General features: G+C 61.2%; 43 protein-coding genes and 2 pseudogenes. 28 read left to right on the forward strand and 17 right to left on the reverse strand.

What is annotated here, in order from left to right; translation table 11 throughout:
* A pseudogene (locus tag AC11W3_RS01200) lies at positions 1-167 on the forward strand (molecular chaperone DnaJ); the annotation flags it as partial.
* A gap of 238 nt (positions 168-405) precedes the next feature.
* Positions 406-708 (forward strand): annotated as a pseudogene (locus AC11W3_RS01205) (transglycosylase domain-containing protein); the annotation flags it as partial.
* 315 nt (positions 709-1023) lie between these two features.
* Here the strand turns inward: AC11W3_RS01205 and dnaJ are convergent.
* From dnaJ to hemW, 5 genes are all read right to left on the reverse strand, one after another.
* A complete protein-coding gene (dnaJ, locus tag AC11W3_RS01210) occupies positions 1024-2145 on the reverse strand; it encodes a molecular chaperone DnaJ (protein WP_484090801.1) in 1122 nt (373 codons plus the stop codon).
* Positions 2146-2266: 121 nt separating this feature from the next.
* Positions 2267-4189 (reverse strand): molecular chaperone DnaK, encoded by a 1923-nt coding sequence (dnaK, locus tag AC11W3_RS01215; RefSeq protein ID WP_484092355.1) that lies wholly within the window; start codon positions 4187-4189, stop codon positions 2267-2269.
* A 90-nt stretch (positions 4190-4279) separates the two neighbouring features.
* On the reverse strand, positions 4280-4852 hold the full coding sequence (grpE, locus tag AC11W3_RS01220; protein ID WP_484092356.1) for a nucleotide exchange factor GrpE: 573 nt from the start codon (positions 4850-4852) through the stop codon (positions 4280-4282).
* Positions 4853-4875: 23 nt separating this feature from the next.
* Positions 4876-5907 (reverse strand): heat-inducible transcriptional repressor HrcA, encoded by a 1032-nt coding sequence (gene hrcA, locus AC11W3_RS01225; RefSeq protein ID WP_484091030.1) that lies wholly within the window; start codon positions 5905-5907, stop codon positions 4876-4878.
* 105 nt (positions 5908-6012) lie between these two features.
* The gene (gene hemW, locus AC11W3_RS01230; RefSeq protein WP_484092357.1) at positions 6013-7215 is read right to left on the reverse strand and encodes a radical SAM family heme chaperone HemW; all 1203 of its coding nucleotides are present in this window, start codon (positions 7213-7215) and stop codon (positions 6013-6015) included.
* A gap of 300 nt (positions 7216-7515) precedes the next feature.
* Between hemW and AC11W3_RS01235 the strand changes: the two genes are divergently transcribed.
* From AC11W3_RS01235 to AC11W3_RS01275, 9 genes are all read left to right on the forward strand, one after another.
* A complete protein-coding gene (locus AC11W3_RS01235) occupies positions 7516-8295 on the forward strand; it encodes a carbon-nitrogen family hydrolase (RefSeq protein WP_484091028.1) in 780 nt (259 codons plus the stop codon).
* 93 nt (positions 8296-8388) lie between these two features.
* Complete coding sequence (gene tolQ / locus AC11W3_RS01240; protein ID WP_484091027.1) at positions 8389-9063, forward strand: protein TolQ; 675 nt, start codon at positions 8389-8391, stop codon at positions 9061-9063.
* Positions 9064-9067: 4 nt separating this feature from the next.
* Entirely contained in the window at positions 9068-9487 is a 420-nt protein-coding gene (tolR, locus tag AC11W3_RS01245) for a protein TolR (protein ID WP_484091026.1), read from the forward strand.
* Positions 9488-9525: 38 nt separating this feature from the next.
* Positions 9526-10254, forward strand: coding sequence for an energy transducer TonB (locus AC11W3_RS01250; RefSeq protein ID WP_484091025.1), 729 nt, complete (start codon positions 9526-9528; stop codon positions 10252-10254).
* On the forward strand, positions 10251-11480 hold the full coding sequence (tolB, locus tag AC11W3_RS01255; protein WP_484091024.1) for a Tol-Pal system beta propeller repeat protein TolB: 1230 nt from the start codon (positions 10251-10253) through the stop codon (positions 11478-11480). The genes AC11W3_RS01250 and tolB overlap by 4 nt, the downstream gene beginning before the upstream one ends.
* Before the next feature lie 108 nt (positions 11481-11588).
* Positions 11589-12185 (forward strand): peptidoglycan-associated lipoprotein Pal, encoded by a 597-nt coding sequence (pal, locus tag AC11W3_RS01260; protein WP_484091023.1) that lies wholly within the window; start codon positions 11589-11591, stop codon positions 12183-12185.
* A gap of 73 nt (positions 12186-12258) precedes the next feature.
* The gene (ybgF, locus tag AC11W3_RS01265; RefSeq protein WP_484091022.1) at positions 12259-13113 is read left to right on the forward strand and encodes a tol-pal system protein YbgF; all 855 of its coding nucleotides are present in this window, start codon (positions 12259-12261) and stop codon (positions 13111-13113) included.
* A 323-nt stretch (positions 13114-13436) separates the two neighbouring features.
* Complete coding sequence (locus AC11W3_RS01270) at positions 13437-13643, forward strand: hypothetical protein (protein ID WP_484091021.1); 207 nt, start codon at positions 13437-13439, stop codon at positions 13641-13643.
* Between the two features lie 599 nt (positions 13644-14242).
* The gene (locus AC11W3_RS01275) at positions 14243-15238 is read left to right on the forward strand and encodes a c(7)-type cytochrome triheme domain-containing protein (RefSeq protein WP_484090316.1); all 996 of its coding nucleotides are present in this window, start codon (positions 14243-14245) and stop codon (positions 15236-15238) included.
* A 99-nt stretch (positions 15239-15337) separates the two neighbouring features.
* Here AC11W3_RS01275 and AC11W3_RS01280 read toward each other — a convergent pair whose 3' ends face one another.
* From AC11W3_RS01280 to AC11W3_RS01315, 8 genes are all read right to left on the reverse strand, one after another.
* Positions 15338-15889, reverse strand: coding sequence for a hypothetical protein (locus AC11W3_RS01280; RefSeq protein WP_484090317.1), 552 nt, complete (start codon positions 15887-15889; stop codon positions 15338-15340).
* A 36-nt stretch (positions 15890-15925) separates the two neighbouring features.
* Positions 15926-16672, reverse strand: coding sequence for a cytochrome b/b6 domain-containing protein (locus AC11W3_RS01285; protein ID WP_484092358.1), 747 nt, complete (start codon positions 16670-16672; stop codon positions 15926-15928).
* A gap of 2 nt (positions 16673-16674) precedes the next feature.
* Positions 16675-17751, reverse strand: a complete 1077-nt coding sequence (locus AC11W3_RS01290) for a multiheme c-type cytochrome (RefSeq protein ID WP_484090319.1) — start codon at positions 17749-17751, stop codon at positions 16675-16677.
* Between the two features lie 42 nt (positions 17752-17793).
* Positions 17794-18531, reverse strand: coding sequence for a response regulator (locus AC11W3_RS01295; protein ID WP_484090320.1), 738 nt, complete (start codon positions 18529-18531; stop codon positions 17794-17796).
* A 36-nt stretch (positions 18532-18567) separates the two neighbouring features.
* Entirely contained in the window at positions 18568-18834 is a 267-nt protein-coding gene (locus AC11W3_RS01300) for a hypothetical protein (RefSeq protein ID WP_484090321.1), read from the reverse strand.
* Between the two features lie 379 nt (positions 18835-19213).
* A complete protein-coding gene (locus AC11W3_RS01305) occupies positions 19214-20620 on the reverse strand; it encodes a sigma-54-dependent transcriptional regulator (RefSeq protein WP_484092359.1) in 1407 nt (468 codons plus the stop codon).
* Positions 20621-20627: 7 nt separating this feature from the next.
* Positions 20628-22943, reverse strand: coding sequence for a hybrid sensor histidine kinase/response regulator (locus AC11W3_RS01310; protein ID WP_484090323.1), 2316 nt, complete (start codon positions 22941-22943; stop codon positions 20628-20630).
* Between the two features lie 346 nt (positions 22944-23289).
* Entirely contained in the window at positions 23290-24702 is a 1413-nt protein-coding gene (locus tag AC11W3_RS01315) for a sigma-54-dependent transcriptional regulator (protein WP_484090324.1), read from the reverse strand.
* A 637-nt stretch (positions 24703-25339) separates the two neighbouring features.
* Here AC11W3_RS01315 and AC11W3_RS01320 point away from each other — a divergent pair.
* The 9 genes from AC11W3_RS01320 to AC11W3_RS01360 all read left to right on the forward strand — a co-directional run bounded on the left by AC11W3_RS01320 (position 25340) and on the right by AC11W3_RS01360 (position 31342).
* Positions 25340-25588 carry a hypothetical protein gene (locus AC11W3_RS01320; RefSeq protein ID WP_484090325.1) on the forward strand — a complete coding sequence of 83 codons (249 nt, stop codon included), beginning with the start codon at positions 25340-25342 and terminating at the stop codon, positions 25586-25588.
* Positions 25589-25702: 114 nt separating this feature from the next.
* Positions 25703-26089 (forward strand): response regulator, encoded by a 387-nt coding sequence (locus AC11W3_RS01325; RefSeq protein ID WP_484090326.1) that lies wholly within the window; start codon positions 25703-25705, stop codon positions 26087-26089.
* A gap of 78 nt (positions 26090-26167) precedes the next feature.
* Positions 26168-26413 carry a hypothetical protein gene (locus tag AC11W3_RS01330; RefSeq protein ID WP_484090327.1) on the forward strand — a complete coding sequence of 82 codons (246 nt, stop codon included), beginning with the start codon at positions 26168-26170 and terminating at the stop codon, positions 26411-26413.
* A 46-nt stretch (positions 26414-26459) separates the two neighbouring features.
* Positions 26460-26630, forward strand: a complete 171-nt coding sequence (locus AC11W3_RS01335) for a hypothetical protein (protein ID WP_484090328.1) — start codon at positions 26460-26462, stop codon at positions 26628-26630.
* 237 nt (positions 26631-26867) lie between these two features.
* Positions 26868-27389 (forward strand): cytochrome c3 family protein, encoded by a 522-nt coding sequence (locus AC11W3_RS01340; protein WP_484090329.1) that lies wholly within the window; start codon positions 26868-26870, stop codon positions 27387-27389.
* A gap of 48 nt (positions 27390-27437) precedes the next feature.
* Positions 27438-28352 (forward strand): 4Fe-4S dicluster domain-containing protein, encoded by a 915-nt coding sequence (locus AC11W3_RS01345; protein ID WP_484090330.1) that lies wholly within the window; start codon positions 27438-27440, stop codon positions 28350-28352.
* Positions 28353-28354: 2 nt separating this feature from the next.
* Positions 28355-29710: a polysulfide reductase NrfD family protein gene (locus tag AC11W3_RS01350; protein WP_484090331.1), complete on the forward strand. Its 1356-nt coding sequence runs from the start codon at positions 28355-28357 to the stop codon at positions 29708-29710.
* A gap of 206 nt (positions 29711-29916) precedes the next feature.
* Positions 29917-30747 (forward strand): cytochrome C, encoded by an 831-nt coding sequence (locus tag AC11W3_RS01355; protein ID WP_484090332.1) that lies wholly within the window; start codon positions 29917-29919, stop codon positions 30745-30747.
* A 73-nt stretch (positions 30748-30820) separates the two neighbouring features.
* Positions 30821-31342 carry a menaquinol oxidoreductase gene (locus AC11W3_RS01360; protein ID WP_484090333.1) on the forward strand — a complete coding sequence of 174 codons (522 nt, stop codon included), beginning with the start codon at positions 30821-30823 and terminating at the stop codon, positions 31340-31342.
* 49 nt (positions 31343-31391) lie between these two features.
* Here AC11W3_RS01360 and AC11W3_RS01365 read toward each other — a convergent pair whose 3' ends face one another.
* Entirely contained in the window at positions 31392-31613 is a 222-nt protein-coding gene (locus tag AC11W3_RS01365; protein ID WP_484090334.1) for a hypothetical protein, read from the reverse strand.
* A 357-nt stretch (positions 31614-31970) separates the two neighbouring features.
* Here AC11W3_RS01365 and AC11W3_RS01370 point away from each other — a divergent pair, with 357 nt between their 5' ends.
* Positions 31971-32165, forward strand: coding sequence for a hypothetical protein (locus tag AC11W3_RS01370; RefSeq protein ID WP_484090335.1), 195 nt, complete (start codon positions 31971-31973; stop codon positions 32163-32165).
* 246 nt (positions 32166-32411) lie between these two features.
* On the opposite strand, the gene AC11W3_RS01375 is transcribed toward AC11W3_RS01370, so the two are convergent.
* Positions 32412-34880 (reverse strand): molybdopterin-dependent oxidoreductase, encoded by a 2469-nt coding sequence (locus AC11W3_RS01375; protein ID WP_484092360.1) that lies wholly within the window; start codon positions 34878-34880, stop codon positions 32412-32414.
* A 67-nt stretch (positions 34881-34947) separates the two neighbouring features.
* The gene (locus AC11W3_RS01380; RefSeq protein WP_484090337.1) at positions 34948-36960 is read right to left on the reverse strand and encodes an FAD-dependent oxidoreductase; all 2013 of its coding nucleotides are present in this window, start codon (positions 36958-36960) and stop codon (positions 34948-34950) included.
* 376 nt (positions 36961-37336) lie between these two features.
* Between AC11W3_RS01380 and coaE the strand changes: the two genes are divergently transcribed.
* Positions 37337-37951: a dephospho-CoA kinase gene (gene coaE / locus AC11W3_RS01385; RefSeq protein WP_484090338.1), complete on the forward strand. Its 615-nt coding sequence runs from the start codon at positions 37337-37339 to the stop codon at positions 37949-37951.
* A 67-nt stretch (positions 37952-38018) separates the two neighbouring features.
* Here coaE and AC11W3_RS01390 read toward each other — a convergent pair whose 3' ends face one another.
* Positions 38019-38801: an IclR family transcriptional regulator gene (locus AC11W3_RS01390; protein ID WP_484090339.1), complete on the reverse strand. Its 783-nt coding sequence runs from the start codon at positions 38799-38801 to the stop codon at positions 38019-38021.
* A gap of 318 nt (positions 38802-39119) precedes the next feature.
* On the opposite strand from AC11W3_RS01390, the gene AC11W3_RS01395 reads away from it, so the two are divergent.
* The 6 genes from AC11W3_RS01395 to AC11W3_RS01420 form a co-directional block, all read left to right on the forward strand.
* Positions 39120-40751, forward strand: a complete 1632-nt coding sequence (locus AC11W3_RS01395; protein ID WP_484090340.1) for a sensor histidine kinase — start codon at positions 39120-39122, stop codon at positions 40749-40751.
* 286 nt (positions 40752-41037) lie between these two features.
* Positions 41038-41250 carry a sulfur carrier protein ThiS gene (gene thiS, locus AC11W3_RS01400; RefSeq protein WP_484090341.1) on the forward strand — a complete coding sequence of 71 codons (213 nt, stop codon included), beginning with the start codon at positions 41038-41040 and terminating at the stop codon, positions 41248-41250.
* A gap of 137 nt (positions 41251-41387) precedes the next feature.
* The gene (locus tag AC11W3_RS01405; protein WP_484090342.1) at positions 41388-42170 is read left to right on the forward strand and encodes a thiazole synthase; all 783 of its coding nucleotides are present in this window, start codon (positions 41388-41390) and stop codon (positions 42168-42170) included.
* Positions 42167-42826 (forward strand): thiamine phosphate synthase, encoded by a 660-nt coding sequence (gene thiE / locus AC11W3_RS01410; RefSeq protein WP_484090343.1) that lies wholly within the window; start codon positions 42167-42169, stop codon positions 42824-42826. The genes AC11W3_RS01405 and thiE overlap by 4 nt, the downstream gene beginning before the upstream one ends.
* 1 nt (position 42827) lies before the next feature.
* Positions 42828-43790, forward strand: coding sequence for a tRNA modification radical SAM protein MnmL/YtqA (gene mnmL / locus AC11W3_RS01415; RefSeq protein WP_484090344.1), 963 nt, complete (start codon positions 42828-42830; stop codon positions 43788-43790).
* Between the two features lie 22 nt (positions 43791-43812).
* Positions 43813-44451: fumarylacetoacetate hydrolase family protein (locus AC11W3_RS01420; RefSeq protein ID WP_484092361.1), on the forward strand; the 639-nt coding region annotated here is incomplete at its 3' end.

A 44451-nucleotide genomic window follows, 5' to 3' on the forward strand; every position in this document is an offset into this window, starting at 1 on the left:
AGGGGTACGGACGGGGCGACCACCTGGTGGTAGCCAAGGTGGAAACTCCCACCAACCTGAACCGTCAGCAGCGCGACCTTCTCGAGGAACTCGCCCGCATCAGCGGCGAGGACGTGAACCCGATGCGGAAAAACTTCTTCTCCAAGGTGATGGACATCCTCAGCTGACCCCCCATTGCTTGGTAGCTTTTGCGACTCCTGCTCGCACCATGCTCCCCTTGAACCAGCCTCTCCCTGAACTCACCTCCCTTCGAAGTCCCCCTCCCCCGGAGGGGGCTAGGGGGTGGGGGACGCTAATGACTTGACCATGCGGGGCAGTAGTTGCAGAATGTGAAAATTGTTTCGAACCAGCTGAAGGAGTAAACCCTTGCCTCCCTACTCCCGTTCCCTTTTCAGAAAAATAGCATTGTTAGCCCCGTTTCTTGGCCTGTCGTTGCTGGCCGTCGTCTCAACAGCGGCAGCCCAGGGAATCGCCACCTATCCCATTCTCCCCACCGGCTACAGCTCGATCAAGGTTTTCGATAACCAGGGGCAGTTCGTGGGAAGAATCCTGCCGACGCAGCGATACTGGACCCCGATCGAGAGGATTCCGGTCTTCCTTCGCAGCGCCCTGGTCGCCGTAGAGGACTCGCGCTTTTATGAGCATGGCGGCATCGATGTCCGGGGCATAGCCCGGGCCTTGATGAAGGACGTGGTGAAGGGGAGGATGGGATAGGTGGCGATTCCCTGGGCTGCCGCCGTTGAGACGACGGCCAGCAACGAGAGGCCAAGAAGCGGGGTTGACAGGGCTATTTTTCTGAAAAGGGAACGGGAGTAGAGAGGCAAGGGTTTACTCCTTCAGCAAGTTCGAAACAATTTCCACATTCTGCAACTACTGACCCGCATGGTCAAGTCATTAGCGTCCCCCCCTAGCCCCCCTCCCTCCGGGGGAGGGGGACTTCGAAGGGAGGTGAGTTCAGGGAGAGGCTAGTTCAAGGGGAGCATGGTGCGAACAGGAGTCGCAAAAGCCACCAAGCAATGGGGGTCAGCTGAGGATGTCCATCACCTTGGAGAAGAAGTTTTTCCGCATCGGGTTCACGTCCTCGCCGCTGATGCGGGCGAGTTCCTCGAGAAGATCGCGCTGCTGGCGGTTCAGGTTGGTGGGAGTTTCCACCTTGGCTACCACCAAGTGGTCGCCCCGTCCGTACCCCTGCAGCGCGGGAATCCCCTTGCCGCGCATCCTGAAGACCGCGCCGGACTGGGTTCCCTCCGGGACCTTCATGCTGACCCTGCCGTCGAGGGTGGGGACTTCGATTTCGCAACCGAGGGCCGCCTGGGTGAAGCTGATGGGGATCTCGCAGACGACGTCGTTGTCCTCGCGCCTGAAGATCGGGTGCTCCCGCACGGAGAGGGCCACGTACAGGTCGCCGTTGGGTCCCCCCTTGGCCCCCTGCCCTCCTTCGCCGGTGAGCTTCAGCCTGATGCCGGTTTCGACCCCGGCCGGCACCTTGACGGAGATGGTCTTCTTGTCGCGCACCGTCCCGCCGCCCCGGCAGGTCGGGCAGGGATGTTCCACCACACGCCCTTCGCCGTTGCAGTGCGAGCAGGTCTTGCTGACGCTGAAGAATCCCTGCTGGAAGCGCATCTGCCCGGCGCCCTGGCAGGTGGGGCAGGTTTTGGGGGTGGTCCCGGGCTTGGCGCCGGAACCGCCGCAGGTCTCGCATCTTTTCGCATACGGGATGTCGATCTTCTTCTCGATCCCGAACGCGGCCTCCTCGAAGCTGACCTCCATGTTGTACTGCAGGTCGTCGCCGCGCTTGCCGCGAGAGGTCCTCGGCCTGCCACCGCCGCCGAAGATGTCCCCGAAGATATCGCCGAAGATGTCGCCGAAGGGGGAACCCGCCCCGAAACCGCCGCTGGAGAAGCCGCCGCCATTTACCCCGGCATGGCCGAACTGGTCGTACCTGGCCCTTTTCTCCGCGTCCGAAAGGACCTCGTAGGCCTCGGAGATCTCCTTGAACTTGTCTTCGCTGGCCTTGTCACCGGCATTCTTGTCCGGGTGGTACTTGACCGCCTGGCGCCGGTAGGCCTTCTTGATCTCGGCCTCGGAGGCGTTCTTGTTGACCTCGAGGAGTTCGTAATAATCCTGCTTTTCACCGTTTGCCAAAAATTTACCCTCGTAACACACAAAGAGCAGCGTCCCAATAATGAGACGCTGCCCGTTGCGCCTTCGTTTATTTATAGCGCATATCTTCTATCAAAAGTGCCTTCTTTGGCAACCGCTTTTCTTACTTCTTCTCGTCCTTGACCTCTTCGAAGTCGGCGTCGACCACCTTCTCACCCTTGGCTTGGCCACCTGCCTCGCCCCCCGGGGCGGCTTCCCCGCCTGCCTGCTCGGCGCCAGGCTGAGCCTTGGCGTAGACCGCCTCGGCCAGCTTGTGGGAGGCCTGCATCAGCGCGTCGCTGGCCTTCTTGATCTCCTCTGCGTCGTCACCCTCGAGCGCCTTCTTGAGGGTTGCCACGGCGTCCTCGATCTTCTGCTTCTCGGAGGCGTCGATCTTGTCGCCGTACTCCTTGAGGGACTTCTCGGTGGTGTAGACCAGGTTGTCGCCCTGGTTCTTGGCCTCGATGACCTCGCGCTTCCTCTTGTCCTCGGCAGCGTGTGACTCGGCATCCCGCACCATCTTCTCGACTTCTTCCTTGGAGAGACCGGAGGAAGCGGTGATGCGGATCGACTGCTCCTTGCCGGTGCCGAGATCTTTCGCGGAGACGTGAACGATGCCGTTGGCGTCGATGTCGAAGGTGACCTCGATCTGGGGCACGCCGCGCGGCGCCGACGGAATCCCGGAGAGCTCGAAGTTGCCGAGCGTCTTGTTGTCGGAGGCCATTTCGCGCTCGCCCTGCAGGACGTGAATGCTGACCGCAGGCTGGTTGTCCGCTGCGGTCGAGAAGACCTGCGACTTGCGGCACGGAATGGTGGAGTTCTTGTCGATCAGCTTGGTCATGACGCCGCCCAGGGTCTCGATGCCGAGGGAGAGCGGGGTCACGTCGAGCAGGAGCACGTCTTTCACGTCGCCGCGGAGGACGCCGCCCTGGATGGCCGCGCCGATGGCCACGACCTCGTCGGGGTTCACGCCGCGGTTGGGGGCCTTGCCGAAGATGTCCTGCACCTTCTTCTGCACGATCGGCATGCGGGTCATGCCGCCCACCAGGATGACCTCGTCGATGTCCGACGGGGAAAGCCCCGCGTCTTTGAGCGCGGTGCGGCACGGACCTTCCAGCTTGGCGATCAGTTCGGCGCAGATGGCCTCCAGTTTCGCACGGGTCAGCTTCATGGTCAGGTGTTTGGGACCGGAAGCGTCGGCGGTGATGAAGGGGAGGTTGATGTCGGTCTCGAGCGAGGTGGAGAGCTCGCACTTCGCCTTCTCGCCGGCCTCTTTCAGCCTCTGCAGCGCCATCTTGTCGCCGCGGAGATCGATCCCCTGGTCCTTCTTGAACTCGTCGGCGATCCAGTCGATGACCTTCTGGTCGAAGTCTTCGCCGCCCAGGAAGGTGTCGCCGTTGGTCGATTTCACCTCGAAGACCCCTTCCCCGAGTTCGAGGATGGAGATATCGAAGGTACCGCCGCCCAGGTCGAATACCGCGATCTTCTCGTCCTTCTTCTTGTCGAGGCCGTAGGCCAGCGCCGCCGCGGTCGGCTCGTTGATGATCCTCAGCACGTTGAGCCCGGCGATCTTCCCAGCGTCCTTCGTTGCCTGGCGCTGGGAGTCATCGAAATAGGCGGGAACGGTGATGACCGCGTCAGTGACGGTCTCGCCGAGGTAGTCCTCGGCAGTCTTTTTCATTTTCTGCAGCACCATGGCCGAAATCTCGGGGGGCGAGAACTTCTGGCCGCGCACCTCTACCCAGGCGTCGCCGTTGTCGGCCTTGACGATCTGGAACGGGGAGATGGCGATGTCCTTCTTGACCGCTTCGGTCTCGAACTTGCGCCCGATCAGTCGCTTGATCGCGTACAGGGTGTTCTCGGGGTTGGTGACAGCCTGGCGCTTGGCCTGCTGCCCTACCAGCCGCTCACCGCTCTCGGTGATTGCCACCATGGAAGGGGTGGTACGGCTCCCTTCGGCGTTGGCTATGACAACCGGTTCCCCACCCTCCATGACTGCTACGCAGGAGTTGGTGGTCCCGAGGTCGATTCCTATCACTCTACTCATGTTTTGCCTCCTAAATGGTAACTGTAACTGAAAGCTAGTCATCCCCCGGCCAAAAAGCAAGGGGCGACGGAAAAAAGTTTTGTCGGGGAGCTAGCCTTTCGGCGCGACCGCCACGGTCACCATCGCCGGGCGCAGCAGCCTGTCGTTCAGCATGTATCCCTTCTGGAGCTCGGTCACCACGGTGTTCGGTTCCTGCTCAGAGGTTTCAACCTGGGTCATGGCCTGATGGAAATGGGGGTTGAACGGCGTCCCCTGCGAGGGGTCCACCGGGGTCACGCCGAACTTCTTCAGCGTGGAGAGGAACATGGACAGGGTGATCTTTACACCCTCGATGACGGCGGAACCGTCGTCGGCTGCATGGGCCACCGCGCGCTCCAGGTTGTCCAGGGCCGGAAGGATCTCCAGGATGAAGGACTCATTGCCGTACTTGAGGATTTCCTCCTTCTCCTTTTGCACCCTCTTGCGGTAGTTCTCCAGGTCGGCCCGCTCGCGCAGGTACTTGTCCCAGTTGTTGGCGGCCTCCAGCCCCTTGGCCGACAGCGCCTCCTCCAGTTCCTTGATCCGTTCCGCATCAGAACCGGGCTGCGCCAGTTCGACCTGTTCCTCGGGCGCCTGCTCCTCCTGCTTGTGCTCGTGCTGATGCGGATGTTTTTTCTTGTCCATCAGGTGTCTCTCCTTTTCCCGCTCTACTCGGATTCGAGCAGGCGACTTATAAGCTTCGCTGTATAATCCACGATCGGTATCACCCTGCCATACCCCATCCTGGTGGGCCCGATGACCCCGAGGACGCCGACGGTGTCCTTGCCGGTCATGTAGGTGGAGGTGATAAGGCTCATCCCCTCCATCTTGAGCAGGTGGGATTCCGATCCAATGAATATCTGTACGCCCTCGGCCTGGACCGCACGGTCCAGCAGGTCGAGGAGGACGCTTTTCTTCTCCAGGGTGCGGAACATCTCGCGCATCTTGGCGGTGTCGGCGAACTCCGGCTGATCGAGGATGTTCGCCTGCCCCTCGAGGAAGAGCTCCGGGCTTTCGGTGCTGACCGTCTGCTCCGACATGGCAAGGGCCTTGCCCATCATGGAGTCGTAGCGGACCTTCTCGCTTTGCATCTCCGTCATGATCCGTTCCCGCACCTGGGCGATGGTGAGACCCTGCAACTGCTCGTTCAGGTAATTCGCCATCCGCACCAGCTCCTCCTGATGGATCTCCTCGTTCACCTCGATCAGGCGGTTCTGGACCGTGCCGTTCTGCGAGATCAGGATGGCCAGAATCCTGTGGCCGGGGAGCTTCACGAACTCCATCTGGTGAAAGAGGTTTGAAGCCAGGCGCGGCGCCATGACCACGCCCATGTAACTGGAAGTGGTGGAAAGGAGCCTGCTGGTTTCCTGGAGCACATGCGCCATGTCCTTGCCGGCCAGCTTGCAGCGCCTCCTGATCTCATCCTTCTTCTCGCGGGTGATGTTCTTCACCTCGAGGATGGAGTTGACGTAGAGGCGATAGGCCTTCTCGGTAGGGATCCTGCCGGCGGAGGTATGAGGCGAGGTCAGCAGCCCCATCTCTTCCAGGTCCGACATCACGTTCCTGACAGTTGCTGGGGAGAGGGCGAGTCCATGGCTGCGCGTGATGGACCTGCTGGCAACGGGCTCGGCGGTCGCGATGTAGTCTTCAATGACCGCCTCCAGTATCCGTTTGCCGCGTTCCGAAAGCTGTTCTTCCATAATACGACCTCTCAAATGCAGATTAGCACTCTGAAACATCGAGTGCTAACGAGCTTAAGGTAGCAACGGTCCTATTCTTTGTCAAGGGGCGGACTTTCGACAGGGTCAGATGAAGCGGGAAAAGACTGTATTGGCGAGGATTACGGCGGCGGGGGCCAGGCGGATGATGCTTCCCTCCCTCATGAGGGTGCCGGTTGCCACCAGGTTTTCCACCTCCGGCAGGTGGCGCTGGAGTGGACCGCTCCCGTAGCGGGATTCGAGTTCCCCCAGGTCGAGGCCGTCGAGGGTACGCAGTCCGAGGAAGAACGCTTCCGAGACGGCATCGTCGGCGGAGAGGATGGTCGATTCCTCTTCGGGGATGGAACCGCCGGCGATGGCGGAGAGATATTGTACGACGTCGCAGAGGTTACTCCAGCGGCGGCCCGATATCGCCGTCGGGCTACCTGCCTCGGCAGTAGCTCCCCCCCTCCCCTGACGGGAGGGGGCCATTTCATTCCACAGCGAGTGGGCACCGGCGCCGAAACCGAGATAGCTCTCGCGGCTCCAGTAGGCGCTGTTGTGGCGAGAGATCCGGCCGGGCAGGGCGAAGTTCGATATCTCATAGTGGCGATACCCGGCCGCCGAAAGGAGCTCCACCGTCTCCTCGAACATCCGGGCGGCAGCCTCCTCCGCCGGAAGGGGGAGCTGCCCGGAGGCATGAAGTCCGGCAAAAGGGGTCCCCTCTTCCACCGAGAGTGCATAGGCCGAGATGTGTTCCGCGGAGAGGGCGATTCCCTGCCTCAGCGCCTCGCGCCACTCGACAAGCGACTGCTCCGGGAGGGAATGCATCAGGTCAATACTGATATTGTCAAAGCCGGCCCGGCGCGCGGCCTCGAAGCCGGCCACCGCATCCTTCGCCGTATGGACCCGCCCGAGTCTCTGCAGGAGCCGATCCTCGAACGACTGTATGCCGATGGAAAGGCGGTTGACCCCGGCGGCGCGGTATCCCGCCAGCTTCCCGGCTGTCAGTGTCCCCGGGTTGGCCTCCAGGGTTACCTCCGCATCCCCTTCCAGTCCGTAAAGCCTTGCGGCGGCCTCGATGATCTGCGCGACCAGCGCGGGAGCCATGAGCGAGGGGGTCCCTCCGCCCAAATAGAGGGTCGGTGCCGTTACGGGCGCGGGGAGGGCCTCCTGTCGAAGCTCCATCTCCCTTACCACCGCGGTCAGGTAATCCTGATGGGTCGCAGCCGAGGAAGCGGACGAGTTGAAGTCGCAATAGAGGCACTTCTTCAGACAGAAGGGAAAATGTAGGTAAAGCCCTGCACGCATGGTGACTCTCGATGAAAACGCTGGATTGATGCTCCTTCCCTACTTTTAGCAGATCCGCCTTGTGGATGTCACTACACTTCCCCAACTTGGGGAGGCCACCCCCCCCTCGCCCTCCGGGAGATGGTGCCCGAAGGGCGGGTGAGGGAAGTTCCCATACAGGGACAGCCGGCCCCAGCGTCCCCCCCTTGCAGGTCCCGCCACTATCCCTCTTGAAATCCGACCGTGGTGGGATTACACTGCAACGTCTATCAATGACAGTTATTTCAGATACCTTCGGGCCATCGCCCCATCGGAGGGAGTATGGAGAAAACAATCAAGGCCGCGGCGGTACAATTCACTATCGCCCTGGGTGACATCGACACAAACCTGTCCCACGTCACGACGACCCTGCGGCAACTGGCGCAGCAAGGTGTCGAGCTTGCCGTACTGCCGGAGATGTGGAGCTGCGGCTTCGCCTACCGTGAGCTTAACGCGCTGGCGCTGCGCACCCCGGATCTGGTAGCCCGACTCGGCGAACTGTCCCGCGAACTTTCCATGGTCATCGTGGGAAGCCTTCCCGAGCCCCACGGCGAGAAGGTCTATAACACCGCCTACGTCCTGGATCGCGGCAAGGTCGCCGGCAGCTATCGCAAACTGCACCTTTTCTCCCTGATGGGCGAGGACCGCGCCCTCGACAGCGGCGACTCCTTCCTGGTGGCGGAGACGAGCCTCGGCAAGATCGGCGTCATGATCTGCTATGACCTGCGTTTCCCGGAACTCGCGCGCAGGCTGGCGCTGGAAGGCGCCGCCATCATCGCCGTCCCGGGAGAGTGGCCCAAACCGCGCGAGGAGCATTGGCGGACCCTGCTGAGGGCGCGCGCCATCGAGAATCAGCTCTACGTCATAGCCGCGAACTGCTGCGGGGTGGTCGGCAAGCTCGACTTCTTCGGCCAGAGCCTGATCATAAATGCCAAGGGAGAAATCCTTGCCGAGGGGGGGTACGAGAGCGCGGAGCCGACGGCCCTGCTGGACCCGGCCGAGATGGCGAAATGGCGCGAAAGCATCACCTGCTTCAAGGACAGAAGGCCGGACTGCTACTAAGTCCCCGTATCCCCCTTTCTTTCCTGTTGACTTCGGATTGACTAAGGCATATTTTTTCCGTTTGAACTCTCACTTTCACCGGAGGTATCTCCCTTGGGTATGCTCGCTTCGACCGGCCTGGTCGTAAAACTGGTACTGATCGTACTCCTTTATTTCTCTGTCGTTTCCTGGGGCATCATCTTCTACAAGCTGCTGCAGGTCTACCGCGCCAATGGCGCGTCTGAGCGCTTCCTGGAATTCTTCTGGAAATCCAAGCGCTTCGACACCATCGGCTCGCAGCTTGACCGGTTCGAGAATTCCCCTCTCATCGTGCTCTTCCAGGAGGGCTACGGCGAATTGAAGAAGCTGCAGGAAAGGGGAGAGGAGAAGGCGGATCCCAACGTCATCAGCATGGACCTGGGGGGCGTCGAAAACATCGCCCGCGCCCTGCGCCGCGCCACCACCTCGGAGATCACCCGCCTGGAGAAATACCTGACCTTCCTGGCCACCACCGGATCCACCGCGCCCTTCATCGGCCTCTTCGGAACTGTCTGGGGGATCATGTCGGCCTTCCAGAACATCGGCCAGTCCGGCTCCGCCTCCCTTGCCGTGGTGGCCCCGGGCATCGCCGAGGCCCTGATCGCGACCGCCATCGGCCTGGTCGCCGCCATCCCGGCCGTCATGGGGTACAACCACTTCAACCAGAAGATCCGGGTCCTCATCTCGGAGATGGACAGTTTCTCGACCGAGTTCCTGAACATCGTGCAGCGTAACTTCGCGGGGAGATAGATCCATGGAGTTCGGCAACAGGGATAGCGGCAGCCGCAGCACCATGTCGCAGATCAACGTCACCCCGCTGGTCGACGTCATGCTGGTGCTGCTGGTGATCTTCATGGTTACCGCCCCCATGATGCAGCAGGGGGTCCAGGTCAACCTCCCCAAGGCGGAGACCAAGTCGCTCGCCCCCAAGGAGGATACCATCGTGGTCTCGCTGGAGAAATCCGGCAGGGCCTTCATCAACAGCTCCGAGGTCCAGATCGACCAGCTGAAGGACCGGCTTAACACCATGCTCTCCGGCAGGGAGAAGCGCGAGGTCTTCCTGAAGGCGGACAGCTCCGTGCCTTACGGCGAGGTGGTCAGGGTCATGGCCCAGATCAAGGGAGCTGGTGTCGAGCGGCTGGGCATGGTAACGGAGTCACCCCAGCGGCGATGATACGGCGGTTGCAAAACCGATATCCGGGGCCGGGAGGGATGTTTTTTCTTTCCTTCTGTCTCCACGCGGTCCTTTTCCTGCTGATCGTCGAGGGCCAGTTCCTTCCGGCAGTGCACCAGGAGGAAACTCCCGTCACCTATGTTGACATGGTGACGCTCCCGGTCGCCTCACCGCAAAGCGGCACCCCGATGCCGTCCGCGGCCACGGAACCTGCCCCCGCGACCTCGACTGCGGCGCCGACCCCGGCGCCCGCCAAACCGGAAATGGCCTTGCCCAGCAAGAAGAGCGCGGCCAAAACGCCTGCCCCCAAGGCCAAGCCAGAGAAGGCAACGCCGAGCAAAGCCGCCAACGAGTCGCAGGACTTCAACGAGAGAATGGCAAAGCTGCAGCAGGCTGCCGAAGACAGGCGGCAGGCTGAGGTGCTGAGCAGGCTGAAAAACAGGGCCGGCCGTACCGGCATGCCGGGAGGCAAAGGGACCGAGGCGGGAAGCGACTATACCTCCTACGTCCGCTCCAGGGTCCAGGACGCCATGAACAGTCTCGGGGCCGACCACCAGTCCAAGACGCCGCGGGTCATGGTTACCATCACCGTCAGCAGCGACGGCAGGATTTCCTACCGCGTGGACAAGACCTCCGGCGACCCGATCTTCGAGGCCGCGGTCGCCAGGGCGGTGACACTTGCCGGCAAGTCGATCAAAGCGCCGCCGACAGGTGGCCAGTTCAAGCACGGTTTTAGCTTCACCCCTGAAGAGGTGGCTGTCCGATGAGAATATTGCTGCTGTGCATGCTGCTCCTTCTAGCGCCGCAGTTTTGCGGCGCCGAAGAGTACATACCTATCACCGCTCCCGCCGGCAGGAAGGCCCAGCTGGCGATCGCTCCCACCACCGCGCTATCCGGCCCGGCAGCTCCCGAGGTCGCCCGTGAACTCGCCGACCTCTTCGGCTTCGACCTGGCGATGACCGGGCTGTACACCGTGACCTCGCCCTCCGAACCGACCACCGGGGCCACCCTGGTGCTGAAAAGCGCCTACGCGGTCAACGGCAGCGCCCTCACCATCGAGTGCCGTCTCTTCGACCAGATCCTCAACCGCGAACTCACCGCCAAGCGCTATACCGGGAGCATGAAGGAACTGCGCAGGATGGGGCACGCCTTCTCCGACGAGGTGCTGCGCGCCCTGACCGGACAGAAGGGTCCTTTCACCGGCAAGCTCGCCTACGTCACCAGGATCTCCGGCAACAAGGAGATCTTCGTGATGGACTATGACGGGCGCAACCCGCAGCGGGTGACCCACAACGGGGCCATCAACCTCAACCCCGATTTCGCCCCCTCCGGCAAGGAGATCATCTACACCTCCTACAAGAAGGGCAATCCCGACCTCTACCGCAGGGAACTCTTCACCGGCTTCGAAGCCAGGGTCTCGGCCCGCTCCGGTCTCAATGCCATGGGCGCCTATGCCCCGGACGGCAACAGCATCGCCGAGGTCATGACCAAGGACGGCAACTCCGAGATCTACCAGATCTCCAAGGACGGCAAGGAACTGGCCCGCCTTACCCATAACCCCGCCATAGACGTCTCCCCAGCCTGGTCTCCGGATGGGAAGAAGCTGGTCTTCGTCTCGGACCGGCTCGGCAAGCCGCAGCTCTTTATCATGGACTCGAACGGCGGCAACGTGCGGCGGCTGACCACCAACGGCGCCTACAACGTCACGCCGCGCTGGTCCCCCAGGGGCGACCGCATCGTCTACGCCAGGCAGGGAGGAGGCGGGTTCCAGATCTACGCCATCAACGTCGACGGTGCCCAGGACACCCAGCTCACCACGGCAGGGAGCAACGAGCATCCGCGCTGGTCGCCCGATGGCCGCTTCATCGTCTTCAGCTCGACCAGGGACGGGGGGGAGTCCATCTACCTCATGCGAGCCGACGGCACCGGCCAGACGCGGGTCTCCCGCAGCCAGGTCCGGGACTCGCACCCGACCTGGTCCACCGGGTGGTGAATTCGGTTTAACATTGATTAAAGATTAAAGATCAGTATAATTGACCTTGTTTTCTGAGGCGCCAGCACCTGGCGCCCATATTCTATAGCCTGAAAAGGAGTGGGGGAAATGCGTAAGAACATAATCGGTGGCATCGTTTTGCTGTGTGTGGGAGCCCTTCTATCCTTTGGTTGCGCGAAGAAGGAGATAGTCAAGTCCGAGGAGCAGGTCGCGCCGACCAGGACTACTACTCCGACACCTGAGCCTGAAGCTAAACCGGTACCGAGGGAGACCACGCCAGAGGCGAGGACCCCCGTGACCGAGACCCCCACCAAGGAAGCAACCATAACCCCTGAGCAGACGACTGCTGCCCAGCCGGCCGAGCAGCTCCAGGCTGAACTGCAGAAAATCTACTTCAACTTCGACTCCGCCGAGCTTTCCCAGGAGTCCCGCAGCGCCCTGTCCAAAAACGCTGACGTCCTCACGAAGCGTCCGGGCGTGCAGCTCCGGATCGAGGGGAACTGCGACGAGCGCGGCTCGGACGAGTACAACATGGCTCTTGGCGAGAGAAGGGCCAAGGCCGCCAGGGACTACCTGGTCAACCTCGGCGTGCAGGCCAACCGCATCTCCATCATCAGCTACGGCGAAGAGAAGCCCGCCGACCCCGGGCACGACGAGGCGGCCTGGGCCAAGAACAGGAGAGACGAATTCGTCATTGTGAAATAGCTCGCACCGCTTAAGGAAAGGGAGCCGCCGGCTCCCTTTTTCATAACCGGATACGGAACAAGAGGAGAACGTCATGCAACAAACGAGGGTAGTACTGACCTCACTGGCTATTCTGACCATGTTCGGGTGCGCAACCGAGAGCGAGGTTGAATCGCTGCGCCGCGACAACGACGAGATGAAAACCCGCATCTTCACCATGGACAAGAACATCAACGAGGTCCGCGGCGGGGTAAAGGAGGAAGTCGAGAAGTCGCTGGCGGGCTACCGCAAGAATCTTGAAGACGTGCAAAAAGACGTGGCCGCCTACCAGAAGGACATGTCATCCATCCGCAAGGGCGGCGCCGACCTGCAGGCTACTCTCGACAGCGCCAGGGTGGACATGCAGGTCCTGACCGGAAAGATCGATGACGTCCGCATCATGGCCCAGAAACCGGCGGACGATCTGGCACTTTTGAAAGAGGACCTCTCCAAGAAGCTCGGCTCCCTTGAGGAGCGGCTTTCGAAGCTGGAGGCCAGGGTCGCAGAGCAGCAGAAGAAGGCCGCCGAGGTCAAGCAGACTCCGGAGATGCTCTACCAGCAGGGCCTGGACGCCATGAAGGGAGGCGATCCCGCCAAGGCCAGGGAACTCCTTAACAAGTTCCTGGACCAGAACCCGAAGAACAGCCTCGCCGCCAACGCCCACTATTGGATCGGGGAGACCTATTACAGCGAGAAGAACTATGAGCAGGCGGTACTGGAGTTCCAGGAGGTGATCAAGAACTTCCCCGACAAGGAGAAGGTGCCGGCCGCGATGCTGAAGCAGGGAATGGCCTTCAAGGAGCTGGGCGACAACAAGAGCGCCCAGTACATCTACAAGAAACTGATCGAGGTATACCCGAAGTCGGAAGAGGCGAAAACCGCCAAGGAAAAGCTCCGCTTCGCCAGGTAGTCCTTGACGACAGACTGTGAAACAAAGAAAGCCCTCCGCTCAACCGGGGGGCTTTCTTTTTGCACGCTTCGGCAGACTCAGCACGAACGACAAACGCGCTGCGACTATGCCTGCTTCGTCAGGCTCAGATTGTATGTGTGGTCAAACGTTCTTCGACAAGTTCAACAGCTGTCCACCCCGAGCTCCGCAGGGCTCAGTCGGCCTTGCAGGAGCGCTCCCGGCCGCGAATCCCGCGGCTGTTTGCCACAGGGCGGACTTGAAGATCGTCGGAAATATTCTAGTCTTCTCCTGTACCCACACCGTCGCTACGAGAGGTGAACCGTATGTTCGTGGCCAGAGATAAAAACAACGACCTCTATCTCTTCGACAAGCTGCCGATCAAAGGCTCCGAGTGCTGGTGGGCGGAGTCGGGGGTCGACGGCACCTACCTGCGCCTGGACAAAGCCCTCTACCCCGAGCTGACCTGGGACTCACACCCCCTCAAGGTTGAACTCACCACCGCCTCAGATACCAGCGAAAAAACTAATTAGCGGTAATCTTCCGCTATGAGATTGTCATCCCCGAATGCCCTTATCGGGGATCCAGATTTCACGTCGTTTAGAAGCTGGATTCCCGATCAGAATCGCTTCGGGAATGACAGTTTTAGAAGCTGGCGGAAGATTGGTACTAATCAGGTTCTTTTTTTAGCCCGCTTCGATCCTGCAGCGTAAACAGATTCCGGTGCTGAATCTTCCCGCGTTACACGTATAGATTTTCTATACAGGCCGCAGCTCAGGCCAAAACCGCCCCAAATCCCGCACGTGCCGCGAATTCCAGGAGAACGCCATTGCCGGGCTGCAGAGAGTGTATATCCGCCCTATACACCTGCCGTTTCTCTCCCCCCTGCAGCGCCCCCGCCCTCCAGTCAAAACATTCACAAATACTGACACTTACAAATAATGCGAAGAAGTCCCCCCTTGAAGGCACGGCTAATGCTATCAGAGCCTGTGATGATTTTTTTTTAATTTAGCATCAGCACCACTGAACGAGGAAGTCCAGGGAGGTTCGGCCAGAAGCGGCGGATTAAAAGGACCGAGGGTGGGATAAACGAGACGGGAACCGGCATAAAAAACGACTGGAGGGAAAAACCATGAGATTGAGAACTACCATCATGATCCTGGCTGCGCTCACCTGCGGAGTATCCGGAGCATCGGCTATCGAGCTCAAGGATGTCACCTACAATACCGACGGTGGCGGGAAGGTGGTCTTCAGCCACCAGGTGCATCTGAAGAAGAAATCGCAGAAGTCGGAGAACGTGAGCTGCAAATCGTGCCACGAGACCACCAGCAGGACCAGGACCCGTTTCACCATGGCGGACATGGAAAAGGGCAAGTCGTGCGGCCGGTGCCATACCGGGCAGAAGGCCTTCAGCATCCAGAAGTGCACCGGATGCCACAAGGTCAAGGAGATCACCTTCCAGGTCAAGCAGACCGGTCCGGTGCAGTTCAGCCACAACAGGCACCTGAAGAGCATGCAGTGCAACGCCTGCCACAACAAGCTCTACAACACCGGGGCGAACAAGCAGGTCTCCATGGCGGAGATGGAGAAGGGGAAATCGTGCGGCTACTGCCATAACGGGGCCAAGGCCTTCAGCATCCAGAAGTGCGAGGCCTGCCACCCATCGCCCAGGCAGGTGGTCTTCAAGGTGAAGGAAACCGGCCCTACCATCTTCAGCCACAGCAGGCACGTGAAGAAATACAGCTGCAGCGTCTGCCATACCAAGCTCTACGGACTGGGCTCGAACAAGCACGTCTCGATGGCGGCCATGGAGCGGGGCAAATCATGCGGCTACTGCCATAACGCTAAACAGGCCTTCTCCGTCGCCCAATGCGACAAGTGCCACCCCACGAAGGAGATCACCTTCAAGGTGGCCAACATTGCCGACGTCAAATTCAGCCACAACAACCACCTGAGCAAATCATACAAGTGCAATGACTGCCACACCGGCAAGTTCCCGCTCAGTAAGGCGACGAAGCCGGTGACGATGTCAGAAATGTACAAGGCCAAGTCGTGCGGCGCCTGCCATGACGGCAACTCGGCCTTCACGGTCCATGGCAACTGCGATTCGTGTCATGTGAAGGGGTAACAGGCTGATCGGCGACGAGCCGGGTTGAGGGGATGGGGGCTTCCCCCTCCCTCCAGGGGAGGGGGAGAAGTAGAGCGGAGGAAGAGATGGGGGGAGCGTCTAGCTGCGGTGTTGCATGTGCTTCAGCCTTTCTGTCTCCTCACGGATGGCCCTGGCGGCGTACGTGGTCACCGTCACATGCTCGATGACCAGCAGGATCAGACCGGCCGCGAAGACTGCGGGGAAATGGGTTCCCGAGGGGTCGGAGAAGATGTAAAGAGGATACAAGGCGGTCGGGAGACCTATGTTGTACCAGCTGTAGTGAGGCTTGCCGTCCCCCCCCCTGCGGCCGAGGATCAGCACCAGGGCCGAGAGCCAGGACACGCCGAGCACGATATGCAGCAACTGCAGGGGCGGTGCTTCGCCGAAGATCTCCTTGACCTCGGCGGGAACCAGGGCGAAGAGACCGGAAGTGCTGCAGTACAGGGTGGCCGCGCTGATGGACATGAAGAGCAGGATGCCCCACAAACCCCGTCGGGAAAGGGTGTGGAGATCGCTGATGGTCGCCATGATCTGCTCCCGGCAATGATCAGGGTTGGTCGCGAAGTCTGAACGGGGATTGGCGGTCGTTGCCGTTTTGGTCTTTATCTGTCCGATCATATGTCCGAGCATGGCGAACCTCCTTTAGCTTGATTTGCAGCGGTCGTGCTAGCTGTCGATCTGCTCCGGTTGCACCGCGCGGTACTCCGAGTAGTGGCGAACTCGACGGTACCCCGGCGGCGTGTCGGAAGCCTTGGACTGTTCCTCGTCATCATGGTCGTGGTGTTCAGGTACCTCTTCCCAGCCGAATACCATGGGCTTGAAGTAGGCCAGCGGCGTCGCTCCCAGGGTGGCCAGATAGACGTGGGTACAGAGGAAAGCCAGGAGCGAGCAGGCCAGCAGGAAGTGCAGTGCCACGATGAACTTGATACCGCCCGACATCAGGATGAGTACCCGCAGCGGGGTGATGTTCATGAGCAGTATCCCCGTCAGCCCGACCAGCGGCATGAGCACGAACATCACCGCCAGGTAAGCCGATTTCTGCATGGGGTTGAACTTCTCCTCGGGCGTCGCATGGTGCGGGCTCGGTTTGCCCAGGAAGTACCAGAAGCAGTAGTAGAGAAGCTGGCGCACCAGGCCGTGCTTCAGGTCTTCCTCGTTGGGGATGTACAGCTTGTCCAGGGTGTTCTTCACCATCTTGTAGTAGAAGAACCACAGCGAGAACGAGATCGAGACGGTGAGGCCCGCTACGTTATGCACCTGGATCGCGGTCTTGTAGCTCCCCAGGATGGTCAAGGTCTCGGGGAAGCGGATCTGGGCGCCGGTTATGATCAGGGTGATGATGCCGAGGGCGTTGACCCAGTGCCAGATGCGTACCGGTATGGGTTGCAGATATATCTTCTTTATTTCACTCATGGTCAGTGCTCCTTTCTTCTGTTTTTACGGGTCAGGAAGCGCATGAAACCGTGTCCGACCGGCATGATGAGACCGCCGCAGACGATGGCCAGGCCGATCCCGTTCAAGGCGGGGTTCTTGGTGGACCCCATCAGGTAGAAGTCGGGTGTCCCGTAGAGGGCATCGAGGACCGCCCCTTTCTCGACCGGGATCCTCCTGAAAGTACCGTTAGGGTCCGGAAGCGAGATGAAGCTGGTCTGCATCCTCGAAGAACCGGAGGCATGGCAGAAGGTGCAGTTGCGGCGATTACCGAGGATCTCGAAGTTGTGGGTGGCCTTCCGCGGGGTCATCATCCCCTGCAGGCGCAGGTTGTGGCCCGAGGTGTTGAAGTTGCGGAGTTCCTCTACCGAGACGTAGTTGTCGCCGTTGGCGTCGACCAGGGACAGGATATCCTTTTCCCCTGCGAGCTTCTTGAGCTCCTGGTACCCCGCCACTTCAGGCCTGCCGAAACGGGAGCCGTCCTTCCCTTTCACGATATACATGCTGACGAAGTACTCCTTGGATCCGGTGTGGCAGGTAATGCAGGGGAGCATCCGCAGGTGCAGTTCGGCCTGGGGTAGCCACTCCCCGTGCTTGGCGGTCATCTCGAAACCGTTGTGGCATCCGGAGCAGATCTTGTTTATCTCCTCCCCGGAGATCTCCATCGGGTCCTTGACCTTGTGGGGGTTATGGCAGCCGGCGCAGTTCGTCTTGGTGGCGTGGATACTCCTGGCGTAAACCTCGCTGACCTCTGCATGGCATTCCCGGCAGTCGGCCCGAGGGGTCTTCGCCCGCTCGGGGTGTTTCCCTGAGAACCCGCCATGGCAGGCTGGACAGCCGATGTTGGAGTGGGTGGTGTGGGAATACTGGGTGCGGTCGATGAAGAAGGAGCCTCTGACTTTCCCACTGTCTCCGTGACAGGTGAGGCAGGCCGCGTTCTTGGCGGCCGGGTCACCGAAGGAGAAGCCGCCACCGTCACCTGCTGTGCAGATGCCCACTCCGTACAGGAGGAGCAGGGGCATGATCAGCTGCATCACCAATTTCGTCCTTTCTCTTTTCACGTTCTTCCCTCCTTTTCTCGAGGCGTGGCCTCAGTTTTTTCTTCACTTTTCCGTGCTGTCGCGTTCCTCTTTTTCCTGGAGGCGGTGCCAGAATGGCAGCTTGATGCGGAAGACCGGCAGCAACTGGCTGACCACAATGAGTGCGCAGAAGCCGAGGAAGATCCAGATGGCGGTATGGTTCCCCTGGCTGGCTTTTTCCGCCGCCACCAGTGAGAAGTAGCTGGTGACGAGGACCACGAGGACCAGGGTGATGATCCACCAGACACTCCCGGCCGGGCTCTCATCGTTCGTCACGCTCTCGCTGCAACTGCAGACCCGGGTCCGGCTCCGGCGGCGCACTTCCCCCGCCCCGGCTTTCGCTTCCGAACGAGCGAGCGGTCCCCTTTCTTCCGTTTGGCCCTGATGCTTCTGGAAGGCACATTTCACTGCCAGCCCTATTTCCGCGGTGTCGCCTGCCGATTCAGGTTTGAAGGCATGGTAGAAGATTCCCTCCTCGCGGACCTGGCGGGTTTCGGCGAGGGGCATGGCGTCGGAGACCATGATGACGTGCAGATGGCGGTTGCACTTCTTCAGCAGGTGAATCAGGTCGGCGGAAGAAACCTTCTTATCGAAGTCGCTCCCGAGCAGCAGGACCGGTGTCTGCTTTTCCAGGACGCTGCAAAGGACGTGAACCGCGGAATCGGATGTCTCGACCGCATACCCCGCCTTCTGGAAAAAGTCGGCCATCTGCCTGCGGTATTCCCCGTCCCTGTCAGCTATGATGATTCCTCGCTCGTCCATACCTCACCTCGCGCCCAATGCCGGCTGGCAGCGGTGCTACTTCTTGTCACCGACGGTTGCCTTGGCTTTCTTGCCGAAGAGACCGTAGATCCCCTTGAACATCGCTCCCAAGAGCATCAGCCCCGGAATAACCTGCACCACGATCACCGCGCCGAGGAAGAAGAGGAATATCTTGGCCATGACCCCGCTACCCTCGGAGACATCCGCGATGCCCGAAATGAGCAGCGTACCAGCCACGACGAGACCGATGATCGACCAGCTTGTCACTTTCCCTGCCACTGAGTGTCCGGATTCGCTTTTCATGACGCTCTCCTTTCCAGCTTGGATTCCCCGAAGGGTCTTATCCTCACTAGAGCAACCGGAGTGCCATGATTGGTTTTTTTTAATTTTTTTCCTTCTACTATAACAATTCCGGCAGGTTAGCAGGCGGTGGCACTGCGGGAGGGGAAAAGCCGACTGGCGGGGGAAATCGAAGAGGTGAAGGGGGCTTGGCGACAAAATGCTCGAATTACCAGCCACTTATACAAGCAATGACCGGTTCACCAGAAAATGGGATTCTTCCTGCCGGACAGGAATTTTCCTGTGCCGCAGGAAATGAAGAGCCCGTCCCGTGAAGGGAGGGGAGGGATGGAAACTGGCTGGCCGAAGCTCGATTGAGAAAACGAGAAAGGAGGTGCAGACCCTACCGGGAAAGCTCGTGGGATTTGAGAAGTGCGTAGAGGCGGGATTGGGAGAGTCCGGAAAGCTGGCAGGCAAGGGAGATGTCCTTGTTGGCCATCGCCATCAGGTCGCTCAGGTATTGCTTCTCCGCCTGGGAGTACACCGATTCCCGGTATTCGTTCAGCTTGGGAAGCTCCGCGGGGAGTCCGCTTGGAGGGGGGGATTGCGGCGCCTTATGCTGCCCTACCCCGCTTTGCACCACCCGCGCCCTGATCGCCGTGGGAAGGTGCTGGGCGAAAAGTACCGGCTCGTCGCCCGCCGCCAGCACGGTGCGCTCGATGGTGTTGATGAACTCGCGGATGTTGCCCGGCCAGGTGTAGGCCATGAGCATCTCCATGAAATCGGGGCAACTCCCCTTAGGCGAGAGGCCGTAACGCTCGCAGAAGCGGTCCATGTAATAGCGGGCGAGCACCTTGATATCCTCCTTGCGCTCCCTGAGGGGCGGAAGCTCGATCACGAAGGTGCTCAGCCGGAACAACAGGTCCCCGCGGAATTGCCCAGCCTGCACCATCTCGTCGAGGTTCCGGTTGGTGGCCGCCACCAGCCGGAAGTCGCTCTCCAGCTCCCTGTTGCTCCCGACCGGGCGGTAGCGCCGTTCCTGGAGCACCCGCAGGAAGGACTTCTGGGTCGAGAGAGGGAGTTCCCCTACCTCATCCAGAAAAAGGGTGCCGCCGTTGGCCTCGGCAAAGAGACCTTCACGTGCCTTTTCCGCTCCCGTGAAGGCCCCTTTTTCGTGGCCGAAGAGGAGGCTCTCCACCAGAGTTTCGGGCAAGCTGGCGCAGTCGGCGACCACGAACTGCTTTTGGGCACGCTTGCTGTTCTGGTGGACGGCGCGCGCGAAAAGCTCCTTTCCTGACCCGGTCTCTCCGAGGATGAGGACCCCCGCCTCGCTCCCGGCCGCCCGGGCCACGAGGTCGAGGCAGGCATCGAGCTTCGGGCTGTTGCCGATGATGTTTTCCCGCTTGAGGGCCACCACGGCCCCCTGCCCGGCGAGCGAGGTCTTCTGCGTGCGGTATTCCAGGGCGCGCGCGAGGGAGAGGGTGATGTCCTTCACGGACGATCCTTTCTCGATGTAATCCCAGGCCCCGCTGTTGATCGCCAACTCCGCGCCCCTGGGGTCCCCGTATCCGGTCATGATGATGATTTCCGGGCGGGAAGGGGTCTGGGCCAGACAGGGGAGCATGTCGAGTCCGTTGCCGTCGGGCATCCTTACGTCCAGAAAGACCACGTCGAAAGCTTCCGAGGAAGCCCTCTTCAGCCCCGCAGCCAGGGTCTTTTCACATACAGCTTCATGGCCGCTCCTCTTCCCGATCAGGGACATGGACTGGCACATGGTGTCCTCGTCATCGATTATCAGCACCCTTGCCATAAACCTTCTACTCCTCCTCGCTGCGGCTCAGCACCCGCCTGATCATGCCCGCCAGCTCCTCCCGATCGAACGGTTTCAGGGCCACCTCGCGGATGCCGCTTACGTCTTCCTCGACCCGCTGCAGCGCCTTCTCCACCGTGGGTCCCATCCCGGTGCAAAGGATCACCGGGATGTCGGGTCGTATCTGCATGAGCTCGCGGGTCAGCTCCGTCCCGGTCATCTTCGGCATGGTCTGGTCCGTTATCACCAGATCGAACCCTTCCGGCTGCTCCCTGAACCTGTTCAGCGCGTCCTCGCCGTCCCTCCCGACGACCACCTTGTATCCCAGCCGCTCCAGCATCTTCTTCCCGGCGAAGACCACCTCCTCCTCGTCGTCCACGAAAAGGATCCTCTCGTGGCCGGTCGCCGGCGTCGCCTGGGCCTCTACCGCTTCATCCCTGGAGGCGTGCTCTATCCTGGGGAGGTAGACCTCGAAGCTTGCGCCGGCTCCGGGCTTGCTGCTCACCGTGATGGCGCCCCCGTGGTTCCTCACGATCCCGTGAACCACCGACAGCCCCAGCCCCGTCCCTTCGGTATGCCCCTTGGTAGTGAAGAAGGGGTCGAAGATGCGCTCCAGGGTCTTGGCGTCCATGCCGTGCCCGGTGTCCTTGACGGTGAGCTTCATGTAGCATCCGGAGGGGAGGTCGGGCCCGCCGGTGGCGGAGGCGGTATCGAGGCCTACGTTGTCGACGCTGATGTCGAGGACTCCACCTTTGATGCGCATGGCGTGGATCGCGTTGGTGACCAGGTTCATGATGATCTGGTGGATCTGGGTCGGGTCCCCCATGATAAGCCCCAGCTTCTCGTCCATGTGCGTCCTGACGGTGATGCTGCTCGAGAAGGAGCCTCGCAGGAGGTTGAGGCACTCGGTGAGGATGGCCTCCACCTCGACGGGCTGTCTCTCCTGCTCGCTTTGGCAGCAGAAGGTGAGGATCTGCTTCACCAGTTTTCTGCCGCGGTAGCTCGATTTTAGCACCACGTCCAGCAGCTCCCGCAGCGGGCTGTCCGGCGGCACGTCATCCCGCGCCATTTCCGTGCAGGTGATTATGGAGGCGAGATTGTTGTTGAAGTCATGGGCGATGCCACCTGCCAGGGTCGCTATGGCCTCCATCCTCTGGGCCTGGCGCAGTTGGCGCTCGAGATGCACCTCATGGGTGACGTCGCGGATCACCACGGCAAAATTGCTTACCACTCCCGCGCTGTCGGAAATGGACCACAGCCGCGCGTCGATCTCGTAGAAGTCGCCGTCCTTCCCTTTCTGGATGAAATGCCCGGTCCTCTCATACCCCTGCGCCAGCGCCGCCCAGATGGAGCCGTAGAATTCGCCCGACTGCTCCTCCTTCCCCAGGGCCTCGATATTCTGGCCGACCATCTCCTGCGGCGCATGCCCGGTGATGGCCTTGATGGCGGGGTTGGCGTACTTGATGGTGCCGTCGCTGTCGAAAAGGATGATCCCCTCCATCGACTGCTCGATCACCGAGGCCAGCAGCTTCCTCTCCTTCTCGACCTCCTTGCGCTTGGCGTTCATGCGCAGGGTGACGATGCCGAAGGAGAGATCCTGCCCCAGTTCCTCCAGGAGCTTGACCTCCTCTTTCCCGAAGGCGCGCTTTTCGGCGGCGAAGATGACCAGGGCGCCCAGCGGGTGCCCTTCGTCCATGAGCGGCAGCGAGATCGAGGCGGCGAAACCGTGCTTCACCCCCTCCTCCCGCCACAGCGCCCAGGAGGGGTCGAAGAGGATGTTCTGCACGATCTTGGTGGTACCGGTCCTGATCGCGGTACCGGTCGGACCGCGGCCCCGGTCGATGTCGGCCCAGCTCATGTCGAGCCTGGTCAGGTAGCCTTCCTTGTCCCCCCACTGCGCCACCGGGCGCACCGTCTTCCAGCTGTCATGCTCGGCCATCCCCACCCAGGCCACCTTGTAGCCGCCGACTTCGACGATGGTCCGGCAGATATCCTTCATCAGCTGGACTTCGTCCGTGGCGCGGACCAGGGCCTGGTTGCAGCCGCTGAAGGTCTTGAGGGCGCGGTTGACCCTCGACAGCGATTCCCTCCCCCGGGAAGTCTCGCCTTCGCTGCGTCTGATCAGCACGAAGAGGAGTGAGGCGGAGACCAGGATAAAGACCGCGTGACTGATCGTTTCCTCGATTGCTTTGTAAATGTCGGCGTCATGATTGATGGCGGCGGGGAACATGCACGAGAAGGCCCCCCATACGACACCAATCACTGCATAGACGATGGTTATGTTGAGCGGTGTCAGTTTTGTCCTGCTGTTGAGATGTCTCACGCGTCCCTCCTCCAGTTGCAGCTGCAGATCAGCACACACAAAAAAGAGAGAAAAGCCTGAGGGAGTATACCACATGAGATATCACTTACAATTTGCCGCGGAGATCTGAGTACGGAGCAACCAGCCAACTTAGACTGATCCAATAAATCTTGCATAAGAAGCCGTCAGTACCCCTTTCCAGGTCAGGTCCTCGGGGTCGGCCGCCAGGCTCGTCGCCTACATCAAGGTCGGGGGACAGAAATTCATCAAGTAACCGAAGCTTCACAAAAGACTGCGGGCGGAGCCACATGATCAGAGGCCCCGCCCGCTATAAAGAGGAGTAAGGATGTTGAAAACTCTCAGCCGACTAGCCCGTCCCCTTCTCGAAATAATCCTTAACCGAGATACCCAGGCGCTTCAGCATGGTCTGGAAGTTCGGCCGCAGCATCCCCGTCTCCTCGGCGGCGCGGGAGATGTTCCAGTTGCTGCGCCTCAGGGCGTTCATCACGAAGGCCTTCTCCACGCTTTCCACCGAGCGGTCCCGGATCTGCCGCTTCATCTCCTTCAAGGCCTCGGCATTGGTAGGGACATATCCGTCGAAACCGGCGGGGGGGGCCATGTTGTCCCCCAGCTCCAGGTCCTCTTTCTTGATCACGTTTCCTTCAGAGAGGACCACCGCGCGCTCGACTGTGTTCACCAGTTCCCTCACGTTACCAGGATAGGAGTAACTCTCCAGGAACTCCATGGCGTCGGGAGCGAAACCTTTCAGGTCCTTGCCGACCTCCTCGGTGAACTTGTTGAAGAAATGACGGATCAGCAGCGGGATATCGCCTTTCCTTTCCCGCAGCGGCGGGAGGTCCAGCGGGATGATGTTCAGCCGGAAGAAGAGGTCCTCCCTGAACTTCCCCTCCGCGATCATGCTCTTCAGGTTCTTGTTGGTCGCCGCCACCAGGTGGATGCTGAAGGAAACGGGCTGGGTGCCGCCGATGGGGGTCACCTGGCGCTCCTGCAGGACCCGCAGAAGTTTTGCCTGGGTGGAGAGGCTGATGTTCGACACCTCGTCCAGGAAGAGCGTACCCCCGTCCGCCACCATGAGCAGGCCCATCTTGGTCTGGACCGCCCCGGTGAAGGATCCCTTGACGTGGCCGAAGAGCTCGCTTTCCAGCAGGTTTTCAGCCAGAGCCGTGCAGTCAACCGCCACGAAGGGATGGTCCCTGCGGGGGCTGTTCTTGTGGATGGCGCGAGCTGCCAGCTCCTTCCCGGTGCCGGACTCCCCGGTGATGAGAACGGTACTGTCAGTGCCGGCAACCTGGATGATCCGGCGGTAGACCTTCTGCATCTCGCGGCTTTCCCCGACGAACTGGTCGAAGCCGTGATGGCAATCGATCTCCTTCTTGATGTAGACGTCCTCCACCGAGGTCTTCTTCTGCTCCAGGGCCTTGTGCACCTTTTCCAGGATCTGGTCCGGCGTGAAGGGCTTCACTATATAGTCAACCGTGCCGCTCTTCATGGCCTCGACAGCGGTTTCGACCGTGGCAAAACCGGTAATCATTATCACCGGAGTATCCGGCTGCAATATCTTTACGGCGTTGAGAACCTCGAACCCGCTCATCCCCGGCATCTTGAGATCGGTAATGATAAGGTCGAACTCTTTCTGCTGCAGAAGCTCAATCGCGGTGTGTCCGTTCTTGGCGGTTTCTACAACAAAGGAGTCGCTTTCGAGAATCCGGGTGAGGCCTTGCCTTATGACAGCTTCATCATCAACCACAAGGATGTTCATAGACCACCATCTTTGACTTTGGGATGTGGATCTGGTGCCGCCAGGACTGTCACTGCTCTCTCCCTGACACAGCGAAGGCCCGGGTAGGGGGCAGTCATGATGCATCAATATGTCGTACTATGAGCGCAATGTCAACAAAAAGTAATTAAAATCAGTTCATCAAATTGGCTTCCCTCCCTTACGACTGCTGTGACGGGGCGGCAGGAGCCGCGCCAGGGTCCGCCGGGGCTGAGGAGTCCGGCGCGCCCGGCAGCACCCCACCCCATTTTCGAGGCCGTGCGCCAACTCCAAAGAATCTAGATAGTTACCCGGCGCCTGCACCGCAGTGCGGCGGCTCGCTCCCCCGGGTGTATCGAGTCGCGATACACCGTCTTGTACGGACAGAGTCCCTGAATTGGCGGCCTCTTCCCCTCCGACACCTCCGCTGTGCCAGCCGATACACCGTCTGGCTGTATATGGGCCATATACAGCTACCGCAACATTCCTCCCCCCCAAAAACAGCTCCAGCAAATAAGTCTCAATATTTCAGCATGTTGTATCACGCTGCCGCAATGGCACGCTCCGTGCTATTAGCGTTTACACATGAAACAACCTGTAATCAGGTGACCTCAAGCCTGCTGAAGGAAAGGAGAAGACCATGAAAACCATATCCGCCACGCTGCTATCACTGATGATCACCGGCACCCAGGCAATGGCATCCGCAGGGGGGACAAACGTTGAAGGCATGAGCCTCTTGACCACCTTCTTCATAGCCTTCGTCGCACTGATCATCCTCTTTCAACTCTTGCCGGGGATGACCCTCTTTTTGGGCATTCTCAAGGGGATCTTCTCTTCTGAAGCGAGCGAAGCCCAGCGTAGGGCTGGTAGCGGCAAGACCAGCGCCTGACACAGAAACTTCACGAGCGGCTGGAAACACCATCTGTCCCGGCGGGAATTGACTGAGTCAGCATCGTGCCCGGCCCAGATGAAGCATTGGTTAACTCTGTATGAGGATAAAGCTATGCAAGGACTGCTCATCGTGGATGAAGACATGGATTGTCGGAAGCAGATGGCTTCCATGTTCATCGAGTTTGGTTACAACGTCATCGTCACCAACTCGGTCGAAAGCGCGCTCTCGGGGATCCTGAAAAAGACCGCACAGGTTGTGCTCCTCGGGACCAAGTTCGACGAACTGACAGCCGCCGAGCTCATCCCGCTCCTCAAGCAGTGCAACCGCAAGCTGACCATCATCCTGGTTGCGGCCGACACATCGCTGCCGCTGATCAGGAAACTGAGGAGCGAGGGCATCTTCTACCATGCCCTGAAGCCGGTTAACGCCGAAGACCGAGAAGAGATCCGGCAGGCCGTGCAGTGCGCCTTCGAAAGCGTACGGCTGCAGCCGACCTGACAGAAAACGAGGGGCGCGGCCAGCGCGCCCGGCCCAAATAGGCAGAGACAACAACAACCGCATCCAAGGAGGAACACCATGAAAACGAAAATGAGGCTTCCGGCGGCACTTAACACTGCAATCATCTTCCTGATGGCCACAGCCAACGCCCACGCGGCATCGACCAGCAAGGTCTTCGTCAGCAAGATCGGCATCTTCATCTTCCTCGGCTTCTGCGCCCTGGTGCTGGTGGTGCAGCTCATCCCCGCCATCATGACCCTCTACGGAATGCTCAAGGGAGTCAAAGAGCAGGAGAAATCGCCCTCCCGCGCGAAGCTGCACTGACCATAGCCAAGGTTGCCGAATCTACGAATACAAAGGAGTAACTGCCATGCTCGAACAGTTCGGACAGATCAAGGAAGTCTTCACACTGGTCGACTTCTACCAGTACATCAAAGGAGTGGAGTATCTGATCTGCGTCGCCTTCTTCATCGGCTTCCCGATGTTCTACCGCTACCTGCACAAGCGGGAGCAGGACGAGAACGCCCACTCTCAGCACTGAACCATTAATAGTGCGCCTTTCGACAGGCTCAAGGGCGAACGGCCTCATGACACTCGGTAAAGTCATTCCGCCCAATCGCCGATCTGGCCGGGAACGGTTGCCGTGACAGCAGCGCCATGAAACCGTTCGTGCCGAGCCTGTCGAAACACGAAAGATGACTCGGAATCACCCATCACTCTTTAGCAGCACCCATCTCAATGAAGTGGGGACATTTCCCCACCTAGGCAGGAGATCGACATGCCATCTTACAAGCCATTGATTCTCGGTGCATTAATCCTGACCATGTCCTATCCGGTCGCGGCCTCCTGCGCATCGGCTCCGGATACCATCACCCTCAATCAGAACGGGAAGCTCTACGCCGCGTTCAGCTTCGATCACGCCAAACACATCCAGATGATCAGGGAGTGCTCGGATTGCCACCATCACACCACCGGCACCCTGGTGCTCGATCCCAACTGCGTAAGGTGCCATAGCAACTCCAGCCCGACCGCGGTCGTCTCCTGCAAGGGATGCCATTCTTCGCAGCCCTTTGCCCCGGAGACCCTGGCCGAGAAGCGCGAGGCCAAGCAGCGTTACCACCTGGACAAGATGGGGCTCAAGGGCGCCATGCACCAGAACTGCATCGGCTGCCATGCCAAGCGGGCCGCCGGTCCCACCGGATGCCAGGATTGCCACCCGCGCACCGATCAGGGCGAGGCTCTCTACAGCGCCGGGAAATATGCTCCGCCGCCGGGCAAGAAGAGCGGCAAGCACCACTGACCGATCGCCATCGACCGCAGTCCATCATGAAACCGAAGGAGAACCGTGATGAAACGTAGAAATTTTCTTAAGGCATGCGTTATAGGTGGGGCCACCATCTCGCTCGGCAAGACGAACAAAGGATGGGCGAGCGGTTCGTTCGAGGGATATCCCGAGGCAATGGGGGTCTTGGTTGACACCACCCGCTGCATCGGCTGCCGCAGCTGCGAGGCTGCCTGCAATAAGGAACAGAAGCTCCCTGAGCCCGACGTTCCGTTCGATGACAAGTCGGTCTTCGAGGAGCCGCGGCGCCCGACCGCCAAGGCCTATACCGTGGTCAACGAGTACGAGAAGAAGGCCTCCACTGGGCCGGTCTACCGGAAGGTGCAGTGCAACCACTGCAACGAGCCGGCCTGCCTGACCTCCTGCTTCGTCAACGCCTACACCAAGACCAAGGAAGGGGCGGTCATCTACAATCCCAAGATCTGCGTCGGGTGCCGCAACTGCATGATCGCCTGCCCGTTCAACGTTCCCGGCTACAGCTACGACAGCGTCACCGATCCCGTGGTCAAGAAGTGCATCCTGTGCTACGACACAAGGCTCAAGGTAGGAAAGCCCCCCGCATGCGTTGAGATCTGCCCCCAGGAGGCACTGACCTTCGGGCACCGCTCCGATCTCATCAAGCTGGCCCACGAAAGGATCCGCGAGAGCCCGGAGCGCTACTACGATCACGTCTACGGAGAGAAAGAGGTGGGGGGCACCAGCTGGCTCTACCTCTCCAAGGTCCCCTTCGACAAGATCGGCTTCGACACCACCTTGAGCAACGACCCCATCATCTCCAACGTCAAGGACTTCCTCGGGATGGTGCCGATGGTGCTCTCCATCTGGCCGGCGCTCTTCTCGGGAATCCACCTGCTGTCGACCAAGAAGGACGGACACGACGGGCACGGGCATGACAATGAAACCAGGCAGGAGGATCACTGACCATGAAAAAGTTTATCCAGCAAGGCCTCGCCACGGTCGATTCCCCATTCGAGGAGTCCGGGGAAAAACGGACCATCATGAACAAGCTCCTCCTGGGGCTCACACCGAGCCAGTACCTCCTGCAGGCGGTGCGCAACCCCGTCAACTGGTTCCTGGCCTGCATCTTCGCGATCGGGATCCCCATCCTGATCGGCCGCTTCTTCTTCGGCCTCGCCTGGGCCACCAGCGGCTCATGCGACTATCCCTGGGGCCTCTTCCTCGGCTTCGGCCTCTTCGCCATGGTCCCCCTCTCCTCCTCGGGTTTCCAGTTGGGGACCGCCTGCGAGATCTTCGGCCGGCATGACCTGGAGCCGATCGAGCGGCTGGCCCTGTTGAACGGTCTCCTGGGCTACTTCTTCGCCGTCGTATACCTCCTGGCCGACCTGGGGCAACCCTGGCGCCTGCCGTATCCGATGGTGGTCTCCTTCGGGCCCGCAGCCGTCCTCTTCCTGGTCGCCTGGCACGTCTCCACCTACCTGTCGGTGCAGATCCTGGAAGTCTCCACGGCCTTCTTCGAGTGGATCGGCTTCCCCGCCGGCAAGCGCGGAGTGAGAAGGATCACCCTGGGCCTCACCGTGGCCGGCATCATCCTCTCCACCCTGCACCAGGGGGCGCTGGGCGCGCTCTTCACCTATGCGCCGGGCAAGGTGCATCCGCTTTGGTACTCCTCGTCCTTCCAGTGGCTGCACTTCTTCGTCTCCTCGCTTCCGGGGGGTCTCTGCATGGTGATCACGGTCAGCACCATAGCCAGCAAGGCCCTGACCTGGCGCGGTGACCGCAGGTTCCACGACAACCTCGACAAGATCACGGTATCGCTGGCCAAGGGCGCCTGCATGGGCATCGCCACCTACATCACCATCAAGCTGATCGGCATCGCCCATGACAACAAGTGGGCCTATCTCGACAGCGGCTGGGGACAGTGGTTCATGTTCGAGATCATCCTCGGCTTCATGCTCCCGCTGGTGCTGATGACCTACGGCGCCCACACGAGAAAGATGGGGATCCTTAGGACCGGCGCGGTCATGACCGTGCTGGGGGTGGTGCTGAACCGGATGAACACCGCCATGTTCACCTTCAACTGGAAGCTCCCCGAGCGGGAGATCCCGCCCTGGCGTGAGATCGTGATCAGCCTGACCATCTTCGCCATCTACATCGTGGTCTATCGTTTCATCCTCTACCGGCTCCCCATCCTCTACAAGTGGAAGGCGCAGGAGGAAGTGGTGCCGGTCCTGGAGACCTCACCCGGCACCGCCATCGGCGTCCGCGACTCCAGCACCATCCCGGTCGGGAGTTACAAATCGATGACCAAGCTGGACTAAAGACGAAGCAGCATCCATGCATCACAATCCCTCAATCACTCCCCCTCCCTTTGACGGGAGGGGGCAGGGGGTGGGTGAAGCAGCCACCGGCTGAGACCGTGGCACCTACCCCCGCCCCCTATCCCCCTCCCGCGAGGGGCGGGGGAGGCGATCCGCACAGCGATCGGGGGTTCGGCAAAAGCGCAGCAACATTGGGAGAAGATGCCATGTTCGATAGAATCGCAGGAAGGGCTCTGGTTCCCGTAGGGGTGGTCGTTACCGGTTTTCTGGTGGTCTGCTTCGTGCTGCTCTACACCGCCATCAAGAACATCGTGGTGCGGGACTCGGTAGGTCAGGCCAACACCCTGGCCGGGATCGTGCTCAAGTCGACCCGCTACGCGATGCTGAAATCGGACCGCGACCTGAACAACGCCATCATCCGCAACATCAGCGACCAGAAGGGCGTGCAGCACGTGCGGATCTTCAACAAGAAGGGGATCGTGGCGTTCTCCTCCAAGGCCGAAGAGGTCGACCAGCAGGTGGACAAGAAGGCTGAAGGGTGCGTGGCCTGCCACGAAAAGGACGTGCCGATGACGTCCCTGGGGAGCATGGAGAAGGCCCGGACCTTCAAGAATGCCTCCGGCACCGAGGTGATGGCCATCACCGCCCCGATCTACAACGAGCCTGAATGCGCCAACGCCGCCTGCCACGTCCATCCCGCGACCCAGAAGGTCCTCGGCACCCTGGACATCGGTCTTTCCAACGAGGGGACCCTCAACGCACTGGCATCGATACGCCTGCAGATGGTATTTTTCTCGGTGCTGACACTGATACTGACTGTCGCAGGTGTCATAGCTCTCTTGAAAATCATCGTACTGGTGCCGCTTCAGAAACTGCAGAGATACACTGAGAGAGTTGAGGTGGGAGGCAATCTGTCACACCCGACTGATCTGCCTTATGAGCTTGACAAGATAGCTAAATCCTACTATTTTATCAGAACAAAATTAGGAGAAACTGAGAAAAGGTCTGTCAAGGCGGTCGATCCTACCCAGCTGTAGTAGTGATTTGGGAATCGCTATGTCAGCCATCGAGTGACGAATGGAGCAGGCGGACCGACATCAAGCAGCCACCATGGGAAAGCCAGCCCGCGATGCCCAGGCCACCCTGCGCCAGGGGCTGGTGGACGAGATCAAGCGCCTTAAGCACTTCTCCAACCGGGGTCTGTGGGCGCTTTCTCTATTTCTCGTGGTCAGCACCCTTGCCTGGCGGGAGTTCTGGTTCCTGCCGCGCCCGGAAAAGGTGGTGGCCTCGCTGGGGCCTCCCCCCTCCGCCCAGATCATCAGCATCGTGCTGGTCCTCTATACCTTCTCCGCCATCATCCTGAGCCTTTCCCGCATGATGGCCGGCATCCATCACCGCTCGAGCTTCTGCCATGTCGGCTACCTGAGCGTCTTCTACCTCTTCTACTACTTCGCCCAGGCCCTTTCCGACAACTACTGGGCCGTCTTCGGCGCGGGATTCACCGTCCTCTGCGTGGAGAGCTACCGGATCTGGACCTTCTGCCAGCAGCAGATCGGCAAGAAGATCGAGCAGCTGGCCTTCCTGGAGCGCAACGGCCGCCTCCCGGAGGAGGATTCAGGGCTTTTCGACTGAGGCCGCCACCGGGATTCGCGCCTTAAGCTTTCTCCCTCCCCAGCCCCCCTCAAGCACCGCAATCGTACTGGTCGCAGCGTTTCCTCGTTTTCATCCGCGGCACGTCCAGGACCATGAAGATGGTGCAATGCCCCTTGATGTTGCGCCTGCAGTCGACCGCGGTGCAGACGATGTAAGCCCGGTCGTTCGGCCCGGCCAGCAGTTGGTCCAGCTTGTCGACGATGCTCTTATCCATCCCCGCTGCTGCGGCTACCGTCAGCTGATCACGCATCGGTCTCCTCCTTTGCCACGGAAATTAAAGCGACATTTCCTCATCTACAACTGGCACCAGCTTCAGGCGGTCATGACTTGTCAGCTGTCAGGAACAAGCTGCTGACTCAGGAGAAGCTAACATACTATCATCTCCCCTAGGAACTTCAACAAGTATCGCGCCCGAGACAACGGGGGGAGGAGATGGTCCGCTGAGACAGTGCAAAGTGTTGCTTAATAAAGAAAATTTTCTTTGACCCGGGCCGACATAGAGTGTAGTCTCCGCGGCATGTTGTCATTTTATGCATTGCGGTGGTCCCGGTGCCGTCCCGGCTGAGACCACCATGCCGGCGGAGCAATGGCCGCCAAGGAGGGCACTTTGTCGGACATGAAGGAATCTCTCACCATGATGAGAGATATGGCGAAATCGCGCATCGAGATGCTGAAAGAGGGAGTTACTTTTCACGACGAAAACAAGAAGGCCTTTTACCTGCGTGAGTACGAGGCGAAGCTCAAGGAACTGGACGTACAGCTCCGTCGCATGAGCTTCAGGATCGTCCCTCCCACCCAGTAACAGCCATTGCCCCTTCCCCTGGATGCATCCGATGGATCCAAACAACCTCAGCACTCCCCCTCCCCTGGAGGGAGGAGGGGAGTCGCCAGATTCACCCACCCCCCTGCCCCCTCCCGTCAAGGGAGGGGGAGTCTCAGCAAGGATCCGCTGACTTGTCGCACTAGCTGACTTGTCGCACTCGGAATAAGAAAGGCCCCGGTAAACCACCGGGGCCTTTCTCGTTTCATCTATCTGACTGGCAGGAGTTTAGGCCTTCTCGACCTTGACCTCGACCAGGTTGCTGTTTCCCTTGAGGAGCGCGTTGGCGTTCAGCTCCCTGAAATGCACCGGGGCGAAGAGCAGGCCAGGCTGGACGGTTTCGGTGACCCTGGCCTTGCCGACCATGGTGCCGTGGGCCGAGCTCACCTTGATCTGGCCGCCGTCGACGATCCCCAGCGCCACAGCATCGGCGTGGTGCAGCTCGACGTACCCAGACGCAGATACCGAGAGGTTATTGGCGGAGCGGGTGGTCGAGGTCCCGTTGTGGTACCCCATCGCCCCTACCAGCAGCTGGAATTTCGGCAGGGCGGCGGGTGCCCCCTTGGCCACCGGGGCCAGTGCCGCAGCGGTTTTGACCGCGGCTTTCTTCTTGACCAGCTTGCTGCCGTCGCCGTTGGTCTGGTAGCTCTCGACCGCGTCAGCGATGTCGTACATGACCACCATCGGGAACCCTTTGGCGGGGGTGCCGCTGACCCGGCTGTGGAGGTCGGCGATGATCGCCCAGTCTTCCTTGGCGTCGCCGGGAGCGTTGATCGATTTGGACAGCGACTGCACGCGGTTGTCGGTCGAGGTGAAGCTTCCGCTCTTCTCGGCCGGGGCGGCGGCGGGGAAGACCACGTGCGCGAAGGGGAGGGTGTCGTTGTCGAAGACATCCTGCACGATCAGGAGCTCGAGTTTCCCCAGCGCCTTCCTGATCCTGGCGTTCTCCGGGAACCCTGCCAGATCGCAACCCATGAGGTAGAGGGCCTTGATGCTCCCCTGCTCGATCCCCTCGACGATGCCCCAGACCCCTTTGCCGGCCCCCTTCTCGGGAGACACGCCCATGTCCAGGAGACCGACCGTGTTGTTCTTGGGATCGATCGGGAAGATTCCCCCTTCCTCGCCGGCAGCGCCGACCAGGATGGCGAGGTCGGCCAGGGCGGCGATCTTGGCCTGGGCATCCTCGCTACGGATCACGTCGCTGCCGAAGATGAGGGCGACCTTCTTCTTGCCGGCGATGAGCCTTCCGGCATCCTTGACGGTCTCCTCCAAGATCCCCGCTTCCCTGGCGAGATCGGCGAGCGAGAGAGCGGCAAGCTGTCCGGCAACGGCCTCGGAGCCGGCCGGAAGCTGTCCCCCCGCTTCGACCACGGCCTTCATCAGGGCGTAGGTGACCGCCAGTTCGCGCCCCGGCAGGTTCTTCAGGTGCTTGTTGGCGAACTTCTTCAGCTTGACGTCCCGCATGTTGACCAGGATCAGCTTGGCGTCGTTCTTGGTCGCCGCGGTGATGACCCGGTATTCGAGGCCGGTGGCCTCGGCGTTGAGGTCGGTCCCGAAGACGATGATGGCCTCGGCGTTATCGAGCTTGTCAATGGTGTTGCTGGCGCCGGTGAAGCCGAATCTCCTCAGCATCTGGGCCTGCGCCTGGGCGAAGCCGAGGCCGGCCTCGGAGTCGATGTTGCTGGTGCCGACCGCCTCCCTGAGGAACTTCTGGAAGAGGAAGTTCTCCTCGTTGGTCACCCTCGGGGAACCGAGACCTGCCACGGCGGCGGCGCCGTCACGGGCCACAATCTCCTTGAGCTTGCCGGCGGCTGTGTCGAGCGCGGTGTTCCAGTCGGTGTAGACCGGGGCGCCGGTGTTGTCGCGCACCATCGGCTTGGCGAGCCGCTCGGCTGATTCGAGGTAGCCGTAGCCGAAGCGGCCGTTGATGCAGAGGTTGCCGTTGTTGAAGGTCCCGTCGTCGCTGACCACCCTGGCGACCTTGCCCTCCTTGGCGTGGTACTCGATCTGGCACCCCGCGCCGCAGAAGCCGCAGACGCTCTGCACCTTGGCGAAGGTCCAGGGGCGACCCTTGAACTTGAAGGGCTTGGTGATCAGGGCGCCGGTGGGGCAGACCGCGGCGCAGTTGCCGCAGAACTCGCAGTTGAGCGGCCGGCCGTCCTTGGTGTCGATGATGGTGGCTTCGCCGTGGTTGACCACGTGAATCGCGTCGCAGCCCACGATCTCGTGGTCGACCTTGACGCACTTCTCGCACAGGATGCAGCGGTTGGGATCGCTCTCCAGAAGCGGCCAGTCGTAGCGGATGGGACGGCGCTCCAGGACCGCCGAGTACTCCTGCTTGGTGGCGTTCAGGCCGTAGCAGGAGTCCTGCAGGTCGCACTCGCCGCCGGCGTCGCAGACCGGGCAGTCGAGGGGGTGGTTGATCAGCAAGAGCTCCAGCACCTTGCGGCGCATGTCCCGCAGCGCCGGGGTGTCGGTGGTTACCTTGATCCCCTCCTTGACCGGAGTGTTGCAGGCGGTCATGGTGCGATCGACCCCCTCGACCTCCACCGCGCAGACGCGGCAGGCGCCGGTCGGGGAGACCTTCTTCAGCCAGCACAGCGTCGGGATCTTGATGCCGATGCTGTCAGCGGCCTCCAGTATGGTGGTACCGACTTCAGCCTGCACGCTCTTGCCATCAATGGTTAAGCTGACCATATAAAAACCTCAGTCTTTCTCAGTTCTTCGTTTCGTTTTCGGAATCGGTTGGAGGGACTCGGAGCCCCTAGACGGCGACCATGCCGATGCGGTAGCAGCGCAGGCATCTTTCGGCCTCGCGGACCGCCTGCTGGTCGGAGAAGCCGAGTTCGACTTCGCAGTAGTTCTTGTAGCTCGCCCGCTCCTTGCCGTGGATCTCGGCCTGGTGCTCGCGGGACGCGCTGTCCAGCCAGGCGACGGGCTCGTTCTTGTCGTAGACGCCGAAGTAGCTGAGGATGTCCTCCATCCGCTCGTCGTCGGTCAGTTCGACCCCCTTCCCTTCCAGGTAGCGGGCGATGACCTTGGCGGCGCGGTGACCGGAGCCGACGCAGGCCACTACCGTGAGCGGGCCGATCTCGGCGTCGCCGCCGGCGAAGACGCCGTCGCAGTCGGTGATCAGCGTCCTGGAGAGCATGTTCCCCATGCCGTCCTTCAGCTCCTTGCCGTCGGCCCCCTTGAGCGGGACGTACTTGGTGACGATGGTCGACCACTTGGTGGTGTCGATACCGGCCTCGGCGGGGATGAAGGAGAGGTCGGCATCCTGGCCGATGGCCGGGATGATGGTGTCGCACTCGATCACGAACTCGGAGCCGGGTACCGGCTCGGGGCGGCGGCGTCCGGAGGCATCCGGTTCGCCCAGCGCCATCCTGATCAGCTCGACCCCGGTGACCTCGTCCTTGTCGTTGGCGATGACCTTGGTCGGCAGCACCTGGAACTCGAACTTGACACCTTCGGCGTCGGCACCGTCGACCTCCCACACGTCAGCGGGCATCTCTTTTCTGGAGCGGCGGTAGACCAGGGTCGATTCCTCGGCCCCTTCACGCAGCGCCACCCTGACGCAGTCGATGGCGGTGTTGCCGCCGCCGACCACGAAGACCTTCTTGCCCATGCCGGAGGGAAGCCCGAGGTAGACGTTCCTCAGGAAGTCGATCCCCCCCGTCAGGAAGCCCTTGTACCCCTTGTCCTCGCCCTCGACGCCCATCGGCTTGGAGCGGTGCGCGCCCGGGGCCAGGAAGACGGCGTCGAACTTCTTCCGAAGCTCGTCCAGGGTGACGTCCTTGCCGACCCTGGTGTTGTAGATGATCTCGACGCCCAGGGACTGGATGATCTCGATGTCGCGCTGCAACAGGGTGCGCGGCTGGCGGTAAGGGGGGATGCCGACCGCCACCATGCCGCCGCCGATAGGGAGGGCCTCGTAGATGGTGACCGGGTAACCCTCGAGCGCCAGGTAGTAGGCGGCGGCCAGGCCGGCGGGACCGGCGCCGACCACGGCGACGGTTTTCCCCTTCTTCGGCTTGGGCAGCATGGGGGGCTTTCTCTCGTGCATCCACTCGTAGTCGGAAGCGGTGCGCTTGAGAGTCATGATGCTGATCGGCTCGTCGACGTTCTTCCTGCGGCAGGCGGTCTCACACGGGTGCGGGCAGACGCGACCGCAGACCGAAGGAAGCGGCATGGAGTCGCGCACCGTCTGCAGCGAGACGTCGTAGCGGTAGTCCTTGAGCGCCTCGATGTAGGCGGGGATGTCGATGTGGGCCGGGCAGCGGTCCATGCAGGGTGCGGTGTACTTCTCGACGTAGCGGAAGTCCGAGGAGAGGCTCTTGGCGCCCCTGATGTAGTTCAGGAAGGCGTCCCGGAAGTGGGTGATGCCGTCCCTGACCGGCAGGGCGCAGCTCGGGCAGAGCGTGCACTTGGCGTGGGAGAGCAGGTCGCAGACGTCCTCGATGGTGTCGAGGTCGCGCTCTTCCCCCTGCCCCTCGACGATCCGGGTCAGGGCATCGAGGATGACCCTGGTCCCCTTCTTGCCGGGGGTGCATTTGCCGCAGACGTATTTCTCCTGGGCGCGCTTCATGTACTCCGCCAGCATGCGGGGGATGTCCACATCCTTGTTGTACAGGATGATACCATCCCAGCCGATGAAGGCGGAGAGCGGGCGCTCGCCGTCGTAGGTGACCGGAAGCTTGAAGCTCGCCGGTTTCACCTCGCCGCCTTTGCGGTTGTCAACTATGGTTCTGCCCCAGCTGGAAAAAACTACCTCTGCCACTTAGGCCTCCGAAATAGCTGTAATAATCCGCCCATTTTCGGGCTAAATGTTTACATTTATTAGGTAAAACAAACAAGTCAAATTGTATACAGTATCCAGTTTTTACCACATCACACGGCTCTAATCAAGGGAAAAATCATACGCATTATCGCCTCTCTAGCCCCCGTCCGCGCCGGCCCCTGCCCCCGGTGCAATTAGCTGTTGTCTTTGCAGGAGATTCACCTTAACATCGCCGTCGGTCCCGCCGGAACCCGCAGCGGCCGCCACAAGCGCCTGCTGCGCAGGAGGAAGGACCAGGAGGCTTGCGGCAACCATGAAGGGAATCACCTCTTTCGCGAGGGTGGCGGAGAGGCAAACAAACTTTTGGAGAGAAATCTTGCGAGTGATAGGACTTACCGGGGGCATCGCCTCGGGGAAGAGCACGGTGGCGGTACTCCTGGAGCGGCTGGGGGCAGCGGTGGTAGACGCGGACCAGCTGGCACGCGAGGTCGTCGAGCCGGGGAAAGAGGCGCTGAAGACCATAGCTGCGACTTTCGGAGAAAAGGTGCTGAACAGTGACGGCACCCTCAACCGCGCCGCCCTCGGCGCCGTCGTCTTCTCCGACCCCGCCGCCCGTCGCACCCTCGAGGGCATCACCCACCCCGCCATCCGGAAGCTGGCCGACGAAAAGCTGGCCAGGCTGAGGGAAGCCGGGGTGGAGACGACCTTCTACGTCGCCCCCTTGATCTTCGAGGCCGGGATCGCCTCGCGGTTCGAGGAGATCTGGGTGGTCTACCTGTCCCCCCAGGCCCAGTTGGAGCGCCTGATGGCCCGCGACGGCCTGGACCGCGAGGGCGCCCTGGCCCGCATGGCGGCCCAGATGCCGATGGAGGAAAAGAAACGGCTAGGGCAGGTGGTGATCGACAACAGCGGCAGCAGGGAAGAGCTCGAGGCCGAGGTGGCCCGGATCTGGCGCGAGGAAATCGTGGCGCCGGGGGAGGGTCGGAAGTAGAAAAGAAAAACCCCCCGTCTCGCTTTTGCGGGAGCCGGGGGGGTCTTGGGACGGGTGAGAGGGGCCGCTACTTGTGGTAGCCGAGCTTGTGGGAGATCTCCTCCCCCGAGCGTACCACCAGGGGGATCAGTTCCTTCTCCAGCCTTTCGTCGGTGAACCTCATGGAAGGGCCGGAGATGCTGACCGCGCCGATGATCCTGCGGGTGTAGTCGCGGATGGGGGCGCCGACGCATTTGACCCCGACATCCATCTCCTCGTCGTCGATGGCATAGCCCTGGTCGGCCACCAGCTTCAGGTGCTTCTTGAGCTCGTCCCTGTCGGTCAGGGTCTTCGGGGTGTAGCGCTTCATGTCCTTGGTGGGGAGGTAGTTCTCCAGCTCCTCGTCGGTCATGTAGGCGATCTGGATCTTGCCGGCCGCGGTGCAGTAGGCCGGAAGCCTGGCGCCGACCCTCGGCACCACCCTGACGGTCAGGTCGGTCTCGACCACGTCCAGGTACACGATGTGGCACTCCTTGAGGATGGCCACGTAGGTGGTTTCGTTGCACTCCTTGACCAGCGCCTCGAGCACAGGGCGGGACTGGCGCAGAAGGCCCATCTGTTTTATGAAGGTCTGCCCCAGTTCCAGAGTCTTCAGGCCCAGCCTGTAGTTCTCGGTGACCTTGTTCTGCTCTATATAGTTTCTGGACTCCAGGGTGGCCAGGAGGCGGAAAACGTTGTTTTTATGCAGTTTCAGCCTTTTGCTGAGCTCCGTCACGCCGAGCTCGTCCACCTCGTCGTGGAACTGCTCCAATAGATCAAGGGCGTGGGATACGGCCTGAATGATGTATTCCGATTTTTCTTTTTTCGCCATTGGCTGCACCTGTTTTATTAGTGGGAAAATTCCAAACACTATTAACTAGGTTATTTACGGGGGGCTGTCAAGATAATTTATTTCTTGATAAATTGTTTTAATGTAACTACACTCACGATACGCGTCGGAGGCAGGTGTCGCCTGCCGCCGTCCGGCCGGGCCATGCCGAACCGCCTGACGATGGCCCTGTGATGCCGTCAAAATCACTCCTTAAAACATAGAATATCGTTTTAAAAATGTCAAGCACCAAAAGATTTTTGCCGGTCCGTGTCCTTCGGGCTGTTCTACCACACTTCTGCAGCGGCCCGTGGAGGCCCCGTGCGCCTGAACCTGATATCCAAACTGACGGTCGCGACCGGGATGGTGCTGTTGAGCACCATGGCGCTCTTCGCCTATCTCAACCTCAACAGCCTCAAGGACCTGCTGCTGCACGACGCCATCGCCGACGCGGACAACATCAGCGAGACCATCATCCGCACCACCCACAACCACATGCTGAGGGACGACCGTCCCCTGTTCTACAAGACCATCGAGCAGATCAGCGCCCACCGGGGGGTGGAGAGGGTGCGGCTGCTGAACAAGACCGGCCGCGTCATCTACTCCACCAACGAGGCTGAGATCGGAACCATCCTGAAGAAGGGCTCCGAGGTCTGCAGGGTCTGTCACGGAACCAGGCAACTCCTGGTCACAGCCTCCTCCACCCACAGGAGCCGCCGGTTTTACGACCCCAGGGGGGAGGAGTTCCTGGGGATCACCAGCGCCATCTACAACGAGGAGAGCTGCTACACCGCGAGCTGCCACTTCCATCCCGAGGCCTTCAAGGTCCTCGGGGTGCTGGACGTGGTGGTCTCCCTGGACAGGATGCATTCGCTCTTGGAAGCCTACCGGGACCGCAGCATCGCCCTGACCCTGGCGCTGATCGTCCTGACCTCGATCTCGCTCACCCTTTGCACCCAGAACCTGGTGAACCGCCCGGTGCGGGAACTACTGGGCCACACCAAGAAGCTCTCCCGGGGCGAGCTTGACGGACTGGTCAACACCTTCGCCAACGACGAACTGGGGGAACTGGCCGACTCCTTCAACGCCATGACGCTCAACCTGAGGAAGGCCCGGGAGGAGTTGGAGGGGTGGGGCAAGACGCTTGAGGAGATGGTCCAGCAAAGGACCCAGGAAGTCACCGCGATGCAGGCCCAGCTGATCCGCTCGGAGAAGCTCGCCTCCCTCGGGGAGCTCGTGGCCGGAATAGCCCACGAGATCAACAACCCGCTGACCGGCATCCTGGTCTTCTCTTCGCTGATCCAGAACAACCCAAGGCTCGACGAGACGCTGAGAAACGACATCAATACCGTGATGAGGGAGACCAAGCGCTGCGCCGACATTGTCAAGGGCCTTCTGGAGTTCGCCCGGGTGACCACGCCGCAGAAGGGGCTATGCAACGTAAACGACGTCTCCGAGGCCGCGCTCTCCCTGATCGAGCACCAGATCCTCTTCCAGGACATCAAGGTGGTCAGGCGTTACGCGCGGGACCTCCCGCTTATCCTGCTGGACCCCAACCAGTTCGAGCAGGTACTGGTCAACATCTTCCTGAACGCGGGCCAGGCCATGATGGGCGAAGGTGTCATCGAAGTCACTACGGCTGCCGATCCGGAGGGGGGAGAGGTGATCGTCAGGGTCAGCGATGACGGCTGCGGCATTCCCGAGGCCAACCTGGCCAAGATCTTCGATCCTTTCTTCTCCACCAAGGAGAACAAGGGAACCGGCCTCGGCCTCTCCGTCTCCTACGGCATCATCGAAAAACACGGAGGCCGCATCGACGTGCAGAGCGAGGTCGGGGTTGGCACCACCTTCATCATTGCCCTCCCGCTGCAAAACGAGGCTCTCACGGAAGCGGAGGGGAGGTGCCGGCTGGCATCGGAGAGGGCAACAACACTCTCAGACCCCGCCGGGTGAGGTGCTCCAGTATCCTGCGGCCAGGACCACCGGTCTCCGCCGCTCTTCAGGACCGCATCACCCGGCTCGGACCATGAGGACCAGCGCCTGCCATGCGCCTCCCAGTGCCCCGGGAGGCGCAAACCCGCGAAAGAAAACGATTGACACAGGCGCGACAATATTGCTAGTTTACGGTCGGGCCACCCCCTGACAGCCGGGCCGCCGAGGCCGGCGATGCGAACCGCCGACTTCTTACCCGCCCGCCACCCCGCAAAGGCCATTCCAGTCTATAAACCCCGGAGTAGCAGTGAACATCACCACAAACGGCGAAGCCGTATCAATCGAGCCCCTCACGGTCCAGGATTACCTCGTCTCCCTCGGCATAGACCCGCGCCGGGTTGCCGTCGAACTCAACCGGGATATCCTTCCCAAGGCACAGTACCAGGACACCCTCCTGAAGGAGGGGGACGCGGTGGAGATCGTCCACTTCGTCGGAGGCGGGGGCAAGATCCGCCGCTGAGGCCGCGCCGCAGGCGGAGCGGGATGCCCCACCCTCCCCTGCCGCTGGCCGCTGCCGTTCAACCATGATTTCCGGGCGAGACTGCGTTCGCGGCCGGGCTGCACATATTGAAGATCAACGATTGGAGAATAAAACAGATGTCACAAAGAAACGACAAACTCGTCATCGCCGGACGCGAATTCGACTCCCGCCTCATGGTCGGGACCGGAAAATACGCCGACTTCCACCAGATGGTCGAGGCCATCGAGGTCTCCGGTGCGCAGGTCATCACCGTGGCGGTGCGAAGGGTCAACATATCCGACCGCAGCAAGGAGTCGCTGCTCGACCATATCGACCTGAAGAAATACACCCTCCTCCCCAACACCGCCGGGTGCTACACGGCCGACGACGCCATCCGCACCTGCCGTCTGGCGCGCGAGGCGGGGCTTTCCGACTTCGTGAAGCTGGAGGTGCTGGGAGACGAGCGCACCCTCTACCCCAACAACGAGGAACTCCTGAAGGCTGCCGCGGTCCTGGTGGCCGAGGGCTTCACCGTCCTTCCCTACACCAGTGACGATCCGATCGTCTGCAAGAGGCTCGAGGATATCGGCTGCGCCGCGGTCATGCCGCTGGGCGCTCCCATCGGCAGCGGTCTGGGCATCAGGAACCCCTACAACATCAGGATCATCCTCGACACGGTCAAGGTACCGGTCATCGTCGATGCCGGTGTCGGCACCGCCTCCGACGCCGCCATCGCCATGGAACTAGGCTGCCACGGCGTCCTCATGAACACCGGCATCGCCGGCGCCAAGGACCCGGTCGCCATGGCTGAAGCCATGAAATACGCCGTCGCCGCGGGGCGGCTGGCCTACCTGGCCGGGCGCATCCCGATGAAGCTCCACGCCAACGCCTCCTCCCCGCTCACCGGTCTCATCGCGTGAAGGAGCTCGAGTCCCCCTGGATAGACTTCAACCTCTACCTGATCACCGGCAGGGGGGAGACGCTCGGGCGCAACCTCGAATTCGTGGTCGAGGAGGCGCTCAGGGGCGGCGTGCGCGCCGTCCAGCTCAGGGAGAAGGGGGGACCCGGCACCAAGGATCTCTACGAAACAGCCTACGAGCTCCGCCGCCTCACCTCCCGCTACGGTGCCAAGCTGATCATCAACGACAGGGTCGACATCGCCCTCGCGGTGGAGGCGGACGGAGTCCATCTCGGCAACCAGAGCCTTCCCATCTACAAGGTAAGGAGGCTTCTGGGGGAACGCAAGCTGATCGGCGTCTCCTGCCACAACCAGGTCCAGGCCATCACCGCCCAGGAGATGGGCGCCGATTTCGTCACCTTCGGCCCGGTCTACTACACCCCGTCGAAAGCTCCCTTCGGGGCCCCGGTGGGGTTGGAGAAACTCCGCCAGGTGACCGACATGCTCCAGATCCCGGTTTTCGCCCTCGGCGGGATCACCATCGACAACTGCGCCGAGGTCGCATCCTGCCACGTCCGGGGCATCGCCCTCATCTCCGCCGTCCTTTCCGCCCCAGACCCGCGCGAAGCCGCCCGCACCCTGCTGTCGCTCCTCCCCCCCCTGGAGCCCGGCGACTGAAATGACCCACGAGCTGATACATAGGGACCTGCGCATCAACTCCTACGGCTCCTTCCTGCGCCGCCACTTCGGCTGCCGGGTGAGCAAGGTCAACGTGGACGCAGGCTTCACCTGCCCCAACCGCGACGGCAGCCGCGGCACGGGGGGATGCATCTACTGCGACAACGCCTCCTTCTCCCCCAAGGACACCCTCGCCGTCATCCCGATCGAGGAGCAGCTCTCGGCCGGCATGGCCTACCACCGCACCCGCCTGCGGAGCGAGAAGTTCCTGGTCTATTTCCAGAAGTACACCAACACCTACGCACCGGTCTCCGAGCTTGCCGATCTCTACCGCCGCGCCCTCGACCACCCCGACGTGGTCGGCCTCTCGATCGGCACGCGCCCCGACTCCATCACGGACAGGACCATCGACCTCTTGAGCGAGCTGGCGCGGGAGCGCTACGTCTGCGTGGAGCTCGGGCTGCAGTCGATGGACGACGCCATCCTCTGCGCCATCAACCGCGGCCACACCCTGGCCGAGTACCTGGACACCGTGGAGCGGCTCGCCGGGCGGGGGATCGACATCTGCACCCACCTGATCTACGGCTTCCCCGGCGAAACCCGGGCCGGCTTTGTCAGGACCGCGCGGCTGATCTCCTCCCTTCCCGTCAGCTCGGTAAAGATCCACCAGCTGCATGTGGTGACAGGGACCCGGCTGGCCGAGATGTACCGTGACGGGAGCTACCGTCCCATCTCGCTTCAGGAGTACCTCGGAGGTGCCTGCGATTTCCTCGAGGAGCTCCCCCCCCGCGTTTCTATCCAGAGGCTGTACGGTTCGGCCCCGCTCTCCATCCGGGTCGCCCCCAACTGGGATCTGAAGAACAACCAGATGTGGTACGCCGTGGTGAACGAGCTCAAGAGGCGCGGCAGCTGGCAGGGATGCCGGTTCGGTGGCGAAGTCAGGGCGGCGAACGGAGAATGGTAGTCCACCTTCACAAGGAGCAAGGATGAAAAAGGCAACCCTGATCGGCAGCCAGCAGGAATACCCGATAGGCAAGATCCTCTGCATCGGGAGGAACTACGTCGACCACATCAAGGAACTCGGCAACGACATGCCGGAGCGCCCGGTGATCTTCATGAAACCGGCCTCCAGCGTGATCGGCGAGGGCGAGGAGATCGTCATCCCCTCCTACTCCAGCGACTGCCACCACGAGGCCGAGCTGGCGCTTTTGATCGGGACCGGCGGGAAGGAGATCCCCGTTGCCCAGGCCATGGGGCACGTGGCCGGTTTCGGAGTGGCCATCGACCTGACCCTGCGCGACGTGCAGTCCGAGCAGAAGAAGAAGGGGCTCCCCTGGGAGATCGCCAAAGGTTTCGATACCGCCTGCCCCCTCTCCCCCTTCGTCCCCGCCGCTTCGGTTGCCGATCCGCAGGACGTGCGGATAACCCTGTCGGTGAATGGCCAGCCGCGTCAGGACGGCTCAACCGCATTGATGATCCACCGCATGCCCGAGCTGATCAGCTACCTCTCCTCGATCTTCACCCTCTCACCCGGAGACATCATCCTCACCGGCACTCCCGCGGGGGTCGGGCCGGTCACGAGCGGCGACCGGGTGGTGGCGGAGATCAGCGGGGTGGGGCGCCTG

This window comes from Geomonas sp. (genome assembly GCF_056994735.1).

Bases quoted from the DNA above. Each gene is read 5' to 3' on its own strand.
- mnmL (WP_484090344.1), top strand. From the start codon at position 42,828: ATGACCCACGAGCTGATACATAGGGACCTGCGCATCAACTCCTACGGC.
- AC11W3_RS01275 (WP_484090316.1), top strand. From the start codon at position 14,243: ATGAGATTGAGAACTACCATCATGATCCTGGCTGCGCTCACCTGCGGA.
- ybgF (WP_484091022.1), top strand. From the start codon at position 12,259: ATGCAACAAACGAGGGTAGTACTGACCTCACTGGCTATTCTGACCATG.
- AC11W3_RS01335 (WP_484090328.1), top strand. From the start codon at position 26,460: ATGCTCGAACAGTTCGGACAGATCAAGGAAGTCTTCACACTGGTCGAC.
- dnaK (WP_484092355.1), bottom strand. From the start codon at position 4,189: ATGAGTAGAGTGATAGGAATCGACCTCGGGACCACCAACTCCTGCGTA.
- AC11W3_RS01360 (WP_484090333.1), top strand. From the start codon at position 30,821: ATGGGAAAGCCAGCCCGCGATGCCCAGGCCACCCTGCGCCAGGGGCTG.
- AC11W3_RS01375 (WP_484092360.1), bottom strand. From the start codon at position 34,880: ATGGTCAGCTTAACCATTGATGGCAAGAGCGTGCAGGCTGAAGTCGGT.
- AC11W3_RS01405 (WP_484090342.1), top strand. From the start codon at position 41,388: ATGTCACAAAGAAACGACAAACTCGTCATCGCCGGACGCGAATTCGAC.
- AC11W3_RS01270 (WP_484091021.1), top strand. From the start codon at position 13,437: ATGTTCGTGGCCAGAGATAAAAACAACGACCTCTATCTCTTCGACAAG.
- AC11W3_RS01390 (WP_484090339.1), bottom strand. From the start codon at position 38,801: ATGGCGAAAAAAGAAAAATCGGAATACATCATTCAGGCCGTATCCCAC.
- hemW (WP_484092357.1), bottom strand. From the start codon at position 7,215: ATGCGTGCAGGGCTTTACCTACATTTTCCCTTCTGTCTGAAGAAGTGC.
- AC11W3_RS01235 (WP_484091028.1), top strand. From the start codon at position 7,516: ATGGAGAAAACAATCAAGGCCGCGGCGGTACAATTCACTATCGCCCTG.
- AC11W3_RS01315 (WP_484090324.1), bottom strand. From the start codon at position 24,702: ATGAACATCCTTGTGGTTGATGATGAAGCTGTCATAAGGCAAGGCCTC.
- grpE (WP_484092356.1), bottom strand. From the start codon at position 4,852: ATGGACAAGAAAAAACATCCGCATCAGCACGAGCACAAGCAGGAGGAG.
- AC11W3_RS01320 (WP_484090325.1), top strand. From the start codon at position 25,340: ATGAAAACCATATCCGCCACGCTGCTATCACTGATGATCACCGGCACC.
- AC11W3_RS01295 (WP_484090320.1), bottom strand. From the start codon at position 18,531: ATGGACGAGCGAGGAATCATCATAGCTGACAGGGACGGGGAATACCGC.
- hrcA (WP_484091030.1), bottom strand. From the start codon at position 5,907: ATGGAAGAACAGCTTTCGGAACGCGGCAAACGGATACTGGAGGCGGTC.
- AC11W3_RS01250 (WP_484091025.1), top strand. From the start codon at position 9,526: ATGTTTTTTCTTTCCTTCTGTCTCCACGCGGTCCTTTTCCTGCTGATC.
- AC11W3_RS01350 (WP_484090331.1), top strand. From the start codon at position 28,355: ATGAAAAAGTTTATCCAGCAAGGCCTCGCCACGGTCGATTCCCCATTC.
- AC11W3_RS01345 (WP_484090330.1), top strand. From the start codon at position 27,438: ATGAAACGTAGAAATTTTCTTAAGGCATGCGTTATAGGTGGGGCCACC.
- AC11W3_RS01285 (WP_484092358.1), bottom strand. From the start codon at position 16,672: ATGAGTGAAATAAAGAAGATATATCTGCAACCCATACCGGTACGCATC.
- AC11W3_RS01280 (WP_484090317.1), bottom strand. From the start codon at position 15,889: ATGCTCGGACATATGATCGGACAGATAAAGACCAAAACGGCAACGACC.
- pal (WP_484091023.1), top strand. From the start codon at position 11,589: ATGCGTAAGAACATAATCGGTGGCATCGTTTTGCTGTGTGTGGGAGCC.
- AC11W3_RS01340 (WP_484090329.1), top strand. From the start codon at position 26,868: ATGCCATCTTACAAGCCATTGATTCTCGGTGCATTAATCCTGACCATG.
- tolR (WP_484091026.1), top strand. From the start codon at position 9,068: ATGGAGTTCGGCAACAGGGATAGCGGCAGCCGCAGCACCATGTCGCAG.
- AC11W3_RS01355 (WP_484090332.1), top strand. From the start codon at position 29,917: ATGTTCGATAGAATCGCAGGAAGGGCTCTGGTTCCCGTAGGGGTGGTC.
- AC11W3_RS01325 (WP_484090326.1), top strand. From the start codon at position 25,703: ATGCAAGGACTGCTCATCGTGGATGAAGACATGGATTGTCGGAAGCAG.
- AC11W3_RS01300 (WP_484090321.1), bottom strand. From the start codon at position 18,834: ATGAAAAGCGAATCCGGACACTCAGTGGCAGGGAAAGTGACAAGCTGG.
- tolB (WP_484091024.1), top strand. From the start codon at position 10,251: ATGAGAATATTGCTGCTGTGCATGCTGCTCCTTCTAGCGCCGCAGTTT.
- AC11W3_RS01305 (WP_484092359.1), bottom strand. From the start codon at position 20,620: ATGGCAAGGGTGCTGATAATCGATGACGAGGACACCATGTGCCAGTCC.
- AC11W3_RS01330 (WP_484090327.1), top strand. From the start codon at position 26,168: ATGAAAACGAAAATGAGGCTTCCGGCGGCACTTAACACTGCAATCATC.
- AC11W3_RS01365 (WP_484090334.1), bottom strand. From the start codon at position 31,613: ATGCGTGATCAGCTGACGGTAGCCGCAGCAGCGGGGATGGATAAGAGC.